The organism is Modestobacter muralis, assembly GCF_010682105.1.
Classification (GTDB): Bacteria; Actinomycetota; Actinomycetes; order Mycobacteriales; family Geodermatophilaceae; genus Modestobacter; species Modestobacter muralis.
The window spans coordinates 57,672-113,743 of sequence record NZ_JAAGWH010000002.1 but is presented as its reverse complement, the minus strand read 5'-3'; the positions used below and the strand labels follow the sequence as shown (position 1 = coordinate 113,743).

Sequence of the window (56,072 nt, the reverse complement as noted above, 5' to 3'; positions counted from 1 at the left end):
GGCGCCTCAGTCGCCGAGGTCGAATGCTTGGGCGAGCTGTTCCAGAGTGAAGCGATTCCGGAGCTTGCAGGCACTGTTCTGATTGGCGAACATGCCCCTCATCCAAACGGCATCACTCCGCGGACGGGTGATCGTCCAGTCGACGGGGACCACGTACTCGCGATGGTCCTCCCCGCTGGACAGCGCCTGGTGCGTGTAGCCCGCTTCCAGTACTTGCGATGCCAGCTCCACCTGCTCGCCGTCCACGGTCACCACCGCCTGCTCAAACGGCTGCGCCTCCCCGATGACAGTGCCGACCCCGACATAGCCGACTCTCCCGGGGATACAGACAAACACCCGTCCGCCCACCGGCAGCTTGCGGAGCGTCCGGGAGAACCACTCACCGCCGCCCGCCGAGACGAAGCCATAGCGGCGGGCGTCCTCCCAGTTCCGGATGCCGCTCTCTTCGCCGAAGCTGACGTACCAGTCCTGCTCGTTCCAAGTTTCTTTCGACCCACCCTTGCTCACACCGCCTGTTCGCGGCGGCGTCCTCGCCTCGTCGATGAGCCAGGTCCGAGCGAGGTAGGCCCGTTCACCGTCGCCGAAGTACCGGAAGAAGACGACGTTGACCGGTACGGCGAAGTCGGCCAGGTAGGCGATGATCCGCTCGGTCGCCGGATCCACATCACCCGCGACGACGGTCAGCCGGTGTCCACTGTTCAACTCCTCCGGAACGTCACCGCCGAAGGTCGTCGTCCAATCCTGCTCGAAGACCGCGCCTGGCCGGTAGGTCGCGAAGATGTCCAGAAGCTGCTCGTGTGTCAGCGTCCGCACCCATGAGCCGTAGTCCAGGAGCTGCGCGACGACCTCGCGCGGCGTCCGGTCACGCTTGAGTTCCAGTACGTGCAGCGCACCTTCATCGTCGACCGCGAGCAGGTCGATGAACTTTCCGAAGTCGGTGGGCACCTGCCGCCCGATGAGGAGCAGAGCCGTACCGAGGATGCCGGGATCCGCCTCGATCATGGCTTCCAGCTGCGCTTCGAGAGGTACGCCGCTCGCCGTCAGCTTGACCGGTTTGTCGCCGTCTACCCGCCAGAGCCCAACCTCCAGTGGCATGTCCCTACCCCTCGTCCGCTGGTTGGATCGTGGCCACGTCGACGGGCCTGATCACGCCGTCCGACAACGCGGCAGCCTGCCGTAGGGGCAGGGCTGGCCAACCACTCCAGCCCCGCGAACGAACCTGGTCGACCTTCTCGCGAAGCTGTTCGATCTCGGCCACCGCGTTGGCGTACACCTCGGCGCGCTGCGGATGGCGTCTCGCGTACTCCGGCAGCACGAAGTACAGCTGCCCCTCGGAGAGCGAGTCGCCCACGTTCACGTTCCAGACAGGCGTGTCAGTTCCGTCGACGGGATACCACCCGGTCACGCCAGCCGTCCCGCCCGTGCCCCAGGAGAAGCGTCCGCCTCGTGCTCTGACGTGGGTCAGCAGCTGTTCGATCAGGGCACGCTCAGCCGGCCTGTGCTCATCGGCCGCCGCGAGCAGTGTCTGCTCGGTCCACGCCGGACGCTTCGTACGCCGCTGCTTGGTGTCCACCGCGCCTGCCGTTCGGCCGATGACTCGGGGAACGTAAGCGACCTGTCCGGTACTGCCGGTGTACTGCGGCAGCTCGACGCCCAGGACTTCAACGTCGCGCATCTGCTCGTTGAGGAACTCGATAATGCGCACCAGACCGGGGGCGAGTCGATCAGCCAGGAAGATGAGCCTGATACGTCCTGCCCGCAGGTTGTCCTCGACCGTCGACCAGAATGCCTCCGCGTCTGAAACGCCGAGCTTCTCCTGCAAGTACTGGGCAGGGTCGGCGTCGCCTGCGGCCTGAGCAACAGCGTCACGGAGATCGTTCTGCCAGGTGGTGATGCCGTTGGCCGCATAGTCGAGCATCTGAGCGACCACTTCCCGGCGGGCTCGGGTATCGCTCGCACGCTTCACCTCGACCAACACCGGGACGCCAGACTGGTCGAGGAAGAGGTGGTCCAAGGAGAGACCGACGCTGTCCGCCGCCGCAACCGGCATCTCTCGCCGCACGAGCAGCAAGCGAGGTTGATCGTCGGTGGTCGCAACACCCGCTATCAACTCGGGGAACCGCTCCAGTACCTCCTGCAGCACGTCCTCACTGTCGTAGTCGGTATGGCGCAAGGCAGTCACCTGACCATCCGTCGCAAGGAAGATTGCCTGATCGGTCATCGGGTCCCCACTCCTGCCGCCGCCCCGCGGGCGGATCGTCGTCGATGTGCCCAGAGAGCGTGCTCCAGCTCAGTAGGGCCCTTGCCGATCGCCTCAGCTGTTGCCAGCACTATCTCGCGTGCTTCAGCAGGGGATGTCCTGCGCTTCACTGCGTCATCTACCGCTGCGATCACCCACCGATCCGCCTTAACCCCAGGCCGACCGAGCAGCATGCCGAAGTACTCCCAGGTGATCTTGCCGAGACCGCGTACTCCTGTGTAGGCGCGTACCTGCTTCATGTCGCTCAGGTCGAGGTGCGCCGCCGACGTCACGCCAACGTCTGTCAACCGCCCGGCTGCCTCGACGATCGCTCTCGCCTTCGGGACACCACCGGTGACCTGACGACCCACAGCGCGCTCCACCGTCCGCCAGTCCAAGGACGCGAGCACAGCCAGATCGTCCAGCTGAAGGGTCGGAGCCCGCAGCTGCCGATAGCCGGCAACTGCGCGATGGACGCCCGTCGCTGCAGTACTGACTGCAGCGGGCCGACCGTAGCGGGCGCGGATCGACATCACCGCGTCCACCAATGCGATCTCGATCTGGTCCGGCCAGCCCCCCGGCCACTCGGTCCAGTCGTCGCGTAGGCGGGCATCCACGTAGACCGCCAGCTGTGCCACGTCATCGCTCCGCACAGCGCTCACGCGGCCAGCTCTCCCACCACGCCGACGCCGCAAGGCCCTGCTCCGCTCGTGGGGCCAGCTGATGGACGTCGTCCGCCCGCCGCTGATGTGTTGTCCGGCGCACGCAGGCCGGTACTCGCACCCACCCTGCGGCCCGATATCTGCACCCGGACTCCGGGCGTCAGTGCCGCCCAAACTCTTGATTTCATTCCATCTCCCGTCCATCACTCACTGTCCCAAGCTCAAACCAACCACCAAACTGGGAATCTACGGTCACCGATCGAGGGTGGCGGTGCTGGTGGGTCAGCAGAGGTGAGCGGGCGTCCAAGAAAGAGATACCCAGCCTGGCGACGCGATCAGTGACGATGCACCGTTCGGTCGTCGGCCACCGAATAGACGTCGATGCCCAACAGTCCACGTATTGACGCCGGCACCCGCGAGGCAAGCGACAGCACATGCTGCGGGACGACGACTGCAAACCGCAGCCCGGGCATCGGCTCTGCCGGCATCCGGCGGAGCAACTGGCCGTACATCGTGTCGACGTCGAGGCCAGGCGAGGTCGTCATCCCTTTGGCCTCGGCGTAGAGCGACTGGCTGTCGCGTCTGGCCACCACGTCGATGAAGTCGACCTCCGTGCTGACATCCCAACCGTCAGCTCGCGATGCAGCACAGAACGCTGCGACAACCTCAGCTTCACGCATGAGTCCGAGCCTGCTCTCGCCAACGCTTTCGCGCCTCCTGCACGAAGCCGTACATCGGGTGCGCCTGGTTGTCGGCCTGATTGAGTGGCGGCTCGAGCTCGGCGATCACTTCGGCCTCGACCGTCCATGGCTCCGGGTGCTCGACCCAAGTCAGCTGCAGCTTCTCCCCCATCCACTCCGACAGCCGTAGCTCGTCGGCCTTGACCAGCACCGGCCGCGTCGTCCAGCGGCTCTGCCAGCCCTGTTGCTCGCTCAGTAGCGCGGCAAGTGACCGGCGCAGCGTCGACGAGCCCGTCGTTCCGCGGATGTGGTCGCCCACAACGCGGCTGCGCAGGGTCGACTTCGACGCCGTCCCGTTCGGGGCGATGCCCACGTAGAGCAGCTGCAGCTCGGCCGTCGGGTGCCGCGGGCCGGAGATGCCGGGCAGCGCGCCAAACCGACCCCACCACGCGTACAGCCCCGGCTCCGCCGGCACAGCTGTCCGAGCCTCGGACAGCGGCACGGGCGAAGAGCGCAGGCCGGCCCACACGGAGTCCATGCCGATAGTGAAGCGCCCGGAACACCGAGGACCCAATCCGCACGGCCGCCCACCGGCAGTGTGCGGAGAAGTTGACCGCCGTCCCCGACGTCCGTAACGAGACCGGCGTCAGCGGGAGGTTGCCTCGAATCACCGACTTCGAGAGGACCTTGCGTGCCCGACCTCTTCTCCCCCTTCACGCTCAAGGGCGTGACGCTGCGCAACCGCATCGCCATGTCGCCGATGACCATGTACGGCTCGGTCGACGGCAAGATGGACGACTACCACGTCATGTACCTCGGGGCCCGCGCCGCGGGCGGCTTCGGGCTGGTCTTCCCCGAGCAGATCGCCATCACCCCCGACGGGCGCACCACCACTACCTGCGCCGGCATCTGGAAGGACGACCAGATCGAGGGCCACAAGCGGGTCACCTCGATCATCAAGCGCTTCGGCGGGGTCGCGGGCATCCAGCTCGGGCACACCGGGCGCAAGGGCAGCGAGGTCCCGCCGCACAAGGAGACCAACGCCCAGGGCGGCTGGAAGGCCCTCCCGCCGGACCACCCGGACGGCTGGCAGACCGTCGGCCCCTCGGCCATCCCCGCCGGTGGCGACCACTCCTTCCCGGTGCACGAGCTCACCGTGGACGAGATCAAGTCGCTGCACCGCAGCTACGCCGACGCCGCCCGCCGCGCCGCCGACGCCGGCTACGAGTGGCTGGAGATGCACTTCGCGCACGGCTACCTCGCCGCCAGCTTCTTCTCCCCGCTCGCCAACCAGCGCACCGACGAGTACGGCGGCAGCAACCGCAACCGGGCCCGTTTCCTGCTCGAGGCCCTGGACGCCGTCCGGGAGGTCTGGCCCGAGCACCTGCCGCTGACCATGCGGCTGGGCTCCGACGACTTCCACCCCGGCGGCGTGCAGTTCGAGGACTCCATCGAGGCCATCGGCTGGATGAAGGAGCACGGCCTGGACCTCGCCGACCTGTCCATGGGCGGCAACACGGACGACATGGTCAACCCGTCGTTCTTCAACGAGCCCGCCGGCTTCGTCCCCCGGGCCACCCGCGTGCGCCGCGAGGTCGGCATCCCGGTCGCCACCAGCTGGAACCTCGGCGTCCCGCAGACCGCCGACACCGTCATCCGCCAGGAGCTCATCGACATCGCGATGATCGGCCGTCCGGCGCTGTCCAACCCGCACTGGCCGGTCTGGGCCGCCCGCGAGCTCGGCCACGAGGCACCGTTCGACCTGGTACCGGCGGACTGGCGCTGGTGGCTGCAGAACTTCCGCGGCCACGCCCCGAGCATCGGGCTGCCGCCCACCGCTGCCGAGGTCCGGGCCGCCGCCGCGGCCGACGTCCCGGTCGCCGAGTTCGGCGACGTGCCCGTCTCAGCCTGACCGGACGACGGACTGCCGCCCCGGATACGCCCCGGGGCGGCAGTCCGTCGGGCCAGGGTGAGCGCCGTGAACGCCTCGGCCTGGTCGGCGATCGCCTTCTCCGTCGGGACGATCGGCACCGCCGTCGTCGCACGCTGACCGCGGCGGCTGGGCCGGCACGTCATTCGACCCGGCCGACCAAGGCCATGCCGAGCGACCCGACCACCCTCTCCCCCGACTGTTCGAACAGCTCTGCCTCCAGCCCCAGGCTGGTGCCCGGCGCCAGCTCCTCCACCACCTCCACCAGCAGCGAGAACCGGCGTTCGTCCCGCGGCCCCAGGCCCAGCTCCAGGTACACCGACCGCCCGCCGCGGCCCACCTGCGCGCCGTCGGCGTCGAGCAGCCGCAGCAGCAACGCGCCATCACCGGGCACCGTGCCGGTCTCCGCGGCGACCTGCCGGGCGCGGAGCCCGTCCGTGCGCCGGACGACGAGTGTGAACGAGCCGTCCTCCGCCAGCGGATTGGCCACCATCATCGGCAGCAGCGCCGGTGCCCCGGGCGCGACCGGGGTGGCGGTCAGGTTCCGCTGCGCCCAGTGCCGGTCACCCACCGGGTCACACACCGTGCCCGCCCGGTCCTGTGGATGCGAGACGGCCACCAGCAGGCACACGTGCGCCGGGGCGCTGGCTGGGATGGTGCCGCGCATCGTGGGGGTCCGGGTCATCGCGGGCGTCGTCCGGCTCGGCGGAACCGGCACGACCGTCGCAGCCAGGAACGTCGGCTTCGCGAAGCCCACCGTGGGGTCGGCCCAGTAGACGACGACGGTGGCCATCGCCGTGCTGTTACCGCCCCCAGCGTTGCGCACGTCGACCGACACCTCCAGCGGTTGCCCCGGCGTGTACGGCCCGGCGTGGACCGCGTCGCACAGCCAGCTGGTCACCGCGGTCGTGTCCAGCGGCCGCTGCGCGCCGTCGTCCCACCGCCCGCCGGGCGTCAGCGGCGCCGTCCAGTACGGCAGACACAGGTAGGGCCGGGTGTCCGACGGATCGCCCTCACGTTCCTGGTTTCCACCCATGACCGGTCTCCTACTGCTCGTCGTAACCGAGGACGGTGACGTCCACGGGGTCGTCGTGCACCGAGGGCGCCGTCCAGCAGGCGTGGCCCCACCCTCGGTCGGCGTCCAGGTCGAGGTTCTGGCTGTCCTGCTCCCCACGGACCACCTGGATCCACAGCCCGAACGAGACCGTCGCTGCGTGCAGCCGGCTGGTCGGGTCGAGGAACACCGCCGGCCCGGCGCCGTGCGGGTAGGGCGAGGACATCTCGTCGCGGTGCTCGATCGGTGTGGTGGGCCGGCGATGGAAGGCGGCGACCGGGTCGGGCTCCTCGCGGTGCACGAACGAGCCGAGCTCCTGCAGGCTGAGGAACTGCTCATGCAGCGGCAGACCGGCCAGCTGCGTCGGGTACACCAGCCCGGTCAGCACGAGGAACGCGCGGGCCCGCGACATCGCCTCCCACGCCTGCGCATGGGCGTCGTACAGCACGCTGACGAACTCGGCGGCCTCCGGCTGCGCGCCCACCACGGTCAGCTGCTGCTGCGACACACCGGGGTTGGCCGGGTCCTGCGGTGACGGTGGGTCCTCCTCCCACAGCTTGCTGAGCAGCATGTTCTTCCAGAAGGTGCAGCGGTTGCCGTTGGCCCACTGGCCGATGCACTGCACGAACGCCTGCAGCAGGTCGATCAGGATGATCAGCAGGACGGCGATGCCGCAGCCCTTGCTGGCCTTCGCGCTGTCGGAGTCCCCCGCGGTCTTCGACCCCGGCTGGCCGGGACCCATCTCGACGGCGACGCCGCCGCCGTCCTGACCGACGACGTCGACATCCTGCGGCCGTAGCGACGGGGGCGGGTTGCCCGGGTCGCTGTACAGCCGCGCCAGCCACACCTGCGCGGGTGGGGCGGGGGCGGCCGGGAGGTCGAAACGGTCGAGCAGCTGCAGGTGCTCGACCAACCTCCGGTGCCCCAGTCGCAGATCCGGGACCGGCTGTGTGCGGGTCAGGTCGAATGCCTCGCCGAGCGCGTCCTGCAGCGCCTGCTCGATCGCGGCCGGCAGCTCGGCGCCGAGGGAGGCTGCCATCGCGGTGGGCGTCCGGGCCGCCGGGTGCTGGGCGGCCAGGGCGGCGCCGACGGTGTTGCGCGCCAGCCGGTCGCGGTGCCGGTGCAGCCGGCGTGGCCCACCCACGGCGTGCGCCAGGTACGCCGACCCGGTCGCGCTGGCGCCGTATGCCCCGGCCACTCCGACGGCGAACCCCAGCGTCCCGGTGTCCTCGGCCCGGCGCATGAGCGAGCGCACCACGGCGTCGGTGCGCCGGGCCAGCTGCAAGTCACCCCACCCCCAGACGTCGGTGTCCCGGCCGGACTGCCGGGGGTGCGGCGGGAGGTGCGGGAACTCCAGCGCGGCCGCGCGCAGCTCGTCGACCTCGTGGTCGATCCCGATCGCCTCGTTGGCCAGCTCTTGGGCCCGGACGGTGGCGGTGTTGAGCCGGTCGGCGGCGCCCGGGTCGCCCGGGTCCGCCATCGCCGTCTCCAGGTCGGCGCGGATGGTGCCGAGCCGGTCGCAGGCCGCACGGCCCCGCGACCACAGGTCGGCCGCCCGGCGCAGCAGGTCGAGCTCGGCTCCGTCCGAGGCGGCGTGGGCGACGAGGTGGTGCACGAACGCGCCGAGCAGGGCACCGCCCGGCTCGTCGGCCACAGCCTGCACCGCCCGTTCGCGCGCGCCCTCGACGTCCGGGTCGGGGAACGTCGCGGCGCTCAGCGTCGCGGTGAACTCGTCCAGCGCGACGGAGTGGGCGTGGTAGTCGAGCATGGCGGACCTCGGTTCGTCGACCAGCGGCCCCCGTGCTGGCGGCAATCTCCTCCCCGGCCGAGGGAGGGCACAAGCCCCGTGGACGCCGCCGTCGCGGCGCACCGGCCGACACGCCGCAGCGGTCCGGCCGCCGCCTCGCCGATGTGCGCGCGACGTCGGTTCCGCGACCGCGGATCCACGTCGAGCGCACCCGCAACTCGGGTCAGGTCACCGACGTCCTCACCGCCCAGTGCAAGCGTGTCCGGGCGTCGCGCACCACGTCGCACAGCGGGCCACCTGTTCGCGCAGCCAGCCGTACTCCGCACCCTTGGTGTCGAACGTGCCCACCAGCACCACGGTCGCCATCGACCGCCTCCTCTCGGGACCGGCAGCGTTCCGGGGAGGCCAGCCTCTCCGCGCGGCGGCCGGCGCGCGAGCCAGGTCAGGGACGAGCGGCCCGGGCGGCGTCCCGCCACTGCTTGCGTGCCGCCTGGACGACCGGGTGCAGGGGATCGGCCGGGTCCTCGGCCAGGTTCAACGGTGGCTCCAACTCGGCGACCACCGCGGCCTCGACCGTCCACGGCTCGGGGTGCTCGGCCCAGGTCAGGTCGAGCTTCTCCGCCATCCACTCCGACAGCGCCAGCTCGTCCCGGTTGACCAGCACCGGCTTCGTCGTCCAGCGGCTCTGCCAGCCGTGCCGCTCGCTCAGCAGGGCAGCGAGCGTCCGGCGCAGCGCCGAGGTCGCCGTCGTCCCGCGGAGGTGCTCCCCCAGCACCCGGCTGCGCAGCGTCGCCTTCGCCTCGACGCCGTTGGGCGCCGTGCCGACGTACAACAGCTGCAGCGGCGCGGTCGGGTGCCGGGGCCCGGAGAGGCCGGGCAGTGCACCGAAGCGTGCCCACACGGCGTAGAGACCGGGCTCGTCGGGCACGGTCGTGCGGGCCTCGTCCAGCGACATGGGCAGCGAGCGCAGGGCGTCGAGCACGGGGTCCATGCTCACAGTGAAGCGTTCGCGACGTCCCGGACCGAATCCACACCGGCGGTAGCGTCCGGGGATGACCTGGCCGGTGGAGCGTGGCGTGCTCGAGCTTGGCGACCTGGCGGTGGAGCGGGGCGGCACCATCCGGGACGCCCGACTGGCCTGGCAGACCCACGGGACGCTCAACGCCGCCCGGGACAACGTGGTCGTCTACCCGTGCAGCTTCGGTGCGACCTCCGACGACCTCGCCTGGCTGATCGGCCCCGACGGCGTGCTGGACCCGACGCGGTGGTTCGTCGTCGTCCCGGACATGTTCTCCAACGGCCACTCCAGCAGCGCCTCGCAGACCGACGACTACCCGGCCGTCGTGACGGCGGCCGACAACGTGCGGGCCCAGAACCGGCTGGTCACCGAGCACCTCGGCGCCTCGTCGGTCGCGGCCGTCTACGGCTTCTCGATGGGCGCGATCCAGGCCTACCACTGGGCCGCGCTCTACCCCGACGAGGTGCAGCGGGCGATCGTCGTTTGCGGCAGCGCCCGCACCGCCGACCACAACAAGGTCTTCCTCTCCGGCCTGCTGCGCATCCTGGAGGCCGGGCCCGAGCACGTGGGCGGTGGCCGCTTCTCCGCCGAGCCGGAGGCCGCGCTGCGGGCCTTCGCCCACGTCTACGCCGGCTGGGGGCTCAGCCAGGACTTCTACCGGCAGGGCCTCTACCGCACCGCCCTGGGCGCACCGGACCTGGCGACGTACCTGCGCACCGACTGGGAGGGCGGCTTCTCGCTGGCCGCGGCCGACCTGTACGCCGAACTCCAGACCTGGACGCACGCCGACATCAGCGCGTCGGCCTATGACGGCGACCTGCCCCGCGCGCTCAACGCCGTGCGTGCGCGGGTGCTGCTCCTGCCGGGCGAGACCGACCTCTACTTCCGGGTCGCCGACAACGCCGCCGAGCTGCCGCACCTCGCCGCGGCGGAGCTCCGGCCCATCCCGAGCGTGTGGGGACACCGCGCCGGCAACCCGAGCGCCAACCCCGTCGACCTGGCCTTCTTGCGGTCAGCCGTGCGGGAGTGGCTCGACAGCTGACCTCAGCCTGTCGGCCGTTCGCGTGGCGGTCCCCCGCCAGCCTCGTCGCAGCCGGTGCACGCCGATGGACCAGTGCCTGCAGACCGCTCAAGCCGAGCGGTTCTGTCATCCCTTCGAACTAGTGTTCGAATCATGACGACCGCGACCCAGACCGCCGCCGCTCTGAGCGCCGATGAGCTCCGCTCCTCGTACGTGGAGACCCTGGTACGAGCCCTGGGCGTAGGGCTCGACAAGACCACACCCGGGCACCTGCTCGGCACCGCGTCGGTGATCCTGGACGCCGTCGGCCATCCCGATGTCGCCTCCGGGACGGTTGCCCAGATCGTCCGCGGTCTCGCGGCCTGGGATCGTCCCGAGACCTCAGGCGGCGCGCTGGCGATCGCCACCCTGGCCGACGACGCCGACCTGCGGCGCTGGGCGCGCCGTGACCTCGCGGTGCGCGGGTTCACCGTGCCGCGCTGGCTCACCGGCCTGCACCTGGCCACGCCGGACGCCCGGGCCGTCGAACTGGAGGGACCCTTCCGCGACCTCGACGACGTCATCATCGGCGTGACCACCCCGAGCGGTCACGCGCTCACCGCCGCCGTCCGCCTGGACAACGAGCTCGCCCCTCGGGCGGTCGACAGTGCACTGTTCGAGAGGCCGGTCGAGGAGGTGCTCTCCCACCTGAGCGCGGCCCAGGACCCCGATGTCCGCATCCGTGACGTCGATCCGGCCGATGCCCGCGCACGCCTCGATGCTGCCCTCGCCGAGGTACGCCTCGACGCCGTGCTGCCCGCTGACTCGACGTGGCCGGCACATCGCCGCATCGTGCGGTGGATGCTGTCCCGCTTCCCCAGCGGAGGTGACGCCAGGGCCCCCGGGCGGCCGGACGACGTCGACATCGAGGAGGTCGCCGCTCATTTCCTGGCGTCACCGTGGGGCCGACCGTGGACGCGGCCGTCGCTCCGCGCGCTGGTCTGCGAGGTCCTCGAGAGCGGACTGGGCAACGGTCTCGGCGACCCTCTGCTGTGGGCTCCGCACCACGTCCGCCGACTCCTGGACCCTGGGCTGGGCGGCGTCGACCTCGAGAGCTGGGACATCGACCGCATGCCCGAGCTGCTGCGCGACCTGATCCGGTACGGCCACGGTGAGCGCGCCCTGCGTCCAGGGCTCACCGACGCGTCACTGCGGGCGGTCGACCGGTGGGCACCCGCGTTCCTCACGGCGGTTCGCGAGTGGGGAGACGAAGTCAGCGCTTAGCCGTGCGGTCGAGGGCCGCAGGTGCACGCGCAGGGAGTCGTCGCCCCTTGCTCCATCGAGCCCAGAAGCGACCTGGGTCAGCGGCGGCGCCGGCGGGTGCCGAACAGGCCGCGGGTGATCTCCCGGCCCAGGGACGACGCCGCCGAGCGCGCGAACGACTTGAACGCCGCCGACCCGAGCACCTTCTCGACGACGTTGTCCTGCTCGGGCTCGGGCTCGGGCTCCGCACGGCGCACCGGCTCCTCGGGACGCTCTTCGGCGACCGGAGGCGGCGGGGGCGCGAGCCGCGCCGCCAGCCGCTCGTAAGCCGACTCCCGGTCCACCGGCTGGCCGTACTTTGCCTGCAGCGGCGAGCCCGCCACCGCCTGCTGCAGCACCGCCGGCTCCACCGGGCCCATCAGCGACCGGGGCGAGCGCAGCATCGTCCAGGCGACCGGGGTCGGCGTCCCGCGGTCCGACAGCACGGTCACGGCCGCCTCGCCGATGCCGAGCGACGTCAGCATCTCGGCGATGTCGTAGTCCTTGGACTTCGGGAACGTCGACACGGTCTTGCGCAGTGCGGTGGCGTCCTCAGGGGTGAAGGTGCGCAGCGCGTGCTGCACCCGGTTGCCGAGCTGGCCCAAGATCGCGCTGGGCACGTCGGTCGGGTTCTGGGTGACGAAGAAGATGCCGACGCCCTTCGAGCGGATCAGCCGCACGGTCTGGGTCACCGACTCCAGGAACGCCTTGCTGGCCCCTGCGAACAGCAGGTGCGCCTCGTCGAAGAAGAACACCAGCTTCGGCTTGTCGACGTCGCCGACCTCGGGCAGCTCCTCGAACAGCTCGGCCAGCAGCCACATCAGGAACGTCGAGAACAGCGCCGGTCGGTCCTGCACGGCGGCCAGCTCGACGGCGCTGATCACGCCGCGACCGTCCGCACCCACCCGCATCAGGTCGGTCGGCTCCCACTCGGGCTCGCCGAAGAAGACGTCGCCGCCGAGCTCCTGCAGGCCGATCAGCTCGCGCAGCAGCACGCCGGCGGTGCTCGCCGACAGACCGCCCAGCTGCTTGAGCTCGGGCTTGCCCTCGTCGCTCACCAGCCAGCTGATCACCGAGCGCAGGTCCTTGAGGTCCAGCAGCGGCAGGCCCGCCCCGTCGGCGTAGTGGAACACCAGCCCGAGCGAGCTCTCCTGCGTCGCGTTCAGGTCCAGCACCTTGGCCAGCAGCGTCGGGCCGAACTGCGTCATCGTCGCCCGCACCGGCACGCCGGGGCCGATCCCGCCGAGGGACAGGAACTCGGTCGGGAACGACGTCGCCGTCCAGTCGTCGGCGGTGTTCGCCGCGCGCTGGGTGACCCGGTCTCCCCCGGCGCCGGGCGCCGACAGGCCGCTCAGGTCGCCCTTCACGTCGGCGACCACGACCGGGACGCCGGCCGCCGACAGCTGCTCGGCCAGCAGCTGCAGCGTCTTGGTCTTGCCCGTACCGGTGGCGCCGGCGATCAGGCCGTGCCGGTTGAGCATCGCCAGCGGCACGCGCACCTGGGCCTCGGGGTGCGGCTGACCGTCGTGGGCCACCGAGCCGAGCACGAGCGACGGACCGGCCGTCGCGTAGCCGGCGGCGATCCGGGTCGCGGCGTCATCAGGGAAGGGCTGCGTCACCGACCGGACACTAGTGCCGTGTGGCGGCTCTGGCAGGCGGGCCGCGACCTGCGCCGACAGGTCACACCTGGGTCACGTCATGGGCTCGTTACCGAGCGGACACAGCGTGCGCACACCCAGCCCGTTGAGTCCACGGCGACGGCGCACCGCGCGTCGTCCGCCGCCTCCGAGGAGTCCCGTTGAGCCCCTCCACCGTCCGCCGCGCGATCGCCGGCACCGCCGTCGCCGCCGCCGTCCTCTCCCTCGCCGCCTGCGGCGGTTCCGAAGCGGAGGCGGACGCGTCCGGCAGCGGCGAGACCCAGACGGTCACCGTCGGCACGCTCCGCGGCCAGCCGCACTTCTACGCACCGTTCCTCTACGAGGACCACGCGGTCGACGGGGTCGAGTTCGAGGTGGTCACGCTGGACAGCACCCCGGCGCTGACCGACGCGGTCTCCTCCGGCACCGTCGACTTCGCCATCACCGGCGTCACCGCCACCATCTCCGGCATCTCCCAGGACCGGGACCTCAAGATCGTCGCCTCGGCCGCGGACGGCGGTTCCGGCTTCATCGGCGGCGACGACATCCAGACCGTTGCCGACCTCGCCGGCAAGAAGGTCGGCTACATCCAGGGCAGCGCGCCCGAGGTGGCGATGCGGCTGATCCTGGCCGAGAACGACGTCGATCCGGCCAGCCTCGAGCTGATCGCCGTCCCGCCGCCGGAGATGGCCTCGGCCTTCAACAGCGGCTCGGTCGACGCCTTCTTCGGCACCGAGATCGCCGTCTCCCTCGCCACCGCGGCCGGCGGCCACTCGATCACCGACCCCTATGCCACCCCGATCGGCAAGGTGAACATCGGCCTGGTCACCACCGGCACCAAGGTGGCCGAGGACCCCGAGCTGGTGCAGAAGGTCGTCGACACGCACGCCGCCACCACCGCGTACATGACCGACAACATCGACGAGTGGCTGCCGGAGATGGTCAAGGAGTTCGGCGGTGACCAGGCGGTGCTCACCTCGGCGCTGGAGAACTTCTGGCTGCGCGCCGACCTGAGCACGGAGTACCAGGGCCAGGTCGAGGCACTGGCCGGCGCGATGGTCGAGCTCGGGCTGATCGAGACCGCCCCGCCCGCGGCCGACCTGGTCGACGCCTCGTTCGCCCCCAAGGCCTGACCCACCGGGGCGCCGGCGCAGCACGCGCCGGCGCCCCACCCCAGCCGGGAGGTAGCACCATGACCACCACCGCCGTCCCCGTGTCGGCCGCCGTCCCGACGGCCCCGGCCGAACGACGACCACGGCGCAAGGGCCGGCTGCGCCCCGTGCTGCTCGGGCTGCCGGTCCCGCTGCTGTTCCTGCTCCTCTGGCACCTGGGCCGGGAGGGGAGGTGGGAGCTGCCCTTCGGGATCCGGATGGGCTTCCTCCCCTACCCCGCCGACGTCGCCGGCGGCCTGGCCAACTACGTCGTCGGCACCCGGGACAACGCCTTCAGCAACCTGCTCTGGGAGGACCTGCCGGCCAGCGCGATGCGCGTCTTCGCCGGCTTCGCCCTGGCCACGCTGATCGCCGTCCCGCTCGGCGTGCTGATGGGCCGCTTCACCACCGCCAACGCTCTCTTCGACCCGATGATCAACCTGTTCCGGCCCATCCCGGCGACCGCCTGGGTGCCGCTGGTCGCGCTGCTGATCGGCTACGGCGACCAGGCCTCGATCTTCCTGATCACGCTGTCGGCCTTCTTCCCGATCGTGCTCGGCACGATCAGCGGCGCCCGCCAGGTGCCCGAGCGGCTGCTGGAGGCCGCCCGGATGCTCGGCACCTCCGGCGCCGGCACGCTGCTGCGCGTGGTGCTGCCCGCCTCGGCACCGGCGATCGTCAACGGCATGCGGGTGGGCCTCGGTCTGTCCTGGGTGATCCTCGTGCTGAGCGAGACCACCGGGGTGCCGACCGGCCTCGGTTCGACCATCTTCCTGGCCCGTGACGTCGTCCAGACCGACCAGATCGTCGTCGGGATGATCTGCATCGCCGTCGCCGGGTTCCTCTCCGACCGGCTGCTGAAGCTCGTCGTCCGCCTCCTGTTCCGCGACCGTCCGCTGATCAAGTAGGAGCTGACCATGGACCACCTCATCGCCGGCCGCACGGCCGACGTCCGGATCAGCGGCCTCGGCAAGACCTACGACGGCGGCGTCGCCGCGATGGCCGACGTCGACCTGACCATCGCCTCCGGTGAGTTCGTCGCCGTGGTCGGCGCCAGCGGCTGCGGCAAGAGCACGCTGCTGCGCATCCTGGCCGGCTTCGAGCGGCCCACCGCCGGCAGCGTCGAGGTCGGCGGCACACCGGTCACCGGGCCCGGCCCCGACCGCGGCGTCGTCTTCCAGGACTACGGGCTGTTCCCGTGGCTGTCGGTGCGGGAGAACGTCGCCTACGGGCCGTCGCGGAAGAAGCTGCCCAAGGGAGAGATCACCGCGGTCACGGACAAGTTCATCGCCGCGGTCGGGCTCACCCGGTTCGCCGCGAAGTACCCCTCCCAGCTGTCGGGCGGTATGCAGCAGCGGGTGGCGATCGCCCGGGTGCTCGCCAACGACCCGTCGCTGCTGCTCATGGACGAGCCGTTCGGGGCACTCGACGCGCTCACCCGTACCGACCTGCAGACCGAGCTCAGGCGGATCCACGTCGAGACCCGGACGACGGTCGTGTTCGTGACCCACTCGATCGAGGAGGCCGTCTACCTCGCCGACCGGGTCGTGGTGATGACCGGCGGCGCCTCGCACGGGGTGCCCGGGCACGTCCAGGCCGTCGTGCCGGTCGAGCTCGCCGACCGGGACGTCACCTCACCGGCGTTCAACGAGGTGAAGCGGCAGATCGCCGCCTTGGTGCACACGGTGCCCACCCCTGCGTGACCTCGGTGGGTGAGCGCGTGAGGCGGCGGACCGTCACTCGATCTCGGCAGCCACCGACAACTTCTTCTCACTTCCGGCCTGAAGTGAGAATAAGGTGGGTTGATGTCCTCGGATGGAGAGCCTTGGCCCGCGGTGTCGCAGCGAGAGGTGTCCTGGCGACCCACCCTGCCCGCTGACCTGGTTCCCCGCTCGGTCCGGGAACGCCACTCGGGCCCCTACCTGGCCGCTGTCGTCTCCCCGATCGCGGCGCGCACGCCCTCGCTCGACGCCGCGACCGCGACGCTGGCGGACGAGGCGTCCCGGGAGATCGCCCGCTTCGACGCACAGCTCGGTGGTGAGATCGCCCCCTTCGCCACCGTGCTGCTGCGCAGCGAGTCGGCGTCCTCGTCGCAGATCGAGCAGCTCACCGCCGGCGCGAAGGCCATCGCCGTCGCGGAACTGGGCGACGGCGCCAACAAGAACGCGGCGTCCGTCCTCGGCAACGTCCGCGCGATGCGGGCGGCCCTCGACCTGGCCGACGACCTGAACCCGAGCACCATCCTGGCGATGCACGCCGCCCTGCTCGACGAGGTCGAGCCCACCATCGCCGGGCGGTGGCGTACCGACCAGGTGTGGATCGGCGGCGACACGTACGGCCCGCACGGCGCGGCGTTCATCCCCCCGGTCGCCGACGAGGTCCCCGCGCTCATCGACGACCTGGTGGCCTTCGCCCGCCGGGAAGACGTTCCGGTCCTGACGCTCGCCGCGGTCAGCCATGCGCAGTTCGAGACCATCCACCCCTTCCCCGACGGCAACGGGCGGACCGGTCGAGCACTCATCCACGCTCTCCTGCGCCGCCAGGAGCTGACCCGCGCCGTCACCGTCCCGGTCTCCGCCGGCCTGCTGAGCGGGATCGACGACTACTTCGCCGCACTCACCGCCTACCGGGACGGAGATCCGGCTCCGATCGTCTCGGCGCTGGCCAACGGCGCACTGGCGGCCGTGGTCAACGCCCGAGAACTCGTCGCCGAGCTGCACGAGGTGCGCGCCCGGTGGGACGACGTCGTGAGCGCCCGCCGGGACGCCGCGGCCTGGCGGGTGGCGGACCTGCTCCTGCGCCAGCCAGTGCTCGACGCCGCCACCATCGCACGTGAGGTCGGCGTCACCCCGGGCAACGCCCTGCGCGCGCTCGAGCCCCTCCTCGCCGCGGGCGTGGTCACCGAGTTCACCGGCCGGGCTCGCCATCGGCTGTGGCAGGCGGCCGAGGTGCTCACCGCGGTGGACGCCTTCGCCACCCGTGCGGGCCGACGGCAGGCACCTCGTCCGTGATCAGGCCGCTCACCGGCTCATGACCCTCAGCCGGCTCACGGCTCACCGATGTCCTCGTTCCACAACCCGGGCTCGCGGGCGATGAATTCCTCCATCAGCGCGATGCACTTGGCGTCGTCCAGGACGACGACGTCGACGCCCCGCGAGCGCAGCAGCTCCTCACCGCCCATGAAGGTGCGGTTCTCCCCGATCACCACGCGCGGGATCTCGTACAGCAGGATCGCCCCGGTGCACATGTCGCACGGCGACAGCGTGGTCACCATCGTGGCCCGGGCGTAGACCGAGGCGGGCAGCCGGCCGGCGGCCTCCAGGCAGTCGGTCTCGCCGTGCAGGATGGCGCTGGCCTCCTGCACGCGCCGGTTGTGCCCGACGGCGAGCACCTCCCCGTCGACGACGAGCGCGGCGCCGATCGGCACCCCGCCCTCGTCGCGTGCCTTGCGGGCCTCGGCGACGGCATGGGCGAGCAGCTCGGCAGGAACGGGCATGGACATGGCAGACCTCCAGGAAACGGTGGGCTCAAGCCCGGCGATCGGGGGTGAGGTACGAGCCCGGGTAGCGCACACCGCGACCGCGGACGGCCAGCGCGGCGATGACGACCAGGTAGGGCAGCGCGATCAACAGCTCGTTGGGGACGGAGCCGGCGAGCGGCCTCAGCCGTGCCGGGTGAGCGGACGGACGACGACGCGCGGCGACGCCGGGCGCAGCGCGGTGCGGCCGTGCTCGTGGACGACGACGAGGGTGCCGCCGCGGGCGGTGTCGCACAGCGCCTCGAACACCACCGGGTCCAGCAGCGCGGTCTCGGTGCGGCCGCGGACGCCGGTGTCGGCGACCGCCCGGGCCACCTGCTCCGTCAGCGCGGCCTCGGCCAGTGCGCGCTCGACGTCGTCGGCCCGGCGGTCGACCACGGCGCAGGCGAGCACCGAGCCCTCCTGCCGCGCGGCGTCCCGCAGGGCGCGCACGAGCTCCGCCGTGGTCGCCGCCGTCCCGTCCAGGGCGACGACGATCCGGGACCGCGCACGACGGGACGGCCGGCTGCCGACCACCTCCGCTGACGTCATGCAGGGATGGTGAGGCTTGCGGAGCGTCCCGGACAGGTCCCGGTACCGACCAGTTCCGCTGAGAGCGCGATCACGGACAGTCTGTGACCGGTCGCTCACACAACGGTCGTGGGCTCGACCCCGACTAGCGTCCCGGTCACCCCGACCGAGGAGAGACATGCCCAGCACTCCGGACGACGTTGCCCGGCTCCTCGGCGGACTGCCCACCGCCGACCCCCGCTGGGCCGCGGTGTGGGCGGCGCTCCCCCGGCTGTCCGGCCACGTCCGGGCGCTGCAGACGACGATCGAGGACGGCGACCGGCAGCCCGGCCCGGCCGTCCTCGACCTGCTCGCCACCTACGAGGCGCTCGACCGCGTCGGCCGTCCGCTGCGCGCCGTCGTCCAGGTCCTCGACGCTCCCCCGCGGGCGCCGTACGGGCCGCTCGAGGGCCTGCACGTCGCGGTCAAGGACATGATCGACGTCGCCGGAGCCGTCCGCGGCGACGGCAACCCGCACGCGATGGGCGGCCCGCCCGCCGCCTCCGACGCCCCGGTCGTCGCCCGGCTGCGCGCCGCGGCGGCCGACGTCGTCGCCACCACCTCGCTGCTCGAGTACGCCGCCGGCGCCCCGCACCCCGATCTGCCCGAGGCGCTCAACCCGGTCCGCCCCGACCGGACGGCGGGCGGCTCCAGCGGCGGGTCGGCAGCGCTCGTCGGCGCCGGGGTCGTCCCGGCCGCGCTGGGCACCGACACCGGCGGGTCGATCCGGCTGCCCGCGCACTACTGCGGCGTCGTCGGCCTCAAGCCCTCGTTCGGGCTCGTGCCCGTGGACGGCGTGACGCCGCTGTCGCCGTCGCTGGACCACGTCGGCGTCCTGGCCCGGGACGTCGCCACGACCGCGCGGGTGCTCGCGGTGATCGCCGACCGCGCGATGCCCGCCGAGCCCGCCACCCCGCGGATCGGCCTGCTGGCCGGCCAACTGGCCCATCCTGCGCTCGACCCGGAGCTGGCCCGCCGCACCCGCAAGGTCATCGACCGGCTCCGGGACGCCGGCGCCACCGTGGTCGAGGTGGACGACGCAGTGCTGCTCGAGCTGGGCGACCTGCTCGTGCCGATCCTGTTGCCCGAGGCGTGGGCGGTGCACGGCGACCGGGTCACCCGCGAGCCCGGCTGGTACGGCCCGGCCACGCTGCGGCTGTTCCAGGCCGCGGGCCGCGCCGACCCGGCCGCCCGCGAGGAGGCGGTGCGCCGGCGCGACGAGCTGCTGTCCGCCGCCGCGGCGCTGCTGGACGACGTCGACGTCCTGCTCGGGCCCACCGCGCCCTACGTCGCGCCCGCGCTGACCCCGCCGATCGACACCCCCGAGGGCGAGGTCGAGGGGCTGTTCACCGGCCCCTTCAACGTCACCGGCCAGCCGGCGCTCTCGCTGCCGGCCGGCCGCACCGACGACGGGCTGCCGTTCGGCGTCCAGCTCGTCGGCCGCACCGGTGAGGACGCCGCCCTGCTCGCCGCCGCCGCCTGGATCGAGCGCGCGCTCAGCTGACCGGGGGCTCCAGGAAGCCCAAGACCGCCTGCGCCAGCTCGCCGTCAGGGTCGGCGAGCGTGTCGAGGATGTCGAAGTGGTTGCGCTCCAGGGTGCGGAACTCCACCGGCAGCCCGGCCTCGGCGCAGGCGGCGGCCCAGTCGCGGGTCTGTCGCTCGAACTCCGGCGTCTCCTGCGTGCCGACCACCGCGAGCGTCGGCGGGGCGACCTCGGGCAGGTTCAGCTGGGGCGACAGCACCAGGGTGTCCTCGACGGTCAGGTTGAGCCAGGGCTGTACGAAGGAGTAGACGAGCGGGCGCAGGTCCATCACCGCGCTCACCGGCAACGCGCCGGCGAAGGGCAGCGCGGGCAGGCCGTACTCCCCCACCCAGTCGGTGGCCAGCAGCGCACCGACCGCGTGCCCGCCCGCCGAGTGCCCGGCGATGACGATCCGGTCCCGGTCGACGCCGAGGGACTTCGCGTTGCGGTACAGGTACGCGAACGCGGCCCGGTGCTGGCGGGTGATCTCCGCGACCGTGACCGCCGGCGCCAGCGTGTAGTTCTCCACCACCGTCGTCACCCCGTGCGGGGCCATGCCATCGGCGACGTAGCTCCACACCTTGGAGTCGGTGGCCTTCCAGAACCCGCCGTGCACGAAGAACAGCGCCGGCTGCAGCCCCTCGCCGTCCGCCCGGCCGGGGAAGACGTCGAAGGTCTCGGTCAGCGTCGCGCCGTAGCGCACGTCGAGCGTGCCGCGCAGCGCCTCCCGGGTGGCGGCGCTGCGGGCGACGTAGTCCTCGGCGTAGACGCCGAAGTCGGGGACGGTGGCCTCGATGTCGTACTGGGCGGTCAGCTCGTCGACGGTGGCGAACTCGCGGTACAGGCTCATGGCCGCACTCTCGCAGCCCCACCTGGTGCACGACAGCCGACTGCCCCCGGTGCGGGAACGCACCGGGGGCAGTCGGGGGTCTCAGCTCAGACGGCGAGGCCGCTGCACGCCGAGGAGCAGTTCACCTTCCACACCGCCGGGGCCAGGGAGGCGAACAGCGGCGAGCGGACCAGCCGCTGCCCACCCGGCCCGACCACCGGTCCCGGCGCGGTCGCCGACGGACCCGGCTGGGTCGTCGGAGCCGGCGTCGCGGTGGGCGCCGGGGTCGCGGTGGGCGCCGGGGTCGCGGGAGGCGCCGGGGTCGACGACAGGTACGTCAGGCCCGCGGTGAGCACCGAGGAGGTGCCGTCGGGGGCGAACACGTACACGTCGTAGGTGCCGGCGACCAGCTTCGGCGTCGTGAAGACCACCTGGCTGGACGACGCGCTGGTCACCGTTGCCGGCGCCGTGAGGCCGACCCGCACGCGGGCCCCGGCCGGGACGGCGCCACCGGTGATCGTCACCCGGGTGCCACCGGCCGCGTCGACGCGGGTCGGGCTGATCGAGGTCAGCCGGGCCGCGCCGACCTGCGGATAGGTCTTCACCCCACCGGTGTCCGGTGCCGTCCCACCGGACGGCGGCGCGGTGGTCGGCGTGCTGGTCGACGGCCCCGGAGTCGGCGCCGCGGTGGCCGGGGGCTGGGGCACACCGCTCGAGGACGTCGGCCGGGCGCTGGTCGGACCGGCCGGCGCCGAGGGGGCCGCCGACGTCGTCGGGACGCCCGGTGCCCGCGTGAGGGCCGGGACGCCCGACGGAGGCGCGGCCGAGGTCGGGCCGGCACCCGTGGTCGGGGCCGCCCCCACCGGCGGCACGGCCGGCGTCGGGTAGCCGGGCGACGTCGGTGCGACCGAGCCGGGGCCCGACGCGGTCGGCCGGGGGCTGGTGGTCGGCGTCGCCGGGGTGGTGGTCCGCGGCGCCGTCGTGGGCGCCGGGACGCCCGGGGCCGGGGAGACGGTCGGGGCCGCGGACGGCGCGGTGGACGGGCCGGTGGACGGGCCGGTGCCCGCCGGCGGCGGGGTCGCGGCGGCCGCCCCCACCAGCAGCGGTGCGGCGTACGGGCGGCCGACCGGGACGCCGTCGCGGCGCAGCTGCGCCAGCAGCACGTACCGGCCGTCGGTCAGCTCCGCAGTCGGGCTGAGCACCAGCGAGCCGAGGCTCGGGCGCCCGCCGAGGGCGAAGGTGGCCTGGCCGTCCTCGCCGGTGCGCAGCGTCGTCCCGTTCAGGGTGAGCGCCTGGTCGGCGACCGCCATGACCTCGCCGGCGTTCTCCATGCCCAGGCCCAGGGTGACCGCGTAGTCGCCGGCCGAGGCGGTGCCGCTGACCGCCAGCTGCGGGGAGACGACGCCGGCCTCGGCGGTCATCCGGGTGAACGTGTAGCGCACCTCGGCCGCGGCGTTGCCCAGCGCGGTCAGCGACAGCCGACCGCCGGTGACCGAACGGCCGGCGAAGGCCGACACCGGCTGGGTGTCGGCGAACAACTTCGCCTTGAGCTCGGCGGCCGTGACGTCGGGGTACTGCGCCCGGTAGAGCGCAAACGCCGCCGCCACCTGCGGAGAGGCGATGCTCGTGCCGCTGACCAGGAAGTAGCCGCCGTCGTTGAGCGGGGCGAAGACCAGGTCGCCGGGGGCGAACAGGTCGACGGTGCGCGCCCCGTAGGCGGAGAAGCCCGCCATCGTGTCGCTGGGCGTGCTGGCACCCACCGTGACCATGTTCTCCAGGTCCAGGCTGGCCGGGTACATCGGGACGGCGTCCCGGTTGTTCGCGTCGTTGCCGGCCGCGACCACCACGACGACGCCCTTGCTGTTGGCGTAGCGGATGGCGTCGGTGAGGATCTGCACCCCGCCGTTGCCGCCCCAGCTGGCGTTGACGACGTCGGCGCCGTGGTCGGCGGCGTACCGGATCGCCTGGGCGCCGGCGTACACGTCGACGCTCTGCCCGGAGCCGACGACCAGCGGCATGATCGTGACGTCGGGGGCGACGCCGGCGGTGCCGGTGCCATTGCCGGCCCGGGCGCCCACGGCCCCGGCGACCGAGGTGCCGTGACTGTTGTCGCCGCCGCCGTTGGTGACGTCGGCGGTGTTGGCGTAGAAGTTCCAGCCGTGGCAGTCGCCGGCCAGGCCGTCGCGGTCGGTGTCGACCGAGCCGCACGCCTCGTTCGGGTTGGTCCACAGCGAGCCGGCCAGGTCGGGGTGGTTGACCATCATCCCGCTGTCGACCACCGCGACGACCGTGCCGCGACCGGTGCCGGCCTGCCAGCCCGTGGGGGCGCCGACGTCGGCACCGGCGACCGCCGGCTTGGTCTGCGAGTTCGTGCCGGTGTTGAGCAGGTTGTAGCCGTACCGCGACCAGTACGGGTCGCTGATGGTCGTGGCGGCGACGGTGCCCGGCTCGGACACGACCACCTGCGCACCCGGGACGACGGCGGTCAGGTCACCGGGCGTCAGCCCCTCGGTGGCCACCAGCGCCGAGCCGTCGAACAGCCGCTGCGCCGACACCACCCGCGGGGTGGCCTGCAGCGCGGCCAGCTGCTCGTCGGACAGTTGCCCGCCGGTCCCAGTGCTCACCACCAGCCGGGTCAGGCCGTCGCCGGCCGGGCCGAAGTCCGCGGCGGTGACCGCCGTCGGCAGGTCCTGCAGTGCCAGTGCGTCGACGGCGGCCGCGACGCCGAAGCCGGTGACCGCCGCCGCGAGGACCGCGACCGCCTTCACCCGCCCCGAGGCCGTCGTGCCCGCCGTCGTCCGCCCGCGCTGGTGCGGTGATGTGCCCATCAGCTGAAGTCCCGTCTCGCTCAGGTCCCACTCAGGGATCGAGGGGGCATCGGCCGACGGCGGCCGGAGCTGGATGCCCCGTCCGGGTGGTCTCCTCCACGACGGGATCGGTCCCACCCGCCGTCCGGACTGCCGATGACCAGGTGCATGAGCACCACCCCGACCGACGCCCTGGACGACTGGCTCTCCGAGCTGACCGGCGGCGAGTCCTCCATGCGCCGGTTGCGGGCGAAGCTGCGCACCGAGGCCGCCCTCGACGACGACTGCTGCCCCACCTGCCAGCGCCCGCCCTCCGACGACGCTCCGCACACCGGCCACCTGACTGCCGAGCCGGCCGACCGGCCGGCCGAGCAGCCGGCCGACGCCCCGACCGACCGACCGCGGTCACCGCTGCTCGCGCGCGTGACCGCTGCCAGGAGCCGGGCCCGGCGTTAGGTCGCCGCCGTGCCCGGACCCGACCTGACGGGCGCCGCTCCCGGGACGGGCTCGTCGATCACCGTCGTCCCGGCCAACCAGGTCTCCTGGGCGGACCTGCAGGCCGTCTTCGGCGACCGCGGAGAAGCCGCCCGCTGCCGGTGCCAGTGGTCCGAGGACCTCGGCCGCGCCTCCCCATGGCCATGTTCGCGAACGTGGCCGAAGGAGACGCGCGTCCTCCTGGAGGCGTAGGCGGGGGCGGGGAAGAGCCGCCGCGCGGACGACGACGGGCGGCCGCGCGGTCCGCAGACTCGGTGCATGATCGAGGTACAGCACCTGGCCAAGCGCTACGGCGAGAAGACCGCCGTCGCCGACCTCACCTTCACCGTCCGGCCCGGCGTGGTGACCGGCTTCCTCGGCCCGAACGGCGCCGGGAAGTCGACCACGATGCGCATGATCATGGGCCTGGACCGCCCGACATCGGGCACCGCGCTGGTCAACGGCAAGCGGTACGCCGAGCACCGCGCCCCGCTCCGCGAGGTCGGCGCGCTGCTGGAGGCCCGCGCCCTGCACCCCGGGCGCACCGCCCGCGCCCACCTCGCCTCCCTGGCCGCCACCGCCGGCCTGCCCGCCAGCCGGGTCGAGGAGGTGCTCGACCTCGCCGGCATCACCTCCGTCGCCGACCGGCGCGTGGGCGGGTTCTCCCTCGGCATGGGCCAGCGCCTGGGGGTGGCCACCGCACTCCTCGGCGACCCGGCCACCGTGGTCCTGGACGAGCCGGTCAACGGCCTGGACCCCGACGGCGTGCTCTGGATCCGCACGCTCACCCGCCGGCTGGCCGCCGAGGGCCGCACGGTCTTCCTCTCCTCGCACCTGATGAGCGAGATGGCGCAGACCGCCGAGCACCTGATCGTCGTCGGCCGCGGCCGGCTGCTGAGCGACTCCTCGACCGCGGCGTTCATCGAGCACGCCGGCGGGGAGTCGGTGCGGGTCCGCAGCCCGCGGGCGACCGAGCTCACCGGGCTGCTGGCCGCCGACGGCGTCACCGTCACCTCCGCACAGACCGGGCTGCTCGACGTCCGCGGTCTGGACGCGGCCACCATCGGCGACCGCGCGCTGGCCGCCGGCATCGCCGTGCACGAGCTCACCGTCGTCCGGCCCTCGCTGGAGGACGCCTTCATGACCCTCACCCGCGACGAGCGCGAGTACCGCACCGACGAGGAGATCGCCGCATGACCGCCGTCCTGGACACCACGACCTCGCACCGCGCCCTCCCGCAGGTGAACGGCGGGGTGGGCGGGCTGCTCCGCGGGGAGTGGGTCAAGCTCCGCTCGCTGCGCTCCACCTGGCTCTCGCTGGCCGTCGGACTGGTCCTGATGGTGCTGTTCGGCTGGCTGTTCACCGCCACGGCCGAGTCCGGTGGCCCCGGCGGGGACGGCGGCGGTCCGCCCGGGCTGTCGTTCACCGACCCGGTGGGGCTGAGCCTGGCCGGGTACCGGCTGGCCCAGCTGGCGATCGGGGTGCTCGGCGTGCTGCTGGTCACCGGCGAGTACTCGACGGGCACCATCCGCAGCACCTTCGCCGCGGTGCCGCGACGGTGGCCGGTGGTCGCGGCCAAGGCAGGCGTCTTCGCCGCCGTCGTCTTCGTCGGCTCACTGCTGACCGGCGTGGTGGCCTTCCTGATCGGGCAGGCCTCGCTCGGCGACCTCGGCGTCGGCCTCGGTGCGGACGGCGTGGTGCGGGCACTGCTGGGCCTGGCGCTCTACCTCACGGCGATCGGGCTGTTCGGGATGGCGCTGGGCTGGCTGCTGCGCTCCACCGCCGGCGCCATCTCCACCCTCTTCGGGCTGGTGTTCCTGCTGCCGGTCCTCGGCCAGCTGCTGCCGGCCAGCTGGGGCCCCGACGTCGTGCGGCTGCTGCCCGGCGAGGCCGGCGCCCAGCTGTTCTCCCTGGTCGGCACCCCGGACGCACTCGGCCCGTGGAGCGGTGCGGCGGTGCTGCTGGGCTACCTGGTGGTGGCCTTCACGGCGGCGACCGTGCTGCTGCGGCGCCGGGACGCGTGACGGCGCCGGCGGGAACGGGCACCATCCCCCGGGTGGACCGACGACGGGAGCTGCTGCGGGAGGTCGGCCCGCCGCTGCTGCTGGCGCTGATCACCACGGTCGGCCTGGTCCGGCTGCGCGACGGCGCACCCGAACCGGGCGAGCTCGTGGTCAGCGTGCTGCTGTGGCTGCCCGCCCTGGCCCGCCGCCGGGCACCCGTCCTGGCCTTCGCCGCGACCGCGCTGCTCGTGGCGGCCCACTGGGTGCCCGCGGGGCTGGACGCCGACGACCTGGTCCCGGCCGACCTGGCCCTGTGGGTCACGCTGGCCGCCCTCACCGAGCGCCGCAGCCTGCGCACCGCGATCGCCGCCACTGCGGTGTGCGAGGTCCTGGTGCTGGCCAGCCTCTTCGGCGACCCGCTGAGCGCCGCGCCGGCCGACGAGGGCCACCCGGTCGGGCTGTTCACCGCGATGACCGTGGCCGCGGCGCTGTTCGGCCGCAACCGGCGCACCCGCCAGGCGCTGCTGACCCAGCTACGCGACCGCGCGGAGCAGGCCGAGCGGGAGCGCGACCAGCAGGCCCGGATCGCCGTCGCCGAGGAGCGCACCCGGATCGCCCGCGAGGTGCACGACGTCGTCTCGCACAACATCTCCGTCATGACCGCGCTCGCCGACGGCGCGGGCTTCGCGCTGGCCTCCGACGCCGGGCGCCCGCAGGCCCGGGAGGCGGTGGCCGCGATCGCCGACACCGGGCGCAGCGCGATCGCCGAGATGCACCGGCTGCTCGGGGTGTTCCGCGCCGAGGGGGACGCCTCCCGCACCCCCGCGCCCGGCCTGGCCGACCTGCCCGCGCTGGTCGAGCAGGTCCGCGTCGCCGGGCTGCCCACCACGCTCACCGTCACCGGCCGGCCGGCGCCGCTGGGCACCACCGCGCAGCTGGCCGTCTACCGGCTGGTGCAGGAGGCGCTGACCAACACCCGCAAGCACGCCGCCGACGCCCGGCACGCCGAGGTGATGCTGGTCTGGGACGACGAGGGGCTGCACGTGCGCGTACAGGACGACGGCACCCCCACCGCACCGCCCGGGGACCACCGCGGGCAGGGCCTGGTCGGCATGCGCGAGCGCATCGGCGCCCACGGCGGGACGGTGCACGCCGGCCGGGGCGAGGACGGCTGGCTGGTCGAGGCCTCCCTCCCCGTACCCGCGACGGTGGGTGCCCCGTGACCACCGTGCTGCTGGTCGACGACGAGCCGCTGCTGCGGGTCGGGTTCGGCATGGTGCTGGCCGCGCACCCCGACCTCACCGTGGTCGGGGAGGCCGGCAACGGCGCCGAGGCGGTCGAGCTGACCCGGCGGCTGCGCCCGGACGTCGTGGTGATGGACGTGCGGATGCCCGTGCTGGACGGCGTCGAGGCCACCCGGCAGATCGTCGGCGCCGGGCTGCCCAGCCGGGTCGTCGTCCTGACCACCTTCGATCTGGACGAGTACGCGTTCGCCGCGCTGCAGGCCGGCGCCAGCGGGTTCCTGCTCAAGAACACCGAGCCGGCCGGGCTGGTCGCCGCGATCCGCACGGTGGCCAGCGGGGACGCCGTCGTCGCGCCCCGGGTGACCCGCCGGCTGCTGGAGACCTTCGCCGGCCAGCTCGGTGCGCCCGACCGGCAGCCCGACCCGCGGCTGGCCCGGCTCACCGACCGGGAGCGCGAGGTGCTCGGGCAGGTGGCCACCGGGCGCTCCAACGCCGAGATCGCCGTCGAGCTCACCGTCTCGGAGCTGACGGTGAAGACCCACGTGGGCCGGGTGCTGACCAAGCTGGAGCTGCGCGACCGCACGCAGGCCGCCGTCTTCGCCCACCGAGAACGGCTGGTCGTCCCCGACTGACCCACCACGTCCGTGCCATGCTGCTGCTCAAGGTCACCGAATAGTGGTCGAATACTTATCTGTCAGATAAGCATGTGCACAGTGAGGAGGAGTTCGTGGCCGAGCTGCCCGATGCCATGACGCGGGCGCCGCTGCGCACCGTCCGCCCTCAGGACCTAGCGGCGGTCTACACGCAACCCAGCGTCCAACTGACCCGACTGGTCCGTCAGGGACGGGTCCGCCGCGCTGCTCCGGGGATCTACTATGCCCTGCCCGACGACCGGGACGCCGCGTGGCTGCCCACCCTGGAGGCGCTGGCCGCGGGTGCAGCCACCGCCCTGTACGGCGAGCGGGTCCCCGTCCTGATGCACCTGACCGCCGCCCGGCTGCTCGGCGCCCTGCCCCGTGCCATCGCCCAGGCCGTGGTCGCCGTCCCCGGTCGACACCGCGACCTCCCGGTGCTGGACCGGCCGGCCGGGGTGATCAGGTTCGTGACCCGGGACGTCGACGCGCTCGACGCCACGCTCGTCCGCACCGATCTCGGCCCGGTCCTGGCCACCGGCCCGGAGCAGACGGTGCTGGACCTCACCAAGCGGCCCGGCCTCGGTGGCCTGCCCGACGAGTGCCGGTCGGCCGTCCGCACCCTGCTCCCCCGCTGCGCCCCCGAGCGGCTGGACGAGCTCGCCCGAGCTCAGCGCATGGTCGGCACGCTCCGACGACTGCGCACCGAACACCCCGACAGCGAGGACGTCGTTGGCTGAGAACCGGCCGTCGCGGCGGAGCCTGGACCCTGCCGAGGTGGCGCGCGTCCGCGAACAGTTCGGTGTCGCCGACGAGCAGGTGCTCCGCGACCATGCGATCAGTCACGTGTTGGCGGCGCTGTCCGCTCCCGACCTCGTCGACGACCTGGTCTTCATCGGCGGCACCGCACTGTCCCGGACCTTCCTGCCGACGCTGCGACTGAGCGAGGACATCGACCTCCTCACCCCCGTCCCCCGCAAGGTCATCGGCCCCAGGATCGAAGCGGCGGTCGCGGCCGGCCTGCGGCGCACACACGGGAGCGTGAGCTGGGTGCCTGCGCTCGCCGACACCCGAGGCGCCGACTCCAGCGTGCTGCTGGTCGGCGACTCGATCCGCATCCGCGTGCAGCTGCTCGGCGCCACCGGCTACTCCCGTTGGCCGACCGAGCTGCGGAGCCTGGAACAGCGCTACACGGACGCTCCGCCGGCCTCGCTGGTCGTCCCCACTGCCCTCTCGTTCACCGGCTGGAAGACCGCCACCTGGCTCGACCGATCCGCGTCACGGGACCTGTACGACCTCTGGGGACTGGGACGGGCCGGTTGGATCTCCCCCGCCGCGGCTGAGCTGTTCCGCGCGCACGGCCCGACGGCCGGAGACGTGCAGCCGTGGATGTTCTCGCGCGCACCCCGTGAGGACGAGTGGCTGACCTCGCTGGGCCATCAGGGCCGTGTGCAGGTCACGGCTGCCGCCGCGCTGGACGAGGTGGGCGAACGCTGGGCCCGCGCCGTGGCGTCGTCCGACACCTGACCGACAGCAGGGCCACCTCTCCACCACGGGTGAGTCGGACTGCCGCGCTCGGCACCGCGCGTTACGATCGCGTTACACCCGAACAGAACGTGTGCATCTACCTGCTGTGCCGGCTCCGCCGGTGGACCAAGGCGGCACGCCTGAGCCTACATCGCAGAGGTCATGTTCCACACGCGCCGACCCGGGAACGCGCTCGTCCGTTCCGCCGGGCTCTCCTACTTCCCGCTCGCCTTCATCGCCCGGCTGCCGTTCGCGATGATGACCGTCGGGGTGCTCACCCTGGTCGTCGCCGAGCGCGGCTCGCTGACCCTGGGCGGGCTCAACTCGGCCGCCGCGGGCCTGGGCACGGCGCTGGCCGGGCCGCTGCTCGGCGCGGCCGTCGACCGACTGGGCCAGCGGCGGGTGCTCGTCCCGGTGGGGCTGGTCAACGCGGCCCTGCTGGGGGCCTTCCCCTTCGTGGTGACCAGCACGGTCGCCGACCCGGTGCTGCTCGCGCTGTCGGTGCTGATCGGCGTCTCGGCGCCGCAGATCAGCCCGATGTCACGCACCCGGCTGGTCGGGCTGATCCGCCGGTCGGTCGCCCCGGACCGCCGGGAGAAGCTGCTCAACGGCACCATGGCCTACGAGTCGGCCGCCGACGAGACCGTGTTCGTCGTCGGCCCGTTCCTGGTCGGGCTGCTCGCCACCGCGATCGCCCCCTGGCTGGCGGTCGCCGCCGCGTCGGTGCTGACGCTGGTGTTCGTCACCTGGTTCGCCGTGCACCCCTCCGGGCGGCTCGAGCCCGCCGCCACCCGGACGACGACGGTGCAGGCGCCCGCCGGTGAGCTGCTGCGGGCCCCGCTGGTGAGCGTGGTCGTGGGCACGCTGGGTGTCGGGCTGTTCTTCGGCGCGACGCTGACCTCGCTCACCGGCTTCCTGGCCGCCGACGGCGACGGCGACCGGGCCGGGCTGCTCTACGGCGTCATGGGCATCGGCTCGGCCGCGCTCGCGCTCGGGACCGCCACCCTGTCCACCCGGTTCACCCTGCCCGCCCGGTGGCTGACCTTCGGCGGGCTGCTGCTGGCCGCCGCCGTCCTGTTCGCGACCGCGCGGTCGGTGCCGGGGCTGGTCGTCGCGCTCGCGGTGCTCGGCTGCGGTGTCGGGCCGACCCTGGTCACCCTCTACGGCCTCGGCGCGCGGCTCAGCCCGGCCGGCCGCTCGGCGACGACCATGACGATGCTCGGCTCGGCGGTCGTCGTCGGCCAGGCGGTCTCCTCGGCAGTCACCGGGCTGGTCACCGACTCCCTGGGCGCCGAGACCGCGCTGGCGCTCCCCGCGGTCGCCGCCGGCGTCGTGGTGGCCGCCGCGGTGGCGCACACCGTGGCCGTGCGCCGTCCGGTCGCCGTCCCGCGGGTCCCCGTCCCGGCGCACTGACCCGTCCGGCGCGGGGCCCCGAGGGCGGAAGTGGCCACTTTCGCCGTCAACGGCTCCGGATCAGGCGGTTGGCGTCCAGCCCAGAGCCGGGCCCAGCGTGCCCGCGATGTCGGTGAGGATCTGCACGTAGTCCTCGGGCTCGAAGCTGAACGGCAGCGCGAACACGACCTCCTCGACCTCGCGGAAGCCGGCGTGCGCGTACAGCTGCTCGGCGATCTGCTCACCGGTGCCGACCAGGTCGGCGGCGAACATGAGCCGGCCCGGGCCCTGCGGCGAGCGGGTGCGCGGCGTCCGCTCGGCGGCGTAGGCCTCGTACTTGGCGCGCTGCGCGGGCGTCGCAGAATCGGTCGGGGTGACCACGAGCCCCTGTGACACCCGCCCGGCCGGGTGGGCGGCCTTGAACGCCTGCACCTGGCCGGCCTGCTCGGTGGCGAAGTCCTCGGTCACCTCGGCCTTGACCACGCTGGAGGTGAGGAAGTTCAGCCCGTTCTCCCCCGCCCACTGCGCCGAGCGCAGCGACGCCCCGCCGTACCAGAGCCGGGAGCGCAGGCCCGCGGCGTGCGGCTGGACGCGGTCGGACCACTCCTCGACCACGCCCTCCTTGCCGCGGAAGCCCGACGCCGGGGCGCCGTCGACGAAGCGCACGAAGCGGGCGACCCGCTCGTAGGAGAAGTCCTCGACGTCGGCGGTGTCGGGGTACAGCGCTGCCTTGACGTCGTCCCAGTGCATCGGCGGGCCGACGGAGACACCGGGGTTGAGGCGGCCGCCGCTGAGCACGTCGACCGTGGCGAGGTCCTCGGCCAGCCGCAGCGGGTTCTCCCAGGCCAGCGGCGTCACCGCGGTGCCCAGCTCGATCCGCGTCGTGCGCTGGGTGGCCGCGGCCAGGACGGCGACCGGGGAGGAGATCCCGAACTGCAGGTGCCGGTGCCGCAGCCACGCGCTGTCGAAGCCGAGCTCTTCGCCCAGCTCGATGACCCGCAGCGTCGTCTCGTGGCCGGCCCGCGGGTCGGCGTCGTCGAAGACGCCGATGGTCAGGAACCCGAGCTTCTGCAGCGGCACACCGGGGGCAGGCATGCCCCGATCATGCCGGGCGGGCTTCAGGCCGCGGTGAGGGTCCCACCGTCCAGGTCCTGCTGGAGGCGGTGCATCCCGGCGAACATCCGGGTCTTCACCGTGCCCAGCGGGGTGCCGGTGCGCGCCGCGATCTCGCGCTGGGTGAACCCGCCCCAGTAGGCCAGCACGAGCGCCTCCCGCTGAGCCTCGGGCAGCGCGTCCAGCGCCCGGCGGACCCGCGCGTCGCCCATCCGGTCGGTGACCAGCTCGGCGATGTCGGGCGATCCCAGCTCGTCGGTGCGGGCCCGGTCCTCGGCGTCGGCGTCGGTGCGCCGGCGCAGGGACGCCTCGTGCCGGACGGCGTCCACCGCCTTGTGGTGCACCAGCGCCAGGAACCAGGAACCGAACGACCCGCGGGCGTCGGTGAAGGCGGCCGGGGCGCGCCAGTAGGCCAGGAACGCCTCCTGGACGACGTCCTCGGCGATCCGGTCGTCGACGACGATCCGGCGGGCCAGGTTCAGGGCCGGGACGGTCCAGCGGTCGAGCAGGTCCGCGAGGGACCCGTCGGCGGTGCGGCCCTGGTCTGGACCGGCGAGTGACGTCACCTGGGGAATATGGTGCACAACCTGGTCGCGCAAACTCCCCGTCACCCGATGGGGTGACGGGGAGTCCTGGTGCGGGATGTGGCTCAGTTGTCGGTCAGGACGCCGGCGACGCGGGGCGCGGGGACCGCCGGCCGGCTGGCCGTCGTGCCGAACGTCCGGACCGCGGACGGGGCGGTCATCATGGCCTCGAGCTCACCGGTGTCCAGGGTGGGCTCCAGCGAGGTGACCGGCTTCGCGGCGGCCGGAGCCGGGGCCGGAGCCGGGGTGCGGACCATCCGGCCCAGCACCCGGCGGAGGCTCCGGGCCTCGCGACGGCGGGCCTTGCGCTCGGCGGCCCGCTCGGCCTCCTCGCGGGCGGCGATCTCCCGGTCGAGGATCTCCCGGGCCATCCGGTCGGTCTCGGCCGCGACGATCAGGTCGGCGCGGGCCTGCTGCGCGCGCTGCCGGCCGTTGCGGCGGATCTCCTCCGCGGCGACGTCCTCCTCGTCGCGGAGCTCCTCCAGCCGGTCGTAGGCGGTCGGCTCGGAGAAGTTGAGCATCACCTTCATCAGCACCGGCAGCAGCTCGACGGAGAGGAAGAGCAGGAAGAGCATCAGGTGTGCCGTGCCGGCCGCGGGACGGTCCTGGGCCAGCCGGTCCATGGCCTCGAGCCGGGCCAGCAGGCCGTCGCTCTGGGCGTTCTGCTCGTCGAAGGCGGCCTGCTCGGCGACCCGCGCAGAGGTCAGCCGCTGCAGCTCCGCGGTGTGCGTGGCCAGGTCGGCCTGGGCGATCGCGACGCTGCGGGCGCCGGCGCTGACGGCGTCGGTGCCGGCGGACTCGCGGGCCTGCTCCAGCGCCCGCTCGGCGGTGTCCAGCTCGGCCCGGGCGGCGTCCCGGACGTCGGCCTGCGCGGCGGCCGCGGCGGCGGCACCGAAGTAGGCCGCCCCCTGGCCCTCGTCGCCGGAGCCGCAGGTGCCGTCGAGCTCGCACTGCGCCTTGGCCTGCAGGTCGGCGAACGTCTGCGCCGCGGCGTCGTAGGTGGCCTGCTTGGCGTCCCGCTCGGCCTGCGCCCCGGTCACCCGGGGGTCGGCGTTGGGGTCGGTCGTGCCGCCGCCGGCGAGCACGGCCTGCTCCTCGGCGATCTGCTGCTCCAGCACCGGGACGGGCGCGTAGCGGGCGTCGGCGGCCAGCTCGTCGGTGAACTGCTCCGCGGCCTCGGCCTGGAGCGTGACGATCGTGGTGTCGATCTCCTTGCTGAACACCTGCAGCGTCAGCGGCGTGGAGATGACCGTGCCCAGCAGGACGGCGAGGGCGATGCGGGGCACGGCCATCGCGGCGTTGCGCAGCCACGAGGAGTCGTGCGCCATCCCGACCAGCAGCATCCGGTCCAGGTTGACGATCACCATGCCCCAGCCGATGCCGACCAGGGCGGACACCGGCCACCAGACACCCAGGGCCATGTGCAGGGCGAACGCCATGGACAGCGCCGCCAGGCCACCCGTGCTGACGAGCACGCCGCCGAGGGCGACGAACTTGGCGCGGGCGCCGGGGGCGACGGCGAGCACGTCGAGCCGGGCACCGGCGAGCACGGCCAGCCGGTCACCGGTGGTGCGATTGCGGACCTTCATGCAGACGACGTCCTCTCGGTTCTGTGCAAGACCGCTATCGGTCGCCCACCGCCCCGCCGGTACCCCCTGACCGTCGGTGTCCTGGTGCACAGTCGCGTCATGCCGTCCCGCCTGGTCGACCTCGAGACCCTGCTGACCGTCGTCGACGACCCCCGGTCGGTCGCGGACCTGGCCGCCTACTTCGAGCCGGACCGAGCCCCCGGGGCGTCGCCGCGCTACTCGGGCAGCCGGTTCGAGTTCCTGGCCGGGGGCGGCGACCGCCCGGGGACCGCGAACGAGATCACGGCGGACGACCTGGTCGCGGTCACCATGATGGGCGTCGACGTGCCCGGCGACGTGGCCCTGCAGCTCCTGGAGGGCGGCCTCGGCGCGGACGTCACCCGCCACCTGGAGGAGATCCCGACCGACGTCGGCATCGAGGACGCCGCGGCGGTCGAGCTGTTCGCCAGCCACAGCCACGCCCGGGTGGTCTGGGACCTGCTCGAGGAGCCGCACGGCATGGGCTGGGTCGTCACCGGCACGCTGCTGGCGCGCAAGCGGCCACAGCTCGTCCCCGTCGAGGACCGGGTCGTGCGGTGCGCGTTCGGTCGGCCCGACGGCGTCTGGAACTGGTTGCTGTCGATGTTCGCCGACGGCCGGCTGGGTGCGCACCTGCGCGCGGCGCTGGCCCGGGCCGGCGTCCCGTCACAGGTGTCGGCCCTGCGCGTCCTGGACGTCATCGTCTGGATGCGGCACCGGCCGGCGCACCTCCACGACCACTGCGCCGGCCCGGGTTGGTGAGCCGTCCGCGGCCGGCGCGGTGGTCAGACGCCGAGGTGCGCCAGCGCCTGCAGCAGCAACGTGCCCTGCCCGTTGGCGAGCTCGGCGAGCACCTCGGGACGGCGCGCGTCGTCGGGTGAGAACCAGGTGAGCTCCAGCGCGTCCTGCTGCGGTGCGCAGTCGCCCTCGACCGGGACGACGTAGGCCAGCGACACCGCGTGCTGGCGCGGGTCGTGGAAGGGCGTGACCCCCGGCGTCGGGAAGTACTCGGCGATGGTGAACGGCTGCGGAGCGGCCGGCACCCGCGGCAGCGCCAGCGGACCGAGGTCCTTCTCCAGGTTGCGCAGCAGCGCCGAGCGGACGCGCTCGTGGTAGAGCACCCGGCCCGAGACCAGGGCGCGCTTGACCTGGCCGTCGCCACCGATCCGCAGCAGCAGACCGACCGCGGTCACCACCCCGTGGTCGTCCACGCGCACCGGCACGGCGTCGACGTAGAGGATCGGCAGCCGCTCGCGCGCGGAGTCCATCTCCTCCCGGGAGAGCCAGCCAGCGTCGGAGTTCGTCACCTCGGTCATGTGCACTGTCTAGCCGATGCAGCGCCCCTGGTCAGCCGCTGCCCGGGGTGACCTGCCCGACGACCGCCCTCCCGCTGTCGACGCGGGCTCGGGCTGCTGGTCTCATGGAGGCTCGTGTGGTGAGAGGAACGGCATGGAACCGAACGGCCGGCTCCTCGGGGGCCGTTACGAGCTGACCGGGCTGATCGCCACCGGTGGCATGGGCCAGGTGTGGCAGGGCCGGGACAAGGTGCTGGCCCGCGACGTCGCGGTCAAGGTGCTGCGCAGCGAGTTCACCGGCGACCCGACGTTCCTCGCCCGGTTCCGCTCCGAGGCCCAGCTCGCCGCCGGTCTCGTGCACCCCAACATCGCGACGCTGTTCGACTACGGCGAGGTGCCCGCCGCCGACCCGCGCAGTGAGCACCTGGCCTACCTGGTCATGGAGCTGGTGCGCGGCGAGTCGCTGTCCACGGTCCTGCACCGCGACCGCCGGCTGACCCCCGAGCGCACGCTCGACGTGCTGCGGCAGAGCGCCGCCGGGCTGGCCGCCGCACACGCCGCCGGCGTGGTCCACCGCGACGTCAAGCCGGGCAACCTGCTCCTCGCCGACGACGGCACCGTCAAGGTCACCGACTTCGGGGTGGCCGTCACCGCCGCCAGCCAGCAGCTGACCCAGGTCGGCCAGGTCATCGGCACCGCCAGCTACCTCTCCCCCGAGCAGGCCGAGGGCGCCCGCGCCACCCCGGCCAGCGACGTCTACGCCCTGGGCCTGGTCGGCTACGAGTGCCTGTCGGGACAGCGCGCCTTCGACGGCGAGAGCTCCGTGCAGGTGCTGATGGCGCAGATCCACGACGCCCCGCCGCCACTGCCCGGCGACGTGCCCGCCCCGGTGCGGCAGCTCCTCGACACCGCGATGGCCAAGGACCCGGCCCGCCGGTTCCACGACGGCGCCGCGTTCCGGGACGCCGTCGACGCCGTGCGCCAGGGTCGCGCCGCCTCCGACGGCCCGCGGACGGCGGTGCTGCCCGCGTACCGCGAGGGCGCGGCCGACCGGACGGTGTCGGTCGCCGCGGTGGCCGGCGCCGGGGCCAGGCCGCCCGCGAGCACCCGCGCGATGCCCCCCGTGCGGGCGGGCACCGCACCGGTGGCGCCGGAGCCCCACCGCCGGCGGCGGCTGCTCGTCCCGCTGCTCGCGCTGCTGGCCGTCGCCGCGATCGTCCTCGGCGGCGTGGCGCTGGCCAACCGGTCCGACGAGGCAGCCACGGGCACTGCGCCGACCACCACGTCGGCCGCGCCCTCGGCCAGTCCGACGGCGTCGAGCGCCCGGCCCAGCCCGAGCACCACCTCGGCCACACCGACCAGCACCCAGCCGGCTCCGGTGGACGCCGACGACTACGTGGGCCGGCCCGTCGACGACGTCGAGCGCGAGCTGATCGGCCTCGGCTACGCAGTCGTCCGGGAGCCCCGGGTGAACGGCGCCGAGGCCGAGGGGACGGTCGTCGACCTCCAGCCGACCGGACGCCTGGACCCCGGGGCCACGGTGACGGTCGTGTTCGCCACCGCGCCGCCGCCGCCCACGCCGTCGGCGACCCCGACCGCCTCGCCCACCGCGGGCAACGAGGACGAGCCCGATGAGAACGAGCCCGACGAGAACGAGAACGGCGGGGGCAGCGGCAAGGGCAAGGACGACAAGCCCGGCCGGGGCAACAACGGCTGACCCGGCCCGGTCAGCGGGCCTGCCGCAGCCGGCCGTGCACGCCGCCCATGGCCACCGCACTCCCGAGCAGGTACTTCGGCAGCTTCGCCACGACCGTGTAGTTCGTGTCGACCACGTTGGCGACCGGGGTCAGCGCCGCCTGCGACACCAGCTGGTAGGCGTCGAGCTCGGAGAGGTCGAGCAGCTCCGCCGTCCAGCGGACGAGCTCGGTGTGCGCGATCCGGAAGGCGTCCTCCAGCGGGCGGGCCGAGCCGGTGGTCATCAGGTACGTGTCGTCCTCCAGCCGCGGCCACGGCGTCGGCGACCCCTTGACCAGCTCCACGGTGAAGACGGTGTCCATCGCGCACTCGACCGCGACGCCGCAGGTCTCGCCCTCGCCCTGCCGCGCGTGCCCGTCGCCCAGACTCAGCAGCGCCCCCGGCACGTTGACGCCCAGGTAGCAGGTGGCGCCCGCGCGCATCTCCGGGGTGTCCATGTTCCCGCCCCAACTGCCCGGCGTGAGCGAGGAGCGCACCTCGCCCAGCGGCGGCGCCACCCCGACCGTGCCGTGCATCGGGTCCAGCGGCAGGTCGACCGTGAACGCCGAGTCCAGCGCGGCGTACCGCACCAGCCGCTCGACGCGGTCCAGCTCGTACACCCAGGTGCGCTCAGGCAGCGCGGGGTGCAGCATCGCCGTCCCGGGGGTGGCGGTGAGGGCGCCGAAGAACGGCACCGTGGAGCTGAAGCCGCGGGCCTCCCGGGGCTCGATGCTCAGGAAGTGCACGGCCAGGGTGTCGCCGGGCTCGGCGCCCTCGACGAAGAACGGCCCGGTCTGCGGGTTGAGGTACCGGGGGTCGCACACCTCGCTCACCAGGTCGGCCGTGGAACCGACGCGGCCGGCGAAGCAGTCGCGGGTCCAGGTGCCCACGACGTCACCGGGCCGCAGCTGCAGCACCGGCTCGGCGCCACCGAAGGCGTAGACGAGCGTCGAGGGGTCGGCCTGGGGATCGGGGTCGTGGCGCAGCACGGGCCCATCACACCAGTCCCACCCCCTGCACCGCCCGGTGTGTGACGCGCGGCCGGGTGGGGCACGGCCGGTGCATGGCCGACCAGTACACGTTCACCGACCCGACCACCCAGTACCGCACCGAGGGCTTCCCGGAGCAGCAGCAGGACGGCACCGGCCTGGACGAGGACCTCCAGGTCACCGCCGACCACGGCGAGCAGACCTACCGCGGCACCGGCCGGCTCACCGGTCGCAAGGCGCTGGTCACCGGCGCGGACTCCGGCATCGGCCGCGCCGCCGCGATCGCGTTCGCCCGCGAGGGGGCCGACGTGGTGCTCAACCACCTCCCCGAGGAGCAGGCCGACGCCGAGGACGTCGCCGCGCTGGTCGAGGCGGCCGGGCAGAAGGCCGTGCTCGCCCCGGCCGACCTCTCCGACGAGACCGCCGCCCGCGCGCTGGTGCACACGACCCTCGACGCCCTCGGCGGGATCGACATCATCGCCAACGTCGCCGGCAAGCAGGTCTACGTCGACGACCTCGCCGACGTCACCACCGCGCAGTTCGACGCGACGTTCAAGGTCAACGTCTACGCGATGTTCTGGATCATCCAGGAGGCGCTGCCGCACCTGCCGGCCGGCGCCACGATCATCAACACCAGCTCCATCCAGGCCTACCAGCCCTCGCCCGGGCTGGTCGACTACGCGACCACCAAGGCCGCCATCAACACGATGAGCAAGGCGCTGGCCCAGCAGCTGGCACCCAAGGGCATCCGGGTCAACGTGGTCGCCCCCGGCCCGTTCTGGACCCCGCTGCAGGCCAGCGGCGGCCAGCCCACCGACGCGCTGCCGGAGTTCGGCAGCGAGACCCCGATGGGCCGCGCCGGGCAGCCGGCCGAGCTCGGCCCGGTGTACGTCTTCCTCGCCTCGCAGGAGTCCAGCTACGTCACCGGCGAGACCCTCAACGTCAACGGTGGGATGCCCACCCCGTGACCGACGCGCCCCTCCCCCGGCGCCGTCCCGCCCTGCACTGGGGCGCGGACGGCGCCGGGTCCGGCCCGGTCGACGAGCGGGACGCCGACGGCTACGCCGACCTGCGCTCCTACGCCGCGATCGGTGACGGCCGCACCATCGCGCTGGTCGCCCGCGACGGCCGGATCGACTGGCTGCCACTGCCGGAGATGGACGCCCCGCCGGTGTTCGCCTCGCTCCTCGACGCCGAGAACGGGGGTTGCGTCGAGCTCTGCCCCGACGAGGACTTCACCGTCGAGCGGGAGTACGTCGCGCACACCAACGTGCTGACGACGACGTTCACCACCGCCTCGGGCCGGGTCCGGGTCACCGACTCGCTCAACAGCGGCATCGCCGGGCGACTGCCCTGGTCCGAGCTCGCCCGCCGGGTCGAGGGCCTGGAGGGGTCGGTGACGATGCGCGCCGCCGTCCGGCCGGGCACCGCGCTGAACACCGTCTCCCCGTGGGTGCACCAGACCTCGCAGGGCCCGGTGCTGCGGGTCGGTGACCTGACCCTCGCCGTCCGGACGCTGGACGCCGCGGAGGTGACCGAGGGCGACCGCCGGATCGACGTCACGTTCACCACCTCGCCGGACTCGCGGCACCTGCTGGCCCTGGTCGCCACCGAGCGCGAGCCGCTGTTCCTGCCCCCGGCCGAGGCCATCGACGCCGGCATCGACCGCACCATCGCCAACTGGGCGGCCTGGAGCCGAGCGTTCGAGTGGGACGGCCCCTGGGACACCGCGGTCCGGCGCAGCACCCTGGTGCTCAAGCTGCTCATCCACGCCTCCAGCGGCTCGATGGTCGCCGCGGCCACCGCCGCGCTGCCGGAGAACCCGGCCGGCGGGAAGAACTGGGACTACCGCTACGCCTGGGTGCGCGACTCGGCCTACGCGCTGACCGCGCTGTTCCGGTTCGGGCTGCGCGAGGAGACGCACGGGGCGATCAGCTGGCTGCTGTCCACGATCCGCCGGCACGGCCCCGAGCCGCGCGTGGTCTACACCCTCGACGGCGGACCGGTGCCCGACGCGGAGTTCCGCGACGTGCCCGGCTGGCGGGGCAACTCCCCCGTCGCGATCGGCAACGACGCCGCCACCCAGCTGCAGCTGGGTGTGTTCGGTGACCTGTTCGCGATCGTGGCGCTCTACGTGGCCAACGGCAACGTGCTCGACGCGTACACCGGGCGGCTGCTCGCCGGCGTCGCCGACCTGGCCTGCGACCGGTGGCAGAGCAAGGACTCCGGGATGTGGGAGCTGCCGGAGCTGCAGCACTACACGACCTCCAAGCTCGGCGCGTGGGTGGCGCTGAGCAAGGCCGTGGAGCTCTCCGAGGGCGGCCACGTGCCCGGGGACCACGCGCGGTGGCGCAGCGAGGCGATGCGGATCCGCCACTGGGTGGAGGACAACTGCTGGTCGGCCGAGCGCGGCGCCTACGTCTGGTACCCCGGCAGCGACCAGCTGGACGCCTCCATCGTGCTGCACGCGATCAGCGGCTTCGACCGCGGCGAGCGGATGAGCGCCACGCTGGACGCGCTGCGCGAGGAGCTCGGGGACGGCCCGCACCTGTACCGGTTCAGCGGCGCCGAGAAGGAGGAGGGCACCTTCCTGGCCTGCTCGTTCTGGATGGTGTCGGCGCTGACGCTGTGCGGCCGGGTCGGTGAGGCGCTCGAGCTGATGGACGAGCTGATGGGCAGCGCCAACGACGTCGGGCTGCTCGCCGAGATGCTCGACCCGCGGACCGGGGACTTCCTCGGCAACATCCCGCAGGCGCTGTCCCACCTGGCGCTGGTCAACGCCGCGATCACCGTGTCCGAGGCGATGGACTCCGCGGTGGCTTGACAAACCCCTTGCTGTGGCAGCAAATGAGCGGATGAGCGACGTCGACGCCGTCCTGCAGTCGGTCGGGCCGCGGCTGCGGGCGGCCCGACTGCAGCGGGACACCACCCTGACCCAGCTGTCGGAGACCACCGGCATCTCGATCAGCACGCTGTCCCGGCTGGAGTCCGGTCAGCGCCGGGCGACGCTGGAGCTGCTGCTGCCGCTCACCCGGGCGCTGCAGGTGCCGCTGGACTCACTGCTCGACGAGCCTGCGTCGGCCGACCCGCGGGTGCACCACCGCCCGATCGAGCGCAACGGCATGACGATGCTGCCGCTCACCCGGCGCCCCGGTGGGCTGCAGGCCTACAAGATGATCCTGCCGCCGGGCTGGCCGACCGGGGAGCGCGAGCTGCGCACGCACGAGGGCTACGAGTGGCTGTACGTGCTCAACGGCCGGTTCGTGCTCCACCTCGGCAGCCAGGAGCTGGTGCTCATGCCCGGCGAGGTGGTCGAGTTCGACACCCACGTGCCGCACCTGCTCAGCAACCCCGGCCCGGCCCCGGTCGAGCTGCTGGCCCTGTTCGGGCCGCAGGGCGAGCGGATGCACGTCCGCGCCCGCCCGGCCCGCACCGCGGACTGACCGCGGGTCAGTCGCCTCCCCCGCCACCACCGCCGCCGCCGTCGGACCCGCCCCCGCCGTCCGAGCCCCCCACGCCGCCGTCCGAGCCGCCATGCCCGCCGTGCCCGTGACCGCCGTGCCCGTGCCCGGGTCCGCCGTCGTAGGAGGCGCCGCCGTCACCGCCCCAGGCGACCGGGGAGCCACTGTCGCTCGTGGACCGACGGACCGGCCTGGCCGGCTTCACCGGTGCCCCTGCGCGGCGCATCACGACGACGAGCACGACCGCGACCAGCACCAGGATCACCAGGTACTTCACTGCACACCCACCTCAAGGTCCATGCCGGTGAGCCTCCCGTCCCGGCAGCCCCCGCGCCAGCCCCACAACGTTTGGTTGCACCCTCCAACCAGCGCGGCGACGCGCCGGGAGAGAAGCTGGTCCAGGCCGCCGAGACCGAGGCGGCCGACGACCGAACCCCGGAGAAGCACATGACCGACCGCGAACCGCAGGAGATGGCGAAGGCCGCCGCCGAGACGGGGGCGAAGAAGGTCCATCGCAGCTGGGACCGGGTGCTGGTCAGCTCGTTCCTGGCCGGCGCGTACATCGCCTTCGGTGGGCTGGTGGCCATGACCGTCTCCTCCGGCCTCGACCCGGCCACCTGGGGCACGCTGCCCACGCTGTTCCTCGGTGGCGCGTTCACCCTCGGCCTGGTGCTGGTGCTCATCGCCGGCTCCGACCTGGCCACGGGCAACATGATGTTCGTCCCGCTGGCGGCGATGAACCGCAAGATCGGCCTGGGCTCCGTCGCCCGCAACCTCGTCCTGGTGCTGATCGGCAACCTGATCGGGGCGCTGTTCGTCGCCTTCTTCCTCGCCGTGCAGACCGGCGTCATCGGCGGCGCGAACTCCCCGGGCACCGCCGGGCTGGTCTACGACCGGCTGGCCGGCATCGCCCAGGGCAAGGCGCTCAACGAGTCGCCGTGGCAGACGTTCCTGCGCGGCATGGGCTGCAACTGGCTGGTCTGCCTGGCCGTCTGGATGTCCGTGGCCACCACGAACGTCGCCGGGAAGGTCATCGTGATCTTCTTCCCGATCATGGCGTTCGTGGCCATGGGCTTCGACCACGTCGTGGCCAACATGTTCTTCCTGCCGGCGGCCATGTTCGCCGGGGTCCCCGACATCACCTGGGGCGAGACGCTGCTGAACTGGCTGCTCGCGGGTGCGGGGAACCTCGTCGGCGCGGTGGTCTTCGTGTCCACCACGTACTGGTACCTGTTCCTGAAGGACTCCCCCGACAGCGCTGCCGTGGAAGCGCCGGCCGCCGAGCGCGGCTGATCAGTCGGTCGGCGCCGGCCCGTCGGTCGGCGCCGACCGCTCCTCGATCCGGCGGGCGGCCAGCTCCTGGCGGGTGCGCCACGACTCCAGCGCCACGTACCCGAAGACGACGGTGTAGGCGAAGCTCAAGAACGCCGACCCGTACTCGCCGTCGACCAGGTGCAGGACGACCTGGACGGCGTTGTAGAGCGCCAGGCCGATGCCGAGCAGCTGCACACCCCAGTTGCCGAGCCAGGGCGGTCGCACAGGTCCGTTTGCCATGACCTCAGGCTAGGTGACCGCGCGGCTCGCACCGGCGGCCCGACCGGCGGTGGGCCGTCCTCTCGGCAGGCAGGCGCGCAGCGCCGGGCGACCGGTCCGCTGCGACGGCCGATCGGGACGAGATCGGCCGCTGGGTCCGAGGGGCTGGGTGAGCGCCGGGGAGCGCGGTCGGCGACGCTGGGGGCATGAGCACCACGCAGAGCGGCAGCGGCTACGTCGAACCCGGCAAGGAGTACCAGCGCGACGCGAACTACATCACCGACCGGATCACCGCCGACGGGTCCAGTGGGTGGCCGGTCGAGGCCGACCGGTACCGGCTGGTGATCGCCCGCGCGTGCCCGTGGGCCAACCGTGCGGCGATCGTCCGGCGTCTCCTCGGCCTGGAGCAGGCCATCTCGATGGGCATCTGCGGTCCGACCCACGACGCGCGCAGCTGGACCTTCGACCTCGACCCGGACGGGCGCGACCCGGTGCTGGGCTACGAGCGGCTGCAGGAGGCCTTCCTCGCCCGCGACCCCGAGTACCCGCGCGGCATCACCGTGCCCGCGATGGTCGACCTGCCCACCAAGGCCGTCGTCACCAACGACTTCATGCGCATGACGCTGGACTTCTCCACCGAGTGGACGCAGTTCCACCGCGACGGCGCCCCGGACCTCTACCCCGAGCACCTGCGGGACGAGATGGACGAGGTGATGAAGCGGGTCTACACCGAGGTCAACAACGGCGTGTACCGCTGCGGCTTCGCCGGCTCGCAGAAGGCCTACGACCGCGCCTACGACCGGCTCTGGACGGCGATGGACTGGCTGGAGGAGCGCCTGACGGACATGCGCTACCTGATGGGCGAGACGATCACCGAGGCCGACGTCCGGCTGTTCACCACGCTGGCCCGCTTCGACGCCGTCTACCACGGCCACTTCAAGGCCAACCGGCAGAAGCTCACCGAGATGCCGGCGCTGTGGGGCTACGCCCGCGACCTGTTCCAGACCCCGGGCTTCGGTGACACCACCGACTTCCCGCAGATCAAGGAGCACTACTACGTCGTCCACGCCGACATCAACCCCACGCAGATCATCCCGATGGGCCCGGACACGTCGAACTGGCTGACCCCGCACGGCCGCGAGGAGCTGGGCGGCAGCCCGTTCGGCGACGGCACCCCGCCCGGGCCGGTCGCGGCTGGCGAGGAGGTCCCGGCAGAGCACGGGCCGGGCGGCATCGGCCACCGGTGACCCGCACGCCCGGCACCCCACGACCGGGGTGCCGGGCGCATGCTGGGGGCATGAGCGCACTGTCGGTGGACGTGCGGCTGGCCCTCGACCTGCCCAGCGCCGGCCCCGAGCTGCTGCCGGGTGCGACCGCGCTGGCCGCCGTCCTCGGCTACGCCCGGGGACGACGCCCGCTGAGGTACCGCTCCCCCAACGAGGGCGAGGGCCGCTGGGTGCAGGTGCCCGCGTTCGGCTACGACCGCTTCGACGCCCGACCGGTCTGCACCGGCCCGCTCGGGGACGAGGACGTGCTGGTCGCCGAGGGGCTGCACGGCCGGCTGGACCCCGACGGCTGGACCGCCGTCCGCCGGGCGCTGGACGACGCGGGGCTGATCGCCGACGCGCTGGACGCACGTGCGGCCGGACGGGCCTTCTGGGAGCTGCCCGAGGAGGAGCTGTCGGTGCTGGGTGAGCCGGGCACCGTGGGCGCCGCACTGCGCGCCCTCGGCTGCCTGCCCCGGCCGCGGTACGCAGCCGCGGCGCTGCACCACCGCCGTCCGGCCCTGGTGCCGCTGCTCACGCGCGCGACCTGGCTGCAGAGCGTCCCGCACCTGCGCGAGGGCGACAGCAGCGTGGCCGCGGTGACCCACCGCGAGCTGCAGGCCAACGCCGCGGCGTTCGCCGAGCTGGAGCGGGTCGTCGCCGCACTGCTGCCGACGGCGCCGCTGACCCGGCTGCGACTGCACGACCTGCTGGTCTGGCTGTCCGGCACCCTGCGGCTGCCCACCGCGGTGGCCCTCGGCGAGGACACCGACGAGTGGCGCCGGCTCACCGGGTCCTGATCCCCAGGTAGGTGACCGGCCCGGCGTCGGGCACCGCGATCTCGGTGAACCCGAGCCGGTCGTAGAAGGCGCGGGCCGCGCGGTTCGTGGTGACCATCCCCAGGTGCAGCGCCGGGGCACCCGCGGCAGCCACCGCCGCACGGAAGGTGTCGACGAGCGCGCGGCCGTGCCCGGCGCGCTGGTGGCTGGGCAGCAGGTCGATGTGCAGGTGCGCCGGGTAGGGCGCGAGCTCGGGCAGCAGCATCCGCTCGGGCCGGTGCCCGAGGGCGAGCATCTCCTCCTCGGGTGTGCGCGGCGGGTCGGGTGGCACCGGGTACCGCTCGGCCAGCCGCGGGACCCACTCCTCGCGCCAGGTGCGCACGAACGCCGGGGTGTCGGCGGTGCCGATCACGTAACCGACCACCCGACCACCGTCGTCGAGCACGAAGGCCCGTACCGGCTCCAGGTCGACGTAGGGCCCGGCGAAGAGGTCGGGCATCAGGTCGTCGGTCGACCACCGGCCGCGCGCATCGCCACCGGCGTCGGCCGTGCGCACGCAGACGTCGTAGACCGCGGCCCGGTCGGCGGGCCGGTAGGGACGGATGGTCGCCATCTGCTCACTCCTCGGGCCGGGGTCGCCCATCCTGCCGATGAACGACGGACGGCGACGCCCCGCGGGTGCGGGACGCCGCCGTCCGGGCGGATCAGCTCAGGTCAGGACTCGGCGCCGTCCTGCTCCTCGCGGCCCTTGCCCTTGCCCTGGTCGAGCACGTCGGCGCCCGGGCCGCCGATCAGGACGTCGTCGCCGTTGGCCCCGGAGAGCCGGTCGGCCCCGAAGCCGCCGAGCAGCACGTCGTCGCCGTTGGCGCCCTCGATCCGGTCGTCCCCGGCGCCGCCGCAGAGCACGTCGTCGCCGTTCCCACCGGTGATCGTGTCGTTGCCACCCAGGCCCATGACCACGTCGCGGCCGTTGGTGCCGGTGAGCACGTCGTCGCCGGCGGTACCGCGGATGGTCGGGACGAGACCGTTGCAGCGCTCGTCCAGGTCGATCCCCAGCAGCAGCGGGTCGTGGTCGCTGGAGCGGTACGGGTTCGGCGCGTAGAGCGCCGGGTCACCGGTGTACTGGTAGGCGAAGGACTCCACCGAGTTGATGTTCCAGTGCACCAGGTCGGTGACCTTGGCGGTCAGCGACGCGGTGGCCAGTGCGTGGTCCAGCGACCCGGACATGTCGTCGAAGACGTAGCTGTACCGGCCCTCGTCGAACTGCGCACCCAGGTCGGTGTACCCGGCCCGGCGCAGCGCCTCGATCGGGTCCTCCTGCGTGTAGGCGTTGAAGTCACCCAGCAGGACGACGTCGGGGTCCCCGGTCCGGGCCCGCAACTGCTCGGTGAACGCGGCCAGCGACTCCGCCTGCCGCACCCGGTCGCCGTTCCACTGACCCTGTCCGTCGCCGGCGTCCGCGTTGTCCCCGGTGGCGGCACCGGTGCTCTTGGACTTGAGGTGGTTGGCGACCACGGTGAACGCGTCGCCGTCCTTGGTGAACGTCTGCGCGATCGGCTCACGGGCGTTCTCCCAGACCGTCTCGTCTACCAGGCCGACCGGGGCACCCACGGGTGCGACGACGTCGTGCTGGTAGATGATCCCGTTCCGGATGACGTCGCGGTCGACGCCGTAGAGCTCCTCCGGCAGCGGGACGTAGCTCCACTTGTCGTAGCCGGCGGCGGCGTTCAGCCGGCGCACCAGGTCGGCCAGCGCCTGGTCGGCGTCGCCGGGGTCGCGGCCGGTGGAGTCGGTGTCCTCGATCTCCATCAGGGTGACCACGTCGGCGCCCAGGGCCTCGATCGCCGGGACGATCTTGCCGGCCTGCTCCTCGAACTCGGCCGGGCTGGTGGCGCCGCGGCCCTCCCCGCCGATGGTGAGGAAGTAGTTCAGCACGTTGAACGCGCCGATCTGGACGTCGCCGCCGACGGTGCCCGGGGTGGCCGGACGGGTGTTCTGCGAGGCGAACGTGCCCGCCGCGGTGCCGTCGGCCGGCTGCAGCCGCCACTGGTCGAACCCGTAGCCGAGCACCAGCGGCGCGGTGAAGGCGAGCCGGTCACCGACGCGGACCGGCGTCGTCGGAGACAGGTAGGGCCGGGTGGTGGTGGTGACCCGGGCGCTCAGGCCGTCGTCCAGGACGATCCGACGGAGGGTGTTCGCGGCCGCGACGGCGGCTGCCTCGGGGGTGCCCGGCCGGGCGAGCTCGGTCGGCTGCACCAGCAGGCCGCCCTCGGACAGCGTCAGCTCCCCGAAGCTGGTCAGGTCGAAGACCTCGCTGACGGTCAGGGGGTCGGCCGGTGCCACGAGCATGCCCTCGAGCCGCTCGCGGGCGGCGGCGTCGGCGGGCAGGTCCAGCGGCGCCGCGGCGGGCAGTCCGGCGGCGGTGCCGTCGGCGCAGACCTCGACGTCGGTGCGCGAGCTGATCTGGGTCTGCCCGCTGAACTCCTGGGCCTGGCCGGTGACGGCGACGGTGTCACCCAGGTCGACCGCGACCGGGCTGAAGACGAAGACGCCGTCGGAGGTGGCGGCGTTCCCGTCGCCGTCGGCGTCCTGCAGGTAGAAGCCGGAGAGCCCGGGGACGTCGCCGACGACGACACCGCGCACGGTGACGGTCGCGCCGGCCAGCGGGGTGGCGTCGCCGGCGCCCTGGACGGCGCCGATCTCGTGCGTCGGGGCGGTGTCGCAGGCAGTGGTGGCCGGGGGCGGGGGCGGCGGGGTGACCGTCGCGTTGACCGTGCCCCGGGTGGCGGTGGCGGGGCCGGACCAGACCAGCGCGTCCGCCGTGGGGCTGTAGCTGCGCGACAGCGACTGGCCGACCGGACCGCTGCCGGTCTCGCTCACGCCGATGTCGGTGCTCGACGTGCCGGCGGCCGAGCCGCCGGAGGCGGTCATCGTGCCCTCGTACGAGAGGAACTCGATCACCTGGGTGCCGCGCACCAGGGCGATCGCGTCGGGTGAACCGTTCTGCAGGCCGTTGGCCGGGTAGTCGACGACGGCCACGGCGGGCGCGTCGGCCGGGGCGGCGACCACCGGGAGCGCGTCGGTGTCGTACACCGCGCCGTTGCCACCGTTGTAGAGGACGACGGCGAGGCCGGCCGAGCTGGTGCCGGCCGGGACCTGCACCTCGACGAACTCACCAGCGTCGTCCCCAACGTTGTCGTAGTGGATCTCGGAGATGAACGGCGTGGTGGGCGGCGCGGCGGCGGCCACGGCCGGAACGGCGAGGGCCGCCAGCACGGCGGTGGACGCCATCGCGGCGCCCAGGGCGGCGCGCCTCGCGGCGGTGCGGGCGGTACCGGTGGGGAGGGGCACGAACGGTCCTCTCGGAGGGCGGGTCGATCGGGAGCGACATCCGACCCTGAGTCACGGATGTGAACGACTCGCTGACGCTATGTGGCCTTCCTGTGACACGCCGAAGTGATTCATCACACAGTTCGCATCGCTAACCTGTGTGGCAGCGTCGCGCCCGCCACGCCCGCCACGCCCTCCCGACCTCGGAGCGACATGACCTCCCGCACCTACCGCCGCGGCGCCGTCGTCCTGGCACTCGCCTCGGTGACGCTGACCAGCGGCGCCCTCGCCGGCACCGCCTCGGCCGCGCCCAAGCCCAAGGCCGCCACGCCCGACTTCACCCTGACGATCCTGCACGCGAACGACCTCGAGTCCGCGCTGCTCCCCACGACCGGACCCAACGGCGTCCAGTACGGCGGGGTCGACCGGTTCGTCGAGCTGGTCCAGCAGGAGCAGCAGGCCGCCGGGACCGGCAAGCCGGGCCCCGGTCAGGCCGGCAAGCGCGGCGTGCTCACCATCTCGGCCGGGGACAACTTCCTGCCCGGCCCGCAGCTGGCCGCCAGCGGCTCGGACCCGGCCCAGCCGATCTACGACGCGACCGCGTTCGCCGCGGCCGGCTTCGACGTGTCGATCTTCGGCAACCACGACTTCGACCAGACGCCGGACTTCCTCGCCCGCTGGCTGGACGACGTCGGCTCGGACACCGCCTTCGTCTCCGGCAACCTCGGCTTCGCCGCCGAGCCCGCGCTGCTGGCCCAGGTGCAGGACGGCACGATCGTCCGCACGCACGTGGAGAAGATCAAGGGCGAGCAGATCGGCATCATCGGGCTCACCACCCCGGAGCTGCCGCGGCTGACCAGCTCGCGCGGGGTCACCGTCGACCCGGACCTGGCCGGCATCGCCAACGCCCAGGCCGCCGCCTACGCCGCGGCCGGGGTGGACAAGGTCGTGCTCGTCTCCCACCTGCAGGACATCGACAACGAGGTCGCCCTGGCGGGCCAGCTGCGCGGCGTCGACGTGATCGTCGGCGGCGGCGGTCACGAGCTGCTGGCGGACCCGGGCGACCCGCTGGTGCCCAACGGCGCCAGCGCGGCCGCCCCGTACCAGAAGCCCTACGGCTCCTACCCGCTCACGCCGCGGGACGCCGAGGGCAAGGTCGTGCCGGTCGTCACCACCAACGCGCTCTACACCTACGTCGGCCGCCTGGTCGTCACGTTCGACGACGCCGGCAACCTGCTCGCCGTCGACGACCAGGCCTCCCGGCCGCTGCCGGTGATCGCCTCGGGCCCGGATGCGCTGCCGGCCGACCCGACCGTCGCCCGCACCGTCGTGCAGCCGGTGCAGGCCCACGTCGGGTCGCTGCGCCAGCGGGTCGTCGCGACGTCGGAGGTGCCGCTCGACGGTCTCCGCAACGACGTCCGCAGCCGGGAGACCAACCTCGGTGACCTGGTGGCCGACTCGCTGCTCGCCGCCGGTCGGCGCGAGGCGGCGGCCGCCGGCATCACGGCTCCGGTGGTGGCCATCCAGAACGGTGGCGGCATCCGCAACGCCAGCGTGCTGCCGGCGGGGCCGATCACCGAGCTGGACACCTACACGGTGCTGCCCTTCGCCAACTTCGTGGCCGTCGCCCCGGCCATGCCGGTCTCGCAGTTCCTCGCCGGCGTCGAGCGTGGTCTGACGCCGGACGGCGGCTTCGCGCAGGTCGCGGGCTACCGGGTCACCTACCGCGCGGCGCAGCCGGTCGGCTCGCGGATCGTGGACCTGACGCTGGACGACGGCACGGTGCTGGTCGCCGGTGGCGTGCCCACCGGCGCGCTGAAGACCATCTCGGTGGCGACGAACGACTTCACGCTGCGCGGTGGGGACGGCTACCCCTTCGACGGTGTCGCCTTCACCGTCCTGCCGGTCACCTACCAGCAGGCGTTCGCGACCTACCTGACCGAGGACCTCGGCGGCGTCGTGCCCGCGAGCAGGTACCCGGAAGGCGGGGTCGGCCGCATCACCGCGGTCTGAGTCCGACGACTCCCGGCCCCGTCCCCGCCTCGCGGGGGCGGGGCCGGTGTCATACCGGGTTCCCGTCTACCCGTGCGGTTCGGCGGCCGGGACGCTGGGCACGAGCCCGGCATGACCGGAGCACCGCCGCAGAGACCCGCGACCGACCCCGTCGGGCTCGCCCGCTTCGTCGAGGCCCAGGACACCGGCGGCACCTACGACGCCGCCCTGGCCGAGCTGCGCGCCGGGCACAAGCGCAGTCACTGGATGTGGTTCGTGCTCCCCCAGCTGGCCGGCCTCGGCCGCAGCGAGATGGCCCAGCGCTATGCGGTCCACGACCTGGACGAGGCCCGGGCCTACCTCGCCCACCCGGTGCTCGGCCCGCGCCTGCTCGACTGCGCCCGCGCGCTGACCGCGCTGGACACCACCGACCCGGTGGCGGTCCTCGGCGGCATCGACGCCCAGAAGCTGCGCTCGTCCATGACCCTCTTCGCCCACGCCGCGCCGGACAAGCCGGTGTTCCGGGCCGTGCTCGACCAGTACTTCGGCGGCGCCGAGGACGACGCCACGACGTCCCGCCTCTGACCGGCGCACCACCCGCTCCCGGGCCGGACTCCCCGGCCGGGACCAGGGGCCGGACGGTGGCAGGATGGGCGGTCGCCGATCCCGGCTGGCCGGCCCCCCACGCGTAGGAGCTGCAGGACTTGTCGAGCACCTCCCCCGCCACCGAGCCCGAGCAGAACACGGAGCTGGCCGTCGAGCAGGCCGCCGTCGCCGACCTGTACCGGCGGCTGGACGCCAACCGCGAGCACGCCGTCTACCGGTTCAAGCAGGCGCTGGCGATGCCGGCGATCAACCCGCAGGCCCTCGGTGAGCGGGAGGCCGCGGCCAGCTTCCAGACCCAGCGGATCACCGCCCTCGACGCTGCCGAGCACGGCCTGGTGATCGGCCGGCTGGACCGCGAGGAGCAGCCGCAGCCGCTCTACATCGGCCGCGTCGGGCTGCCCGCCGACGACCCGGGCGGCGACCCGGCGCTCGTCGACTGGCGCGCCCCGGCGTCCCGGCCGTTCTACACCGCCACCCCGTTCCGCCCCGAGGGCGTCGTCCGCCGCCGGCACATCCGCACCCGCGGCCGCACCGTGTCCGCGGTCAACGACGAGGTGCTCAGCATCGACGCCGCCACCGCCGGCGACGGCCCGGCGCTGACCGGCGAGGCCGCGCTGATGGCCGCGCTGACCGCTGAGCGCACCGGCCGGATGACCGACATCGTGGCCACCATCCAGGCCGAGCAGGACGCGATCATCCGCAGCGACGCCCGCGGGGTGCTCGTCGTCCAGGGCGGCCCGGGCACCGGCAAGACCGCCGTCGCCCTGCACCGCGCGGCCTACCTGCTCTACACGCACCGCGAGCGCCTCGGCCGCAGCGGTCTGCTCGTCGTCGGCCCCACGCCGACCTTCCTGTCCTACATCGCCGACGTGCTGCCCTCCCTCGGCGAGACCGGGGTGCTGCTCGCCGGCCTCGGCCAGCTCCGCCCCGGGCTGGACGCCCGCGGCACGGAGTCCCCGGAGACCGCCGAGGTCAAGGGCAGGCTGGCGATGGTCGACGTGCTCACCGCCGCCGTCCGCGACCGGCAGACGCTGGGCCGCGGGGTGCGCGAGCTGGTGATCGACGGCGTCCGGATCTCGCTGCGCCCGGCCGACCTGACCCGGGCTCGCACCGCCGGGCGCCGCGCCTCCCGGCAGCACAACCTGGGCCGCCCGGCGTTCGCCCGTGCCGTGGCCGACCTCGTCACCGAGCGGTACGTGGGCCGGATCGGCGCCGACGTGCGCGGCGGGGAGACCCTGCTCGACCGCCGGGACGTCGACGCGCTGCGCTCGGAGGTGCTCGGCGACCCCGCCGTCCGCCGGCTGGTCGACGAGCTGTGGCCCACGCTCACCCCCGAGGAGCTGGTGGGCGACCTGCTCACCTCCGCCGACCGCATCCGCCGGGCCACGAAGAACTGGACCGACGAGGACCGCGCGCTGCTGCTCCGCACCGACGGCACCGCCTGGACCCCGGCCGACGTCCCGCTGCTGGAGGAGGCCGACGAGCTGCTCGGCTACGACGACAGTGCCGAGCGGGCTGCCGAGGCCCGCCGCCAGCGCCGCGAGCGGGCCGAGGCCCAGGACACCCTGGACATGCTGCACGGCTCCCGCTCCACCGACCTGGAGGACGACGAGGAGGGCGAGGAGCTCACCGCCGGCGACCTGCTCGACGCCGAGTCGCTGGCCGCCCGCAACGCGGAGGTCGACTACCGGACGACGGCCGAGCGGGCCGCCGCCGACCGCACCTGGACCTTCGGGCACGTGGTGGTCGACGAGGCGCAGGAGCTGTCGGCGATGACCTGGCGGCTGCTGGTGCGGCGCTGCCCGACCCGGTCGATGACCGTCGTCGGCGACCTGGCGCAGACCGGCAGCCTGGCCGGCGCGCAGGCGTGGGGCGAGGCGCTGCGGCCCTCGGTCGGCGACGCGCACTGGCGGCTGGCCGAGCTGACCGTCAACTACCGCACGCCCGCCGAGATCATGGCCGTGGCCGCCGCCGTGCTGGAGGCCGGTGGCGCGCAGACCGCCGCCCCGCGGTCGGTGCGCAGCACCGGGGTCCCGCCGACGCAGGAGAAGGTCGCCGAGGCCGAGCTGCCCGGCCGGGTGGCCGAGGTCGCCGCGGAGCTCGCCGGACTGGGCGGGACGGTCGCGGTGATCGTGCCGCCGAGCCGGCTGGCCGCCACGCTGGACGCCGTCCGGTCGGAGCTGCCCGCCGCGCAGGCCGGCGCCGACGCCGACTCCCGCCGGGCGCCGGTGGTGCTCGTGCCCGGTGAGGCGAAGGGCCTGGAGTTCGACTCGGTGGTGCTGGTCGACCCGTGCGCGGTGCTCGCCGAGGGTGTGCGCGGGTACAGCGACCTGTACGTCGCGCTCACCCGGTCGACCCAGCGGCTGGCCGTCGTCCACCCCGGCGAACTGCCCGAGGAGCTGTCGGGGCTCGTCCCGGTGTGACGGTGCCCCGCCCGGGCGGCCGCTGCCCGGGGCGGCCGCTGCCCGGGGCGGCCGTCGACTGTGCGCTCAGCGGGCCCGATCCGACCCGCTGGCCCCGCTGAGCGCACAGTGGGTGAGTTACGGGCCCCCGAGCGCGCGGGCACCGGGCGCGCAACGCGCCGACTGAGCGCCTCAGCGGCTCCATCCGGTCTGCTGACCCCGGCGGGCGCACAGTCGGCTGCCTTCCCCCGGGTGGGCATCAGGCGCGCGGGCCGCAGGCCAGCAGTGCCCGACCGTGCGCCCGGCGGGCTCGATCCGGGCTGCTGGCCCCGCTTGGCGCACAGTCGGTGGCCAGAGGGCGGGTCAGGCAGTCAGCAGGGCGGCGATGCGGGCGATGAGCGCCTCGGGGCGGTACAGGTCGGCGGCGGTCACGAAGACCACGCGCCAGCCGGCGGCGGTGAGCCGGTTCAGTCGCTGGCGGTCCTTGGCGAACTGACCGGGTTCAGCGTGCCAGAGGCCGTCGTACTCCACGGCCACCCGGTGTGCCGGCCAGCCGAAGTCGACGTCGGCGACGAACCGGCCACCGTGGACGACGCGGTGCTGCGCCACCGGGGTCGGCAGGCCACCCCACCCCATCAGCAGCCGCAGCCTGGTCTCCTGCGGCGACTGCGCGAGACCGTCGGCCAGCGCGCACGGCGTGCGGGCTCGGCGGCAGCCACGTCCCACCTGCACGGCGGCCAGCGCCCGGACCTCCGCCAGCCCGGCCACCCCGGACACGGTCATCCGGTCGACGGCGACCACCGCCTCCTCCAGCGGCAGCGACCCGGCGAGCGCCACGGTGGTCGCCACGGGATCGGTCACCCGGACGCCGCGGTGGGTGCACACCCGGCGGGGGTCGAGTGCCGCTCGCCGGACGCGCACACCGGCCGACCGCACCGGATGGGCGTCCGGCGGGAGGGTCAGCTCGACGTCGTCCTCGGGACCGGCGAGGTCGATGCCCCACAGCACGGCGGCGCTGCGTCCGGTCACCACCGCTCCCGGCCGGAGCACGCCCGCCGCGGCACGGACGCGCAGGGCGTGGGTGACCGGGACGTCGGCGGCGACGTGGACGTCCCGGTACAGCGCCCGGTACCGCGGCCCGCGCAGCACGTCGGGCGTGACCAGCCCGCGAGCCACCGCCACCGACCCGCGGAACACCCCCTGCAGCGGGGCATCGGCGCGGACGGGCAGCCGAGCAGCCTCCCCGATCCGCTGGCGCGCCCGCGCTCGTCGTCCACAGGTACGCCGACCGTGCCATCGGGCCCTGTCTCCGCTGCGGACCCCGCTCAGCGCACAGTCGGCGCCGGGCACCGAGCTCCGGTGCGCCGACTGTGCGCTCAGCGGGCGCGGGGCGGCCGGCGCGGCCCGTTCAGCGCACAGTCGGTGCCCTCCGGCGTCCGGCGTCCGCCGTCCGCCCGCCGCCGTCAGGGGTCGCGGGTGAGGGCGAGGAGGGCGATGTCGTCGGCGCGGTGGGTGCCGGCGAGGTCGGCCAGCAGGCGGTCGCACAGCTCGTCGGGGCCGTTCGCGGCCGCCCGGTCGGCCGCCGCCCGCAGGCGCTCCAGGCCGGCGTCGATGTCGCTGGTGCGGCTCTCCACCAGCCCGTCGGTGAACAGCACCAAGGTCGCTCCCGGCGGGAGGACGCCGCGCCACTCCACGGCCGGCGCGGGCGGGGCCCCGAGCATCCGGCTGGGCACCACCGGCAGGAACTCCGCCCGGCCGCCGGCGACGAGCAGCGGCGGCGGGTGCCCGGCGGAGGCCACCCGCAGCACCCCGGTGGGGAGGTCGAGGGTGGCGAACAACGCCGTGGCCATCCGCTGCAGTCCCAGCAGCGGCCAGCTGGCCTGCAGCCGGTCGATGACGGCGGCCGGCGCCGGCGCCTCGACCAGCAGCGCCCGGTAGACGCTGCGCAGCTGGCCCATCGTGGCCGCGGCGGTGATGTCGTGGCCGACGACGTCGCCGACCGCGATCGCCACGTGGTCACCGGGCAGCGGGGCGACGTCGTAGAAGTCGCCGCCGATCTCCACACCCGAGGTCGCCGCCAGGTACCGGACGGCGACGGTCATCCCCGGCACCGCCGGCGGGGGCGGTGGCAGCAGCGTCGCCTGCAGGGTGTGCGAGGTGCGCGCCTCGAGCTCGTAGCGCTGCGCCTTGGCCATCATCAGCGCGACCTGCAGCCCCAGCTGCTCGGCCAGCTCGACGTCGGCGGAGGTGAACGGACGCCGGCGCCGGTCGACCGCCAGCGTCATCACCCCCAGGGTGCGCCCCTCGGCGATCAGCGGCACGGCGATCAGGCTGACCAGCTCCAGGGCGCGGGCGGCGGCGACCTCCTCCGCACTCCGCGCCATCGCGGCCAACTGGGCCTCGTCGACGGTGGTGAACCACCGGGTGCGCCCCTCGGCCAGCGCC

General features: G+C 73.6%; 52 protein-coding genes (1 of these 52 only partly in view). 27 read left to right on the top strand and 25 right to left on the bottom strand.

The features are described from left to right. Positions 1-6: 6 nt before the first annotated feature. From GCU67_RS00755 to GCU67_RS00735, 5 genes are all read right to left on the bottom strand, one after another. Entirely contained in the window at positions 7-1,095 is a 1,089-nt protein-coding gene (locus GCU67_RS00755) for an endonuclease NucS domain-containing protein (protein ID WP_163609053.1), read from the bottom strand. A gap of 4 nt (positions 1,096-1,099) precedes the next feature. Beyond that, entirely contained in the window at positions 1,100-2,221 is a 1,122-nt protein-coding gene (locus GCU67_RS00750) for a PDDEXK family nuclease (RefSeq protein ID WP_163609052.1), read from the bottom strand. Then, positions 2,218-2,877, bottom strand: coding sequence for a hypothetical protein (locus GCU67_RS00745; protein WP_163609050.1), 660 nt, complete (start codon positions 2,875-2,877; stop codon positions 2,218-2,220). Before GCU67_RS00745 ends, GCU67_RS00750 begins: the two co-directional genes overlap by 4 nt. Before the next feature lie 359 nt (positions 2,878-3,236). Beyond that, positions 3,237-3,581 carry a hypothetical protein gene (locus GCU67_RS00740; protein ID WP_163609048.1) on the bottom strand — a complete coding sequence of 115 codons (345 nt, stop codon included), beginning with the start codon at positions 3,579-3,581 and terminating at the stop codon, positions 3,237-3,239. After that, positions 3,574-4,119: a GIY-YIG nuclease family protein gene (locus GCU67_RS00735; RefSeq protein ID WP_163609047.1), complete on the bottom strand. Its 546-nt coding sequence runs from the start codon at positions 4,117-4,119 to the stop codon at positions 3,574-3,576. Before GCU67_RS00735 ends, GCU67_RS00740 begins: the two co-directional genes overlap by 8 nt. Before the next feature lie 153 nt (positions 4,120-4,272). Between GCU67_RS00735 and GCU67_RS00730 the strand changes: the two genes are divergently transcribed. Next, on the top strand, positions 4,273-5,493 hold the full coding sequence (locus GCU67_RS00730) for an oxidoreductase (RefSeq protein ID WP_163609045.1): 1,221 nt from the start codon (positions 4,273-4,275) through the stop codon (positions 5,491-5,493). Between the two features lie 160 nt (positions 5,494-5,653). Here the strand turns inward: GCU67_RS00730 and GCU67_RS00725 are convergent, their stop codons facing one another. From GCU67_RS00725 to GCU67_RS00715, 4 genes are all read right to left on the bottom strand, one after another. After that, a complete protein-coding gene (locus GCU67_RS00725) occupies positions 5,654-6,547 on the bottom strand; it encodes a hypothetical protein (RefSeq protein WP_163609043.1) in 894 nt (297 codons plus the stop codon). A 10-nt stretch (positions 6,548-6,557) separates the two neighbouring features. Next, on the bottom strand, positions 6,558-8,333 hold the full coding sequence (locus GCU67_RS00720) for a hypothetical protein (protein ID WP_163609041.1): 1,776 nt from the start codon (positions 8,331-8,333) through the stop codon (positions 6,558-6,560). A 219-nt stretch (positions 8,334-8,552) separates the two neighbouring features. Further along, on the bottom strand, positions 8,553-8,678 hold the full coding sequence (locus GCU67_RS21230; protein ID WP_211660520.1) for a Tm-1-like ATP-binding domain-containing protein: 126 nt from the start codon (positions 8,676-8,678) through the stop codon (positions 8,553-8,555). A gap of 76 nt (positions 8,679-8,754) precedes the next feature. Next, entirely contained in the window at positions 8,755-9,303 is a 549-nt protein-coding gene (locus GCU67_RS00715; protein ID WP_163609040.1) for a GIY-YIG nuclease family protein, read from the bottom strand. 61 nt (positions 9,304-9,364) lie between these two features. Here GCU67_RS00715 and GCU67_RS00710 point away from each other — a divergent pair, with 61 nt between their 5' ends. Then, entirely contained in the window at positions 9,365-10,372 is a 1,008-nt protein-coding gene (locus GCU67_RS00710) for an alpha/beta fold hydrolase (RefSeq protein WP_163609038.1), read from the top strand. Positions 10,373-10,504: 132 nt separating this feature from the next. Next, a complete protein-coding gene (locus GCU67_RS00705; RefSeq protein ID WP_163609036.1) occupies positions 10,505-11,614 on the top strand; it encodes a hypothetical protein in 1,110 nt (369 codons plus the stop codon). Between the two features lie 77 nt (positions 11,615-11,691). Here the strand turns inward: GCU67_RS00705 and GCU67_RS00700 are convergent, their stop codons facing one another. After that, on the bottom strand, positions 11,692-13,251 hold the full coding sequence (locus GCU67_RS00700; protein WP_163609034.1) for a helicase HerA-like domain-containing protein: 1,560 nt from the start codon (positions 13,249-13,251) through the stop codon (positions 11,692-11,694). A 179-nt stretch (positions 13,252-13,430) separates the two neighbouring features. Here GCU67_RS00700 and GCU67_RS00695 point away from each other — a divergent pair, with 179 nt between their 5' ends. The 4 genes from GCU67_RS00695 (at position 13,431) to GCU67_RS21530 (ending at position 17,431) form a co-directional block, all read left to right on the top strand. Beyond that, on the top strand, positions 13,431-14,402 hold the full coding sequence (locus tag GCU67_RS00695; protein ID WP_163609033.1) for an ABC transporter substrate-binding protein: 972 nt from the start codon (positions 13,431-13,433) through the stop codon (positions 14,400-14,402). Positions 14,403-14,461: 59 nt separating this feature from the next. After that, positions 14,462-15,328 carry an ABC transporter permease gene (locus GCU67_RS00690; protein ID WP_163609031.1) on the top strand — a complete coding sequence of 289 codons (867 nt, stop codon included), beginning with the start codon at positions 14,462-14,464 and terminating at the stop codon, positions 15,326-15,328. Between the two features lie 9 nt (positions 15,329-15,337). Next, on the top strand, positions 15,338-16,123 hold the full coding sequence (locus GCU67_RS00685) for an ABC transporter ATP-binding protein (RefSeq protein WP_163609029.1): 786 nt from the start codon (positions 15,338-15,340) through the stop codon (positions 16,121-16,123). 132 nt (positions 16,124-16,255) lie between these two features. Beyond that, positions 16,256-17,431, top strand: coding sequence for a Fic family protein (locus GCU67_RS21530; RefSeq protein WP_211660519.1), 1,176 nt, complete (start codon positions 16,256-16,258; stop codon positions 17,429-17,431). Positions 17,432-17,466: 35 nt separating this feature from the next. Here the strand turns inward: GCU67_RS21530 and GCU67_RS00675 are convergent, their stop codons facing one another. Together GCU67_RS00675 and GCU67_RS00665 are read right to left on the bottom strand one after the other, a co-directional pair. After that, positions 17,467-17,916: a nucleoside deaminase gene (locus GCU67_RS00675; RefSeq protein WP_163609025.1), complete on the bottom strand. Its 450-nt coding sequence runs from the start codon at positions 17,914-17,916 to the stop codon at positions 17,467-17,469. 165 nt (positions 17,917-18,081) lie between these two features. Beyond that, positions 18,082-18,489, bottom strand: coding sequence for a hypothetical protein (locus tag GCU67_RS00665; RefSeq protein WP_163609024.1), 408 nt, complete (start codon positions 18,487-18,489; stop codon positions 18,082-18,084). A gap of 157 nt (positions 18,490-18,646) precedes the next feature. Between GCU67_RS00665 and GCU67_RS00660 the strand changes: the two genes are divergently transcribed. Then, a complete protein-coding gene (locus GCU67_RS00660; protein ID WP_163609022.1) occupies positions 18,647-20,011 on the top strand; it encodes an amidase in 1,365 nt (454 codons plus the stop codon). On the opposite strand, the gene GCU67_RS00655 is transcribed toward GCU67_RS00660, so the two are convergent. Both GCU67_RS00655 and GCU67_RS00650 read right to left on the bottom strand, forming a co-directional pair. Continuing rightward, positions 20,004-20,879, bottom strand: a complete 876-nt coding sequence (locus tag GCU67_RS00655) for an alpha/beta hydrolase (protein WP_163609020.1) — start codon at positions 20,877-20,879, stop codon at positions 20,004-20,006. The two genes, GCU67_RS00660 and GCU67_RS00655, sit on opposite strands and share 8 nt — an antisense overlap. Positions 20,880-20,965: 86 nt before the next feature. Next, complete coding sequence (locus GCU67_RS00650; RefSeq protein ID WP_163609019.1) at positions 20,966-23,686, bottom strand: S8 family serine peptidase; 2,721 nt, start codon at positions 23,684-23,686, stop codon at positions 20,966-20,968. A gap of 147 nt (positions 23,687-23,833) precedes the next feature. Between GCU67_RS00650 and GCU67_RS00645 the strand changes: the two genes are divergently transcribed. From GCU67_RS00645 to GCU67_RS00610, 8 genes are all read left to right on the top strand, one after another. After that, complete coding sequence (locus GCU67_RS00645) at positions 23,834-24,121, top strand: hypothetical protein (protein WP_163609017.1); 288 nt, start codon at positions 23,834-23,836, stop codon at positions 24,119-24,121. A 297-nt stretch (positions 24,122-24,418) separates the two neighbouring features. Continuing rightward, a complete protein-coding gene (locus tag GCU67_RS00640; protein ID WP_163609016.1) occupies positions 24,419-25,336 on the top strand; it encodes an ATP-binding cassette domain-containing protein in 918 nt (305 codons plus the stop codon). Continuing rightward, positions 25,333-26,163: an ABC transporter permease subunit gene (locus GCU67_RS00635; RefSeq protein WP_163609014.1), complete on the top strand. Its 831-nt coding sequence runs from the start codon at positions 25,333-25,335 to the stop codon at positions 26,161-26,163. The genes GCU67_RS00640 and GCU67_RS00635 overlap by 4 nt, the downstream gene beginning before the upstream one ends. Positions 26,164-26,195: 32 nt before the next feature. Continuing rightward, entirely contained in the window at positions 26,196-27,365 is a 1,170-nt protein-coding gene (locus GCU67_RS22630; RefSeq protein ID WP_163609012.1) for a histidine kinase, read from the top strand. After that, the gene (locus GCU67_RS00625; RefSeq protein WP_163609010.1) at positions 27,362-28,018 is read left to right on the top strand and encodes a response regulator; all 657 of its coding nucleotides are present in this window, start codon (positions 27,362-27,364) and stop codon (positions 28,016-28,018) included. Before GCU67_RS22630 ends, GCU67_RS00625 begins: the two co-directional genes overlap by 4 nt. Before the next feature lie 74 nt (positions 28,019-28,092). Continuing rightward, positions 28,093-28,758 carry a type IV toxin-antitoxin system AbiEi family antitoxin domain-containing protein gene (locus GCU67_RS22625; RefSeq protein ID WP_211660518.1) on the top strand — a complete coding sequence of 222 codons (666 nt, stop codon included), beginning with the start codon at positions 28,093-28,095 and terminating at the stop codon, positions 28,756-28,758. A gap of 37 nt (positions 28,759-28,795) precedes the next feature. Further along, on the top strand, positions 28,796-29,545 hold the full coding sequence (locus tag GCU67_RS00615; protein ID WP_163609008.1) for a nucleotidyl transferase AbiEii/AbiGii toxin family protein: 750 nt from the start codon (positions 28,796-28,798) through the stop codon (positions 29,543-29,545). A gap of 162 nt (positions 29,546-29,707) precedes the next feature. Next, positions 29,708-30,958 (top strand): MFS transporter, encoded by a 1,251-nt coding sequence (locus GCU67_RS00610; RefSeq protein WP_163609006.1) that lies wholly within the window; start codon positions 29,708-29,710, stop codon positions 30,956-30,958. Between the two features lie 60 nt (positions 30,959-31,018). Here the strand turns inward: GCU67_RS00610 and GCU67_RS00605 are convergent, their stop codons facing one another. The 3 genes from GCU67_RS00605 to GCU67_RS00595 form a co-directional block, all read right to left on the bottom strand. Then, positions 31,019-32,032 (bottom strand): LLM class flavin-dependent oxidoreductase, encoded by a 1,014-nt coding sequence (locus GCU67_RS00605; RefSeq protein WP_163609004.1) that lies wholly within the window; start codon positions 32,030-32,032, stop codon positions 31,019-31,021. Positions 32,033-32,055: 23 nt separating this feature from the next. Next, the gene (locus tag GCU67_RS00600) at positions 32,056-32,616 is read right to left on the bottom strand and encodes a sigma-70 family RNA polymerase sigma factor (protein WP_163609002.1); all 561 of its coding nucleotides are present in this window, start codon (positions 32,614-32,616) and stop codon (positions 32,056-32,058) included. An 83-nt stretch (positions 32,617-32,699) separates the two neighbouring features. Next, positions 32,700-34,223, bottom strand: coding sequence for a DUF4407 domain-containing protein (locus GCU67_RS00595; RefSeq protein ID WP_163609000.1), 1,524 nt, complete (start codon positions 34,221-34,223; stop codon positions 32,700-32,702). Positions 34,224-34,322: 99 nt separating this feature from the next. Here GCU67_RS00595 and GCU67_RS00590 point away from each other — a divergent pair, with 99 nt between their 5' ends. Further along, complete coding sequence (locus GCU67_RS00590; protein ID WP_163608999.1) at positions 34,323-35,003, top strand: DUF6308 family protein; 681 nt, start codon at positions 34,323-34,325, stop codon at positions 35,001-35,003. Between the two features lie 23 nt (positions 35,004-35,026). Here GCU67_RS00590 and GCU67_RS00585 read toward each other — a convergent pair whose 3' ends face one another. Then, on the bottom strand, positions 35,027-35,557 hold the full coding sequence (locus tag GCU67_RS00585) for an NUDIX hydrolase family protein (RefSeq protein ID WP_163608997.1): 531 nt from the start codon (positions 35,555-35,557) through the stop codon (positions 35,027-35,029). A 133-nt stretch (positions 35,558-35,690) separates the two neighbouring features. Between GCU67_RS00585 and GCU67_RS00580 the strand changes: the two genes are divergently transcribed. Next, on the top strand, positions 35,691-37,253 hold the full coding sequence (locus GCU67_RS00580) for a Stk1 family PASTA domain-containing Ser/Thr kinase (RefSeq protein WP_163608995.1): 1,563 nt from the start codon (positions 35,691-35,693) through the stop codon (positions 37,251-37,253). A gap of 10 nt (positions 37,254-37,263) precedes the next feature. Here the strand turns inward: GCU67_RS00580 and GCU67_RS00575 are convergent, their stop codons facing one another. Then, entirely contained in the window at positions 37,264-38,259 is a 996-nt protein-coding gene (locus GCU67_RS00575; protein WP_163608993.1) for an acetamidase/formamidase family protein, read from the bottom strand. Between the two features lie 74 nt (positions 38,260-38,333). Here GCU67_RS00575 and GCU67_RS00570 point away from each other — a divergent pair, with 74 nt between their 5' ends. Genes GCU67_RS00570 through GCU67_RS00560 form a run of 3 tightly spaced genes read left to right on the top strand, consistent with a single transcriptional unit; the run spans position 38,334 to position 41,702 of the window. Then, a complete protein-coding gene (locus tag GCU67_RS00570) occupies positions 38,334-39,227 on the top strand; it encodes a glucose 1-dehydrogenase (RefSeq protein WP_163608992.1) in 894 nt (297 codons plus the stop codon). Further along, positions 39,224-41,083 (top strand): glycoside hydrolase family 15 protein, encoded by a 1,860-nt coding sequence (locus GCU67_RS00565; protein ID WP_338104688.1) that lies wholly within the window; start codon positions 39,224-39,226, stop codon positions 41,081-41,083. The genes GCU67_RS00570 and GCU67_RS00565 overlap by 4 nt, the downstream gene beginning before the upstream one ends. A gap of 31 nt (positions 41,084-41,114) precedes the next feature. Next, entirely contained in the window at positions 41,115-41,702 is a 588-nt protein-coding gene (locus GCU67_RS00560) for a helix-turn-helix domain-containing protein (RefSeq protein ID WP_163608990.1), read from the top strand. 7 nt (positions 41,703-41,709) lie between these two features. On the opposite strand, the gene GCU67_RS00555 is transcribed toward GCU67_RS00560, so the two are convergent. Then, positions 41,710-41,997, bottom strand: coding sequence for a hypothetical protein (locus GCU67_RS00555; RefSeq protein WP_163608988.1), 288 nt, complete (start codon positions 41,995-41,997; stop codon positions 41,710-41,712). 71 nt (positions 41,998-42,068) lie between these two features. Between GCU67_RS00555 and GCU67_RS00550 the strand changes: the two genes are divergently transcribed. Continuing rightward, the gene (locus GCU67_RS00550) at positions 42,069-43,013 is read left to right on the top strand and encodes a formate/nitrite transporter family protein (protein WP_246214338.1); all 945 of its coding nucleotides are present in this window, start codon (positions 42,069-42,071) and stop codon (positions 43,011-43,013) included. Here GCU67_RS00550 and GCU67_RS00545 read toward each other — a convergent pair whose 3' ends face one another. Further along, positions 43,014-43,274: a hypothetical protein gene (locus GCU67_RS00545; protein WP_211660517.1), complete on the bottom strand. Its 261-nt coding sequence runs from the start codon at positions 43,272-43,274 to the stop codon at positions 43,014-43,016. A 185-nt stretch (positions 43,275-43,459) separates the two neighbouring features. Between GCU67_RS00545 and GCU67_RS00540 the strand changes: the two genes are divergently transcribed. Together GCU67_RS00540 and GCU67_RS00535 are read left to right on the top strand one after the other, a co-directional pair. After that, complete coding sequence (locus tag GCU67_RS00540) at positions 43,460-44,500, top strand: glutathione S-transferase family protein (protein ID WP_163608986.1); 1,041 nt, start codon at positions 43,460-43,462, stop codon at positions 44,498-44,500. Between the two features lie 50 nt (positions 44,501-44,550). Beyond that, positions 44,551-45,318: a hypothetical protein gene (locus tag GCU67_RS00535; protein WP_170310984.1), complete on the top strand. Its 768-nt coding sequence runs from the start codon at positions 44,551-44,553 to the stop codon at positions 45,316-45,318. Here the strand turns inward: GCU67_RS00535 and GCU67_RS00530 are convergent. Together GCU67_RS00530 and GCU67_RS00525 are read right to left on the bottom strand one after the other, a co-directional pair. Continuing rightward, positions 45,305-45,910: a GNAT family N-acetyltransferase gene (locus GCU67_RS00530; RefSeq protein ID WP_163608985.1), complete on the bottom strand. Its 606-nt coding sequence runs from the start codon at positions 45,908-45,910 to the stop codon at positions 45,305-45,307. The genes GCU67_RS00535 and GCU67_RS00530 overlap by 14 nt on opposite strands. 101 nt (positions 45,911-46,011) lie before the next feature. Next, on the bottom strand, positions 46,012-48,648 hold the full coding sequence (locus tag GCU67_RS00525) for an ExeM/NucH family extracellular endonuclease (RefSeq protein ID WP_338104687.1): 2,637 nt from the start codon (positions 48,646-48,648) through the stop codon (positions 46,012-46,014). 192 nt (positions 48,649-48,840) lie between these two features. Here GCU67_RS00525 and GCU67_RS00520 point away from each other — a divergent pair, with 192 nt between their 5' ends. The 3 genes from GCU67_RS00520 to GCU67_RS00510 all read left to right on the top strand — a co-directional run bounded on the left by GCU67_RS00520 (position 48,841) and on the right by GCU67_RS00510 (position 53,648). Continuing rightward, positions 48,841-50,640 carry a bifunctional metallophosphatase/5'-nucleotidase gene (locus tag GCU67_RS00520; protein ID WP_163608983.1) on the top strand — a complete coding sequence of 600 codons (1,800 nt, stop codon included), beginning with the start codon at positions 48,841-48,843 and terminating at the stop codon, positions 50,638-50,640. 111 nt (positions 50,641-50,751) lie between these two features. Further along, the gene (locus tag GCU67_RS00515; protein ID WP_163608982.1) at positions 50,752-51,204 is read left to right on the top strand and encodes a DUF1810 domain-containing protein; all 453 of its coding nucleotides are present in this window, start codon (positions 50,752-50,754) and stop codon (positions 51,202-51,204) included. A 119-nt stretch (positions 51,205-51,323) separates the two neighbouring features. Next, entirely contained in the window at positions 51,324-53,648 is a 2,325-nt protein-coding gene (locus GCU67_RS00510) for a HelD family protein (protein WP_163608981.1), read from the top strand. Positions 53,649-53,990: 342 nt separating this feature from the next. On the opposite strand, the gene GCU67_RS00505 is transcribed toward GCU67_RS00510, so the two are convergent. Both GCU67_RS00505 and GCU67_RS00500 read right to left on the bottom strand, forming a co-directional pair. Then, positions 53,991-54,809 (bottom strand): endonuclease domain-containing protein, encoded by an 819-nt coding sequence (locus GCU67_RS00505; RefSeq protein WP_338104686.1) that lies wholly within the window; start codon positions 54,807-54,809, stop codon positions 53,991-53,993. Positions 54,810-55,090: 281 nt separating this feature from the next. Next, positions 55,091-56,072, bottom strand: partial view of a SpoIIE family protein phosphatase gene (locus tag GCU67_RS00500; protein ID WP_338104685.1) — the end only. 1,337 nt of this gene lie beyond the right edge of the window; only the last 982 of its 2,319 coding nucleotides appear in the window; its start codon lies off the right edge, out of view; its stop codon occupies positions 55,091-55,093.

Coding starts and splice junctions, on each gene's coding strand:
- GCU67_RS00755 (WP_163609053.1), bottom strand. CDS start 1,095: ATGCCACTGGAGGTTGGGCTCTGGCGGGTAGACGGCGACAAACCGGTC.
- GCU67_RS00750 (WP_163609052.1), bottom strand. CDS start 2,221: ATGACCGATCAGGCAATCTTCCTTGCGACGGATGGTCAGGTGACTGCC.
- GCU67_RS00740 (WP_163609048.1), bottom strand. CDS start 3,581: ATGCGTGAAGCTGAGGTTGTCGCAGCGTTCTGTGCTGCATCGCGAGCT.
- GCU67_RS00735 (WP_163609047.1), bottom strand. CDS start 4,119: ATGGACTCCGTGTGGGCCGGCCTGCGCTCTTCGCCCGTGCCGCTGTCC.
- GCU67_RS00725 (WP_163609043.1), bottom strand. CDS start 6,547: ATGGGTGGAAACCAGGAACGTGAGGGCGATCCGTCGGACACCCGGCCC.
- GCU67_RS00720 (WP_163609041.1), bottom strand. CDS start 8,333: ATGCTCGACTACCACGCCCACTCCGTCGCGCTGGACGAGTTCACCGCG.
- GCU67_RS21230 (WP_211660520.1), bottom strand. CDS start 8,678: ATGGCGACCGTGGTGCTGGTGGGCACGTTCGACACCAAGGGTGCGGAG.
- GCU67_RS00715 (WP_163609040.1), bottom strand. CDS start 9,303: ATGGACCCCGTGCTCGACGCCCTGCGCTCGCTGCCCATGTCGCTGGAC.
- GCU67_RS00710 (WP_163609038.1), top strand. CDS start 9,365: ATGACCTGGCCGGTGGAGCGTGGCGTGCTCGAGCTTGGCGACCTGGCG.
- GCU67_RS00705 (WP_163609036.1), top strand. CDS start 10,505: ATGACGACCGCGACCCAGACCGCCGCCGCTCTGAGCGCCGATGAGCTC.
- GCU67_RS00690 (WP_163609031.1), top strand. CDS start 14,462: ATGACCACCACCGCCGTCCCCGTGTCGGCCGCCGTCCCGACGGCCCCG.
- GCU67_RS00685 (WP_163609029.1), top strand. CDS start 15,338: ATGGACCACCTCATCGCCGGCCGCACGGCCGACGTCCGGATCAGCGGC.
- GCU67_RS00675 (WP_163609025.1), bottom strand. CDS start 17,916: ATGCCCGTTCCTGCCGAGCTGCTCGCCCATGCCGTCGCCGAGGCCCGC.
- GCU67_RS00665 (WP_163609024.1), bottom strand. CDS start 18,489: ATGACGTCAGCGGAGGTGGTCGGCAGCCGGCCGTCCCGTCGTGCGCGG.
- GCU67_RS00660 (WP_163609022.1), top strand. CDS start 18,647: ATGCCCAGCACTCCGGACGACGTTGCCCGGCTCCTCGGCGGACTGCCC.
- GCU67_RS00655 (WP_163609020.1), bottom strand. CDS start 20,879: ATGAGCCTGTACCGCGAGTTCGCCACCGTCGACGAGCTGACCGCCCAG.
- GCU67_RS00650 (WP_163609019.1), bottom strand. CDS start 23,686: ATGGGCACATCACCGCACCAGCGCGGGCGGACGACGGCGGGCACGACG.
- GCU67_RS00645 (WP_163609017.1), top strand. CDS start 23,834: ATGAGCACCACCCCGACCGACGCCCTGGACGACTGGCTCTCCGAGCTG.
- GCU67_RS00640 (WP_163609016.1), top strand. CDS start 24,419: ATGATCGAGGTACAGCACCTGGCCAAGCGCTACGGCGAGAAGACCGCC.
- GCU67_RS00635 (WP_163609014.1), top strand. CDS start 25,333: ATGACCGCCGTCCTGGACACCACGACCTCGCACCGCGCCCTCCCGCAG.
- GCU67_RS00610 (WP_163609006.1), top strand. CDS start 29,708: ATGTTCCACACGCGCCGACCCGGGAACGCGCTCGTCCGTTCCGCCGGG.
- GCU67_RS00605 (WP_163609004.1), bottom strand. CDS start 32,032: ATGCCTGCCCCCGGTGTGCCGCTGCAGAAGCTCGGGTTCCTGACCATC.
- GCU67_RS00595 (WP_163609000.1), bottom strand. CDS start 34,223: ATGAAGGTCCGCAATCGCACCACCGGTGACCGGCTGGCCGTGCTCGCC.
- GCU67_RS00590 (WP_163608999.1), top strand. CDS start 34,323: ATGCCGTCCCGCCTGGTCGACCTCGAGACCCTGCTGACCGTCGTCGAC.
- GCU67_RS00585 (WP_163608997.1), bottom strand. CDS start 35,557: ATGACCGAGGTGACGAACTCCGACGCTGGCTGGCTCTCCCGGGAGGAG.
- GCU67_RS00580 (WP_163608995.1), top strand. CDS start 35,691: ATGGAACCGAACGGCCGGCTCCTCGGGGGCCGTTACGAGCTGACCGGG.
- GCU67_RS00570 (WP_163608992.1), top strand. CDS start 38,334: ATGGCCGACCAGTACACGTTCACCGACCCGACCACCCAGTACCGCACC.
- GCU67_RS00560 (WP_163608990.1), top strand. CDS start 41,115: ATGAGCGACGTCGACGCCGTCCTGCAGTCGGTCGGGCCGCGGCTGCGG.
- GCU67_RS00545 (WP_211660517.1), bottom strand. CDS start 43,274: ATGGCAAACGGACCTGTGCGACCGCCCTGGCTCGGCAACTGGGGTGTG.
- GCU67_RS00540 (WP_163608986.1), top strand. CDS start 43,460: ATGAGCACCACGCAGAGCGGCAGCGGCTACGTCGAACCCGGCAAGGAG.
- GCU67_RS00535 (WP_170310984.1), top strand. CDS start 44,551: ATGAGCGCACTGTCGGTGGACGTGCGGCTGGCCCTCGACCTGCCCAGC.
- GCU67_RS00530 (WP_163608985.1), bottom strand. CDS start 45,910: ATGGCGACCATCCGTCCCTACCGGCCCGCCGACCGGGCCGCGGTCTAC.
- GCU67_RS00520 (WP_163608983.1), top strand. CDS start 48,841: ATGACCTCCCGCACCTACCGCCGCGGCGCCGTCGTCCTGGCACTCGCC.
- GCU67_RS00515 (WP_163608982.1), top strand. CDS start 50,752: ATGACCGGAGCACCGCCGCAGAGACCCGCGACCGACCCCGTCGGGCTC.